Annotated in this window: 41 protein-coding genes (1 of these 41 only partly in view); 12 read left to right on the top strand and 29 right to left on the bottom strand. The window is 45.3% G+C overall.

The window, feature by feature from the left end:
- Positions 1-161 precede the first annotated feature (161 nt).
- The 5 genes from FLA_RS09910 (at position 162) to FLA_RS09890 (ending at position 7,748) form a co-directional block, all read left to right on the top strand.
- Complete coding sequence (locus FLA_RS09910) at positions 162-1,181, top strand: SDR family NAD(P)-dependent oxidoreductase (RefSeq protein ID WP_076380321.1); 1,020 nt, start codon at positions 162-164, stop codon at positions 1,179-1,181.
- 62 nt (positions 1,182-1,243) lie between these two features.
- Positions 1,244-2,050, top strand: coding sequence for an AraC family transcriptional regulator (locus FLA_RS09905; protein WP_076380320.1), 807 nt, complete (start codon positions 1,244-1,246; stop codon positions 2,048-2,050).
- 74 nt (positions 2,051-2,124) lie between these two features.
- Complete coding sequence (locus FLA_RS09900) at positions 2,125-2,793, top strand: FAD-binding oxidoreductase (RefSeq protein ID WP_076380319.1); 669 nt, start codon at positions 2,125-2,127, stop codon at positions 2,791-2,793.
- A 229-nt stretch (positions 2,794-3,022) separates the two neighbouring features.
- Positions 3,023-6,160: a SusC/RagA family TonB-linked outer membrane protein gene (locus tag FLA_RS09895; RefSeq protein ID WP_076380318.1), complete on the top strand. Its 3,138-nt coding sequence runs from the start codon at positions 3,023-3,025 to the stop codon at positions 6,158-6,160.
- A gap of 28 nt (positions 6,161-6,188) precedes the next feature.
- Positions 6,189-7,748: a RagB/SusD family nutrient uptake outer membrane protein gene (locus FLA_RS09890; RefSeq protein WP_076380317.1), complete on the top strand. Its 1,560-nt coding sequence runs from the start codon at positions 6,189-6,191 to the stop codon at positions 7,746-7,748.
- A gap of 136 nt (positions 7,749-7,884) precedes the next feature.
- On the opposite strand, the gene FLA_RS09885 is transcribed toward FLA_RS09890, so the two are convergent.
- Positions 7,885-8,067 (bottom strand): hypothetical protein, encoded by a 183-nt coding sequence (locus FLA_RS09885; protein ID WP_076380316.1) that lies wholly within the window; start codon positions 8,065-8,067, stop codon positions 7,885-7,887.
- Between the two features lie 25 nt (positions 8,068-8,092).
- A complete protein-coding gene (locus FLA_RS09880) occupies positions 8,093-8,506 on the bottom strand; it encodes an RpnC/YadD family protein (protein ID WP_076380315.1) in 414 nt (137 codons plus the stop codon).
- Between the two features lie 216 nt (positions 8,507-8,722).
- Here FLA_RS09880 and FLA_RS09875 point away from each other — a divergent pair, with 216 nt between their 5' ends.
- Positions 8,723-9,295: a dihydrofolate reductase family protein gene (locus FLA_RS09875; RefSeq protein ID WP_076380314.1), complete on the top strand. Its 573-nt coding sequence runs from the start codon at positions 8,723-8,725 to the stop codon at positions 9,293-9,295.
- Between the two features lie 69 nt (positions 9,296-9,364).
- Here FLA_RS09875 and FLA_RS09870 read toward each other — a convergent pair whose 3' ends face one another.
- From FLA_RS09870 to FLA_RS09850, 5 genes are all read right to left on the bottom strand, one after another.
- Positions 9,365-10,540, bottom strand: a complete 1,176-nt coding sequence (locus FLA_RS09870) for an IPT/TIG domain-containing protein (RefSeq protein ID WP_084206330.1) — start codon at positions 10,538-10,540, stop codon at positions 9,365-9,367.
- Positions 10,541-10,543: 3 nt separating this feature from the next.
- Positions 10,544-11,281, bottom strand: a complete 738-nt coding sequence (locus FLA_RS09865; protein WP_076380312.1) for a DUF4397 domain-containing protein — start codon at positions 11,279-11,281, stop codon at positions 10,544-10,546.
- Positions 11,282-11,291: 10 nt separating this feature from the next.
- Entirely contained in the window at positions 11,292-12,986 is a 1,695-nt protein-coding gene (locus tag FLA_RS09860) for an NHL repeat-containing protein (RefSeq protein ID WP_076380311.1), read from the bottom strand.
- Between the two features lie 14 nt (positions 12,987-13,000).
- Positions 13,001-16,270, bottom strand: coding sequence for a TonB-dependent receptor (locus tag FLA_RS09855; protein ID WP_076380310.1), 3,270 nt, complete (start codon positions 16,268-16,270; stop codon positions 13,001-13,003).
- Between the two features lie 74 nt (positions 16,271-16,344).
- Positions 16,345-17,337 carry a FecR family protein gene (locus tag FLA_RS09850; protein ID WP_076380309.1) on the bottom strand — a complete coding sequence of 331 codons (993 nt, stop codon included), beginning with the start codon at positions 17,335-17,337 and terminating at the stop codon, positions 16,345-16,347.
- 130 nt (positions 17,338-17,467) lie between these two features.
- Here FLA_RS09850 and FLA_RS09845 point away from each other — a divergent pair, with 130 nt between their 5' ends.
- A complete protein-coding gene (locus FLA_RS09845) occupies positions 17,468-18,004 on the top strand; it encodes an RNA polymerase sigma factor (protein ID WP_076380308.1) in 537 nt (178 codons plus the stop codon).
- 2 nt (positions 18,005-18,006) lie between these two features.
- On the opposite strand, the gene FLA_RS09840 is transcribed toward FLA_RS09845, so the two are convergent.
- The 4 genes from FLA_RS09840 to FLA_RS09825 form a co-directional block, all read right to left on the bottom strand.
- On the bottom strand, positions 18,007-19,176 hold the full coding sequence (locus FLA_RS09840; protein ID WP_197705882.1) for a fatty acid desaturase family protein: 1,170 nt from the start codon (positions 19,174-19,176) through the stop codon (positions 18,007-18,009).
- 104 nt (positions 19,177-19,280) lie between these two features.
- Positions 19,281-20,453 (bottom strand): ATP-binding protein, encoded by a 1,173-nt coding sequence (locus FLA_RS09835; RefSeq protein WP_076380307.1) that lies wholly within the window; start codon positions 20,451-20,453, stop codon positions 19,281-19,283.
- Between the two features lie 27 nt (positions 20,454-20,480).
- The gene (locus tag FLA_RS09830; RefSeq protein ID WP_144264077.1) at positions 20,481-21,104 is read right to left on the bottom strand and encodes a hypothetical protein; all 624 of its coding nucleotides are present in this window, start codon (positions 21,102-21,104) and stop codon (positions 20,481-20,483) included.
- Positions 21,105-21,187: 83 nt separating this feature from the next.
- Positions 21,188-21,880 (bottom strand): RpnC/YadD family protein, encoded by a 693-nt coding sequence (locus tag FLA_RS09825; RefSeq protein ID WP_144264076.1) that lies wholly within the window; start codon positions 21,878-21,880, stop codon positions 21,188-21,190.
- Between the two features lie 195 nt (positions 21,881-22,075).
- On the opposite strand from FLA_RS09825, the gene FLA_RS09820 reads away from it, so the two are divergent.
- Positions 22,076-23,887, top strand: coding sequence for a hypothetical protein (locus FLA_RS09820; RefSeq protein WP_076380304.1), 1,812 nt, complete (start codon positions 22,076-22,078; stop codon positions 23,885-23,887).
- A gap of 38 nt (positions 23,888-23,925) precedes the next feature.
- A complete protein-coding gene (locus tag FLA_RS09815; RefSeq protein WP_076380303.1) occupies positions 23,926-24,135 on the top strand; it encodes a hypothetical protein in 210 nt (69 codons plus the stop codon).
- Positions 24,136-24,315: 180 nt separating this feature from the next.
- Here the strand turns inward: FLA_RS09815 and FLA_RS09810 are convergent, their stop codons facing one another.
- The 13 genes from FLA_RS09810 to FLA_RS31815 form a co-directional block, all read right to left on the bottom strand.
- Positions 24,316-26,472 carry an IPT/TIG domain-containing protein gene (locus FLA_RS09810; RefSeq protein ID WP_076380302.1) on the bottom strand — a complete coding sequence of 719 codons (2,157 nt, stop codon included), beginning with the start codon at positions 26,470-26,472 and terminating at the stop codon, positions 24,316-24,318.
- 24 nt (positions 26,473-26,496) lie between these two features.
- Positions 26,497-29,769, bottom strand: a complete 3,273-nt coding sequence (locus tag FLA_RS09805; RefSeq protein WP_076380301.1) for a TonB-dependent receptor — start codon at positions 29,767-29,769, stop codon at positions 26,497-26,499.
- A gap of 13 nt (positions 29,770-29,782) precedes the next feature.
- Complete coding sequence (locus FLA_RS09800; protein WP_076380300.1) at positions 29,783-30,763, bottom strand: fasciclin domain-containing protein; 981 nt, start codon at positions 30,761-30,763, stop codon at positions 29,783-29,785.
- A gap of 11 nt (positions 30,764-30,774) precedes the next feature.
- Positions 30,775-31,980: a fasciclin domain-containing protein gene (locus FLA_RS09795; RefSeq protein WP_076380299.1), complete on the bottom strand. Its 1,206-nt coding sequence runs from the start codon at positions 31,978-31,980 to the stop codon at positions 30,775-30,777.
- Between the two features lie 9 nt (positions 31,981-31,989).
- The gene (locus FLA_RS09790) at positions 31,990-33,072 is read right to left on the bottom strand and encodes a fasciclin domain-containing protein (protein ID WP_159445135.1); all 1,083 of its coding nucleotides are present in this window, start codon (positions 33,070-33,072) and stop codon (positions 31,990-31,992) included.
- Positions 33,073-33,088: 16 nt separating this feature from the next.
- The gene (locus FLA_RS31450) at positions 33,089-34,273 is read right to left on the bottom strand and encodes a hypothetical protein (RefSeq protein ID WP_076380297.1); all 1,185 of its coding nucleotides are present in this window, start codon (positions 34,271-34,273) and stop codon (positions 33,089-33,091) included.
- 13 nt (positions 34,274-34,286) lie between these two features.
- Positions 34,287-35,996 (bottom strand): hypothetical protein, encoded by a 1,710-nt coding sequence (locus FLA_RS09785; RefSeq protein ID WP_076380296.1) that lies wholly within the window; start codon positions 35,994-35,996, stop codon positions 34,287-34,289.
- 26 nt (positions 35,997-36,022) lie between these two features.
- Complete coding sequence (locus FLA_RS09780) at positions 36,023-39,526, bottom strand: TonB-dependent receptor domain-containing protein (protein WP_197705881.1); 3,504 nt, start codon at positions 39,524-39,526, stop codon at positions 36,023-36,025.
- A 49-nt stretch (positions 39,527-39,575) separates the two neighbouring features.
- Positions 39,576-40,559, bottom strand: coding sequence for a FecR family protein (locus tag FLA_RS09775; RefSeq protein WP_076380295.1), 984 nt, complete (start codon positions 40,557-40,559; stop codon positions 39,576-39,578).
- Between the two features lie 97 nt (positions 40,560-40,656).
- Entirely contained in the window at positions 40,657-41,247 is a 591-nt protein-coding gene (locus tag FLA_RS09770) for an RNA polymerase sigma factor (RefSeq protein WP_159445134.1), read from the bottom strand.
- 115 nt (positions 41,248-41,362) lie between these two features.
- Positions 41,363-43,774, bottom strand: a complete 2,412-nt coding sequence (locus tag FLA_RS09765; RefSeq protein WP_076380293.1) for an ABC transporter permease — start codon at positions 43,772-43,774, stop codon at positions 41,363-41,365.
- A gap of 362 nt (positions 43,775-44,136) precedes the next feature.
- A complete protein-coding gene (locus tag FLA_RS09760) occupies positions 44,137-45,921 on the bottom strand; it encodes a carboxypeptidase-like regulatory domain-containing protein (protein ID WP_076380292.1) in 1,785 nt (594 codons plus the stop codon).
- 89 nt (positions 45,922-46,010) lie between these two features.
- On the bottom strand, positions 46,011-47,060 hold the full coding sequence (locus tag FLA_RS31815) for a GNAT family N-acetyltransferase (RefSeq protein WP_084206328.1): 1,050 nt from the start codon (positions 47,058-47,060) through the stop codon (positions 46,011-46,013).
- 87 nt (positions 47,061-47,147) lie between these two features.
- Between FLA_RS31815 and FLA_RS09750 the strand changes: the two genes are divergently transcribed.
- A complete protein-coding gene (locus tag FLA_RS09750; RefSeq protein WP_076380291.1) occupies positions 47,148-48,626 on the top strand; it encodes an aminotransferase-like domain-containing protein in 1,479 nt (492 codons plus the stop codon).
- A 567-nt stretch (positions 48,627-49,193) separates the two neighbouring features.
- Positions 49,194-49,895: a ferredoxin gene (locus FLA_RS09740; RefSeq protein ID WP_076380289.1), complete on the top strand. Its 702-nt coding sequence runs from the start codon at positions 49,194-49,196 to the stop codon at positions 49,893-49,895.
- Here FLA_RS09740 and FLA_RS31655 read toward each other — a convergent pair.
- Together FLA_RS31655 and FLA_RS09730 are read right to left on the bottom strand one after the other, a co-directional pair.
- Positions 49,892-50,650, bottom strand: coding sequence for a hypothetical protein (locus FLA_RS31655; protein WP_197705880.1), 759 nt, complete (start codon positions 50,648-50,650; stop codon positions 49,892-49,894). The genes FLA_RS09740 and FLA_RS31655 overlap by 4 nt on opposite strands.
- Before the next feature lie 27 nt (positions 50,651-50,677).
- Positions 50,678-50,992 carry a hypothetical protein gene (locus FLA_RS09730; RefSeq protein WP_076380288.1) on the bottom strand — a complete coding sequence of 105 codons (315 nt, stop codon included), beginning with the start codon at positions 50,990-50,992 and terminating at the stop codon, positions 50,678-50,680.
- A 420-nt stretch (positions 50,993-51,412) separates the two neighbouring features.
- Between FLA_RS09730 and FLA_RS09725 the strand changes: the two genes are divergently transcribed.
- The gene (locus FLA_RS09725) at positions 51,413-52,876 is read left to right on the top strand and encodes a hypothetical protein (protein WP_076380287.1); all 1,464 of its coding nucleotides are present in this window, start codon (positions 51,413-51,415) and stop codon (positions 52,874-52,876) included.
- A 94-nt stretch (positions 52,877-52,970) separates the two neighbouring features.
- Here the strand turns inward: FLA_RS09725 and FLA_RS09720 are convergent, their stop codons facing one another.
- From FLA_RS09720 to FLA_RS09710, 3 genes are all read right to left on the bottom strand, one after another.
- A complete protein-coding gene (locus tag FLA_RS09720; protein WP_076380286.1) occupies positions 52,971-54,323 on the bottom strand; it encodes an ATP-binding protein in 1,353 nt (450 codons plus the stop codon).
- Positions 54,324-54,329: 6 nt separating this feature from the next.
- Positions 54,330-55,037 (bottom strand): eCIS core domain-containing protein, encoded by a 708-nt coding sequence (locus FLA_RS09715; protein WP_076380285.1) that lies wholly within the window; start codon positions 55,035-55,037, stop codon positions 54,330-54,332.
- A 72-nt stretch (positions 55,038-55,109) separates the two neighbouring features.
- Positions 55,110-57,671: the 3' portion of a contractile injection system tape measure protein gene (locus FLA_RS09710; RefSeq protein WP_076380284.1), read on the bottom strand. The gene runs 939 nt beyond the window's last position; the window shows 2,562 of its 3,501 coding nt (coding positions 940-3,501); its start codon lies off the right edge, out of view; its stop codon occupies positions 55,110-55,112.

Here is a 57,671-nt window from a genome sequence, read left to right as displayed (position 1 = left end):
GAACGGTGCTGAAAATTGACAATACAAACATCTTGTAGCAGCCCCTTTGCCAACACTTCTGCTGCCCCCAAGCCGGCCTTTTAAACAAAACAAAATAGGCCTTCTAAACAAAGTACCCTCCAGGCAGGCATTCTAGTTTTGTATTCATAAACAAAATAAAAATGATACAGAACAATTACCAGGGAGCAAGGCAACATCCTATTGAAACAGGTTTCAATGCACAGTCTACAGCAGCCCATGTGATAAAAGGCATTGACCTTAGCCATACTATTGCTATTGTAACCGGCGGCAACACTGGCATTGGCCTGGAAACCACCCAAATACTGGCAAATGCAGGCGCCACCGTTATTGTTCCTGCGAGGGATATAGAAAAAGCAAAGAAAAACCTGCAAGGCATTGCCAATATTGAAATAGAACCCATGGATATTATGATCCCTTCCTCCATAGATGCTTTTGCAGAAAAATTTCTTTCCTCCAAACGACCATTACACTTACTCATCAATAATGCCGGGATTATGTGGGTGCCCTTGCGTAGAGATGAGCGTGGCATTGAATCCCAACTTGCAACCAATTACATCGGCCAATTTCACCTCACTGCCCGGCTTTGGCCAGCGCTTAAACAAGCAAACGGTGCCAGGGTGGTAAATGTTTCCTCCCTTGGCCATCATATGTCCCCCTTCCATTTCGATGATCCCAATTTCGAACATCGTAACTACGAAACGCTACAAGCTTATGGTCAATCAAAAACAGCCAGTAATTTGTTTACCGTGGAACTGGATAATCGCGCAAAAGAATACCAGGTCAGAGCTTACGCTGTGCATCCGGGTTCTATCGCAGGAACCGAACTGGCCAGGGAAGCACCAGTAGAATTATTTCAAAAAATGGGTTTCCTGGATGAAAAGGGTAATATACGCGCCGAAGTGTTAGCCTCTCTAAAAACAATACCACAGGGAGCTGCCACCACCGTGTGGGCTGCCACCAGCTTACATCTCCAAGGCATAGGAGGCGTTTATTGTGAAGATGGCGATATTGCCGAACTGATACCCGCCAACCCGGATACTCCTTCGCTGGCAACACCTCACAAAAACGGAGTACAGAAATATTCATTGGATGAATCTGGTGCAAAGCGTCTCTGGATGCTTACAGAAGAGATGACCGGTATTCCATTTCCTGTAGAATAACACAGCGCTTCCCCGGAAATAAATTTTAGCATTATGTAATTTGCAAACGCAACTGTATTACAATGGAATATCAAGCCAAATATATCACAGACGACATCAAGCTTTCCTGCTACCAGGACCAGTTTTTTAAATCCGATATTCTTTTTGAACATCACATGCTTATCTGGTTTATTTCCGGGGAGACTAAAATTGTGCGGCCTGAAGCAACCTACTTCTTTAAAAAAGGAGATATCTTTTTAATTCCGAGAAACCAGCTGGCTACCATTATCAATTACCCGAAAGATGGGTTGCCACATCAAACCGTTGTCATGCACCTGACAACAGAACGGCTCAGAAAATTTTACGACCAGCTACTTATTAAACCAGTAACAGGATATATCCCTTCCATAAAACATTATAGTAATCATCCTTTGCTGGAAAGTTGCCTAAGCTCGCTGATTCCTTATTTCAACATGAACAATATACCTAAGGATATTGCACATCTGAAAATTACAGAAGCTGTTACCATACTTCGTACTATAGATCCCGAAATAGACCATGTGTTGGCCAACTTTGAAGAACCTGGCAAAATAGACCTGGCAGATTACATGGAGAAAAACTTTATGTTTAATATGCCGTTGGAGAAGTTTAGTTATTTAACAGGCAGAAGTCTGACAACGTTTAAAAGAGATTTCAAAAAGATATTTGAGATAACGCCTCAACGCTGGCTGACTAAAAAACGACTGGATCTGGCACATTACCAGTTTGCGGAAAAAAAGAAAAAACCTATTGATGTTTGCTATGAAGTAGGCTTTGAAAACCTTTCTCATTTTTCTTATGCATTCAAAAAACAATTTGGTTATGCGCCTACCGATTTATTATCGGCTTAAAGAGCTATCCAACCTCGATGCGTTAGCAATAATTAGAGATAGCTTGTTTACCCTGAAATGGTTACATTTAATGTATGAAACAACACACCGTAAGAATACTAACCGTACACAACATCACACACGATGTAAGAGTATATCGCATAGAAAAACCTAGCGGTTATCAGTTTATACCCGGACAAGCCACCGAAGTATCTATTAATAAAGAAGGCTGGACCGAAGAAAAACGACCATTCACATTTACCAGCCTGAACGAATGGCCTTACCTGGAGTTTACGATCAAATCCTATCATGATCATAACGGGGTTACCAAAGAACTGTATCAGTTAAAGCCGGGAGATGAATTAATTATCCGGGATATATGGGGCGCCATTGCCTATAAAGAGCCAGGTTACTTTCTGGCAGGCGGCGCAGGTATTACTCCTTTTGTAGCTATACTGCGACAGTTACACCATCAAAATGTCCTGGCGGATAATAAATTATTTTTCTCCAACAAAACACTGAGTGATATTATATATCATAATGAACTGGACACTATGCTGGAAAATAATGTTATATATACTCTTACACGCGAACAACACCCCAACTACTTACACGGCCCTATTAATCAGGAATTTATTACAAAATATATTACTGATTTCTCTAAACCATTTTACATTTGCGGCCCTGATAAAATGGTAACGGACCTTACTCATATATTAACCAGCCTGGGCGCCAGCCCCGATGCAGTAGTGTTTGAACAATAACATTCTGCTCATTTTTATGTATATTTTTAGCTATTTATTTTTTTTTCTTAACCGAACGCAATCGATTGCAAATTTATACCTATTTTTATTATCTATTCTGCAAAGAGTAGTATTCTATCATTAAAATTAACACCAGTAGCCATTGCTTGAACCTTCCATATGTCCCCACCTGACGGCCGGAAGAGCATCGATTTCAAAAAATTGCTTACATAACGAAAACTAGCACATTATGAAAAAAAACACAGCCCCCAAAGGGTTGCCAGGCTGTTTTATGCGTATAAAACTGCTCCTGTTGCTTGTTGCACATTGTTTATGCCTCGCCACTTACGCTCACCCCCCTGCTGTTATTACCGGCAAAGTCATTACTGAAACAGGCGAACCACTGTCCGGCGTTTCTGTATTGATCAAAGGCAGTAATAAGGGCACCACTACCAACCAAACAGGTAGCTTTTCCATTACAGCAGCCACCGGCGATGTGCTGGAATTTTCTATTGTGGGATATAAAAAAGTTACCGTAACAGTAGGAACAGAAACAAACATCACTATCCGCTTACAAGCCGACGTAACCAATCTTAATGATATAGTGGTGGTAGGTTACGGTTCTCAAAGAAGAAGCACATTAACTGGTGCCGTATCTTCCGTGAGTGGTAAAACATTGGGTGAACTTCCTGTAGCCGGCGTAGATCAGGCTTTACAGGGCCGTGTAACCGGCTTAAACGTTACCAATAACGGATCGCCGGGCGATGCTCCTATTATCGCCATCAGGGGTATCAGTTCTATTGGATACGCTACAGATCCTTTATATGTAATAGATGGGTTCCCTTCCGCCAATATGACTTACTTTGATGCAAAAGATGTAGAGTCCATAGAAGTGTTGAAAGACGCCAGCGCAGCAGCAATCTATGGCTCCAGGGCCACTAACGGGGTGATTATGATCACCACTAAAAAAGGTAAAAGAGATGGTAAGCTACAGGTAAATCTCGACTCTTATGTAGGCATACAAAGCCCCTGGAAGAAGATTGACCTGTTAAATACCCAGCAATACCAGCAATATGCCAAGGCATTATTGGGTGAAGATGGTTACAATAGTATTCCACGTTTGCAACCCGCTAATTTTAATTCGCCTATTTACAGCGGCGCTACACAAACCTATGCGCAAACGAATACAGACTGGCAGGATGAATACTTTGTAAGAAACGCCTTGATCACCCAGCATAATTTATCCTTAAGCGGCGGTACAGATAAGTCGCGCTTTTATACCTCTTCCGGTTATTTTAAACAGGATGGTATTGCACAGGGACTGGGCTTTGAAAGGGGTAACTTCCGTGTCAACTCAGAACATAAGCTGAGTAAGGTGTTCACCTTTGGAGAAAACCTGTACCTCTCTGTAAACAAACAGAAGTATGAAGGCACTGGCGGCAACCGCTCTCCTTTAACCAACGTGGTGCGCATGCAGCCTTATTTGCCCGTTTACGATCCTACGCTGCCAGGCGGCTTCCGTGGCCCTAACAGCAGCTTTGATGCATCCGATCCCACTAACCCGGTAGAAGGTGCACTGGTGGGCTATAATACACGCAAAACACTGAAAATACTGGGTACTGCTTACCTGGATATCAACCTGACGCCCTGGCTAAAGGCACGTTCTACTTACGGTGTAGATTATTCCAATTTATACCAGCAGCAATATATACCGATATTCGACGATGGAGGAACAGGCACCACGCCTACTGCTAAAATCACCAACGAACGTCAGCTATATACTACACAGCTTTTTACCCAGCAGCTGACTTTTGACAAGCTCTTTCACGAACATCATGTGAATGTAACTGCTGTATATGAACAGCAGGGACAAAGTTATATCGACGAAACTGCTTCCGGCAACCAGAATAACAATAATGTAAAAACCCTGAATGGTGCAAGCAATATAGCTGCTAACAGTCGCCTGGAAGAGAACTTCATACTCTCTTATGTAGGTCGTTTAACTTACGACTTCGCCGGCAAATACATGCTCAGTGCCAGTATGCGCCGGGATGGCTTGTCGGTTTTTGCACCGGGTCATAAGTATAAAAACTTCCCTGCGGCATCTATCGGCTGGAAGCTGGACAAAGAATCGTTCCTAAACGGTATACCTGAAATATCAGAATTGAAAATAAGAGCAGGCTATGGCCTTACCGGCATTAACGGTACAGTATTGGGCAACTATCCTTACCAGCTTCCTGTACAAGGCAATCAGACAGATTATCCTTTCAACGGCACCATCAGCGGCCCTAATGGCAGCTTTTATAACAGGCAGGCCAACCCCGACCTGGAATGGGAAGTAACCAAGCAGCTGAACTTTGGTGTAGACTTAGGATTATTCGGCAATAGGGTAACCCTTACTGCAGAATACTTCAGAAGAAAAACAGACAACCTGATTATCAAAGTGCCTTTACCGCCTTCTTTTGGCTATGGAACAGCTACAGACAACCTGCCCCCTATCAACGTTGCCAGCATGCAAAACAATGGATTTGAAGTACAGCTGGGTTACCATAAAACACAAGGTGCTTTTAAATGGGATATCAGCGGACTGGTTAGCGCCTATAGGAATAAGGTGCTAAAACTGAACACGGAAAACGCTTCTTTCACCGGCGGTGCTGATGCCGACTTTGGCAATGGCGATATTACCAACACAGTGGTAGGCCAGCCTATACAATCATTTTATGGCTATGTAACAGATGGTATATTTCAAAATGCAGAAGAGGTAACCAAAGCTGCCGTTCAGGTAGCCGGAGCCACTTCCGCAGGTGATATCCGGTTTAAAGATTTAAAGCCAGATGGTAAAATTACTTCGGAGGACAGAACCTTTATCGGTAGCTATCTGCCTAAATTCTCATATTCACTGAACTATACCGCTTCTTATAAAAACTTTGATGCAGGTGTATTTTTTCAAGGCGTACAGGGCAATAAAATATTCAATGCCGAAAGAGTGATTGTAGAAGGCATGGTGAGGCTGTTTAACTCCGGCACCAATGTACTGAATGCGTGGACGCCTACTAATACGCGTACCGACATACCACGGGCTGTGAATGGTGATCCGAATGGCAATTCACGGGTAAGTACCCGGTGGATAGAAAACGGTTCTTTCCTGCGTGTTAAAAACCTCATGATTGGTTATACACTTCCGGAATCTGCTTTACAATCGCTTACTAAGAATACTATCACCCGTTTCAGAGTATATGTATCTTCTCAAAACCTGTTCACCTTTACCGGTTACAAAGGCTGGGACCCCGAAATAGGTTCCAGAAGAAACACCTTAACCAACGGCATTGATTATGGACAATACCCTTCTGCAAGATCCTTCCAGTTAGGTGTGCAGGTAGGATTTTAATGTTTTGTGAATACTTAAAAAGATATTTATGTTCAACAGATATATATTGAAAAGCCTGGCTGCTTCCTGTTTACTGGTAAGTGCCTGTAGTAAAAACCTTGACAAATCAGATCCGAATACTGTTCCAGTTAATCAATACTATAAAACAGCTGCCGAATTACAATCCGGCACCAATGCTATTTACGCCGCCATGCATGGCAACTCGCTGGTAGCCCGTGAATGGTTTTTTGTGCACGATTTGCGCAGTGATGATGTAGCTACCGGTGGTGGCCAGCTCGAAGCCCCCAGGGGACAAATACTGACAGGAGCAACAGACCCTACCAACTCTGTAATGAATGCTGTATGGAACGGCGCTTATACTATGATTCATCGGGCCAATGCTGTTATTGAAAACAGTCCTAAAGTAACAGACAATACCACCTTACGCGATCGCTGTGTAGGTGAGGCCAAATTCTTACGCGCCTGGGCTTATAACGAGTTGGTGACCATGTGGGGACCGGTACCTATATACACGAATACGGTTGCTAACTCCAATGGTTATAAACCCCGGTCGTCTGAAGATGACGTATATGCATTAATCATCAAAGACCTGCAGGATGCCGCTACCGTGTTGCCCACTAAAACCAATACAGATAAAGGTCGCGCTACCAATGCAGCCGCTAACTTTTTACTGGGCCGCGTGCTGATGCAAAGAGGAGATTACACCGGTGCCAGAACCGCATTGCTGAAAATACCTACCAGCGGTGCAGACGGTTACTCGCTCACCAACCGCTACCTGGACAACTTTGAAGAAGAAACAGAATATAACAGCGAAAGTGTTTTTGAAACCTCTTTTGCCGATAAAGGCAATAACGATTTTAACTGGGGCAACCCTGTGGGCGATGGTCCTTCTGCTCCACAAACCACTATTCGCAACCAGGAATACAATCCCGTAGCATGGCGCAACCTTATCCCTTCCAATAAACTGCTGGCAGAATATGAAAGCACGGTAAATGGAAGCGCTAAAACCGATCCCCGTTTTAAATATAGCATATACCAAAGCGGAGACGCCATTAACAACAACACACAAACGCTTACCGATGCCATGCAAAACGGTAGTTCCTCTGTATTAAACGGCGCTACTAAAAAAATCAGCTGGCGCAAATACACGCTCCTATATAAAGAAAATGTAAGCTATCATCCCGGCGGTGATAACCAGCGCATTTTCCGTTATGCAGAAGTTTTGCTGATGCTGGCAGAATGTGAAAATGAGTTAAACAATATACCCGGCGCTGTTGGCTATCTGAACCAAATACGTAACAGAGCTGATGTAACTATGCCTATATATCCTACTGCACAATTCCCTGTAGGCACCAAAGAACAGGTTACCAAGGCGCTGATGCACGAAAAAACAGTGGAAATGGCTTGCGAGGAAGTACGCAATATTGATATTATCCGCTGGCGTAAAAAAGGATATTTCACCGGTGGTGATCCCTTATCTTATTTCCAGGTGAACCGGGATGAATTGTTACCAATTCCGCAAGCGGAGATAGATAATAATCCGCAGCTGGGTGCCGGGGGCATTAATAAGCAAAATCCGGGGTATTAATAGAACTACTTTTTAAAGATCAAAGCAATAGAACTGGGCAGATATAATAAAAACAAGTCATATTGGCCCAGTTCTTTGCTAATAAAAAAGCCCTTGTCTATTAAACAAGGGCAATAAATATTATACTCTATAAATTTTAAAATTCATTACTTGCACCAGCCGGCAATTCATTTTTGATTTCGATTACAAAATCAACAGGCACATCTACCAACTTGGCTATTGTTTGAATGGAATGGTCTGTATCACAAAGCAAATTTGTAACAATCTTCGCCTTAACCTCGTCTTTTTCCATCTCTAAGATCTGTTCGTAAATTCCCATATGATCAGGATTTTTAGTAATTTCTTTAATCTCTTTTGTATCTGTCCGGATGGTAGTCATCATCATTATCGGTGAAGATGGCCAGCGAAGTAATTTCCTGTTGAAACTTATCATATATCCGGTAAAAGTAAGTGAACATGCGTGCAGGAAAATGATTGTCCACATAGCCTTGCACTTCTACATGTAGCAGTAGCCATTTTTCAGCGCCGTCTTTATACCAGAGCTTTACTAATTTGTCTACAAAACGGGGATGCCTTAGTTCATGGGCTGGTGTTATCTCGTGTAGTTCTTTGTCCAGGAATTCAAATCCTTTGTCTATATCAAATTTATCGTCTGCATCTGCAAAAAAGAAACGCAGAAAGTCAGCAAACAAATCTTCCACTATTCCCTTCCATAATAAGTCTCCTTTTTGTACAGTTGGTTTTGTAGGTGCAAGCAATTGGTTTGGTTTGATTTCATATCAGCTAAAAATAAAGCAGCAGAACTATACCACATTGTTCATTTTATTCAGGGCCAGATGTTACAAGCTCCCCCTTACCGGGTATTGGTCGTAATCGCCCTTTTATTTGTCAGTTTTGCCCGTTTCCGTTAGCAGTATTTATCTGAGATTTACACCACAAACGATAGGTATTAGTAAACAGAAACAACAATTGATATGGGAAATATTGTATTATTCATGCACACATCACTCGATGGCTTTGCAGCAGGTCCAAAGGGTGAAATGGATTGGATTCATGTAGATGAGGAAATATTTGACTTCGGAGCAAAAAGGATCACGAAAACGAATACGGCATTGTATGGAAGAATCACCTTTGAGATGATGGAAAGCTACTGGCCAACAGCGGCAGATAAGCCTGGAGCATCCAAACACGACCGTGAACATGCCGCCTGGTATAAGGAAGTACATAAAGTAGTATTGTCTAATACATTGAACCAGGACACACTGAAGAATACTACTGTGATTGGAAAGCACTATGTGGATGCACTTCGCGATGTAAAGAAGAATACAACAGGCGAAATACTGCTTTTTGGAAGTCCTTCTACAGCACATGCCCTTTTAGCGGAAAACCTCATCGATGCCTGTTGGCTTTTTGTAAACCCGGTATTGTTGGGAGAAGGTATTCCTGTATTCAAAAACATGAAAGAAAAGCAGTCGATGACACTGCTGCAAACACACGTATTTAGCTCGGGAGTAGTTTGTCTTCACCACAAAATGCAGCATGGCTAGGTATTCCTCAAATGAAAAGCCCCTTACTTAAGAAGGTAAGGGGCCGGAATAAACTTCTATTGAAGATGCCTATTCAAAAGGAATATATCCTAAATCTCCATCCGTTTCGATGATAGTGGCATTGCCTACTTTATGCGCTCTTATCACTTTTACCCGTGGCCTTGTATCTCCGTATATCCCCACCAGGTTTACATATTTCTGTCCATCCTCTTCTGTCACCTGCATCTTGTTCTTATTATCATCACTTCCAAAATAAGGATACCATTGCATCAACTCTGTAAAGGCAGTGTTGTACAAATCTCCTTCGTGCATATCTGCCAGCGACAATTGTATATCCGGTAAAATAGCTGCTACCATGGGCGAATTATAGCTATAAGGTGCATTTTTAATTTTAGTGATATAATCCCTCAGTGTAATACCCTTGCTGTAATACGCACCATCCGCAGGTAAAAAAACAGTGTAGGTGCGATTGGGGCTGTTAATGTAGTTTAAAGCACTATCATAAATACGTGCATACAGATCGTAGTTACTGCCAGACAGTGCCGGGTATCCCCTGTAGAGTGTATCCAGGTAAGTGTAAGCGGGATCTTGCTGTAACCAACCTCCTACGCTGGTAACCGGATAGCTGGGTTGCCGTACCAGGAAAGTGTCTTTACTGTACTGTAAAGGCCCCTGGTAGGTGCGCCATGAAAACACGCCGGTGGAAGATGCAGCAGGCAGTGTTACCAGCAGGGTATCTTTGCCATTGCCACCTGTAATTGTTGCGGGAAAGCCTTCCAGGAAAATATGATTGTCGGCATTGGCAATGCTGAAATTTTCCACATACAGTGTAATGCTTTCTCCGGCATAGCCATACCGGGGCCAGAAGCCCAGCAATGCAGGCGTAGGCTTCACATCAAGGGAAGGGCCCTCCGCACTGCTGAATTGTTTACCATAGCTAATAGTAACCGTTACCTGGCCAGACCGTGTTTGCGCCGGCACCAATACTTGCAAACTGTCTGCAACACTCTTCAGCAAAGTGCAGGGTCTGTCATTAATAAACACTTCAGTAAGCCGCTGCTGCTGTATCAGTGAGGCTCCATATATAACCAATGTATCGCCTGCCTGTGCAAAACTTCTGTTCAGCTTGCTTATCACTGGTGTAATAATGGATACCTGCTGTTGCATTGTCTCCTCTTTTTTGCAGGCGGTAAAAGCCAGTGGCATCGCTGCCATAGTGAGTAAACTATATAAATATTGTTTCATGATTTAGAAATTGATGATGGTAGACAGGTTTATCGTTTTGTTTACATTACCATCTGCCGGGGCTTTATAGCCGCGCAGTATCATGGTATAACATTTACCGGCTTCCAGCGGAAAAGACTTGCGTATCAATATCCGCTCTTCTCCGGTGTCTGCATCCGTATATACAATACGGATTCCGGGTTTAACAGCTGGTGGCACACTTGCATATTTCGTTACCTGCCTAAAGCGCGTATTGTCTAACCCTTCCACAGGCAACGAATCTATTTTTACCTGCACAGGCCCTGCATCTGCGCCCAGGTGTATTAAACGTAGTCTGGCATTGGCTTTATCTGTCGTAACATCATCTTTGCTAACCAGGGTTTCATAATAACCCAGGCTGTCTGCCAGGTAAAGGGTATAATGTTGGGCTGCTTCAAAATGGTATACCCCTTCTATAATCTTATCAGCTTTACCGGAAGTATCGGGTGTACCGGTAAAGGCAATGCGATACCGCCCTGTGTCTGTAATGCGATAAGAAGAAGCGTTGAATGCGCCTACCAGACCTCTGCCATTGTTATTGTAATCGAGACTGCCACCGTAAGTGTTATTGACCAGCACCAGGCTGTTGAGTCCATAAAAATCGGCTACGCCATTGTAAAACATCAGGTAAGACACAGCCGGCGCAGGCTGCATTTCCGCTTCTTTGTTACAGGATGCCAGCACTCCAAAAGTCAGCACCGTTATTATATTCTTCAGTTTCATATTGCTCTGTTTATTCCTCTATAGTTATTTTACTCATTTTTACATCACCGGAAGGTATGATAGAGCTGTATCCCGCATACAGGTTGCCAAACTGGTCGAATACAATCGTATCAATAGTACCCATAAAAGCGTTTTCCCCTTTCTGTTTGGTTTGCATCAGCTCCCGGTCGCTTAACGATCCGCCACCAGTATAACCACCAGCTACTTTGGCAATGGTTTCCTGCTTCAGGTTCATTTTGTACAAAATATTCTGACCAAACAGAATATTACCATCAAAGTCCAGATCAAACGTAGTGGCATAGTTTAATGCTACTTCTTTAAAAGTACCTGTGGTGATAGAGGAGTACTGCCCGGTGGGTAACCCTATAATAGTAGCGGCTTCCCTGGTATCCAGGTTTACTTCCACTACATTCATCTGCCAGCCACCTCCTTCACAGAGCAGATAAAACTTGCCGTTGCCAGCCAGCACCATACCCTTTGTTCCGGTTAGCCGCACTTCCTCATTAAAGCCATCGGTATGCTCTTCAATACCGGTGTAAAAGGGTACCGAATAGGTGACACCATCTATATCTTCAAAATCATACACATCCTTTTGGCCTTTACCCAGCAAGGTTTCCAGCCTTCCATGGCTGAATTTGCGCAGCAGGGTACCGGCTTCTGCGTGGTCTATGGCACCATCCATAAAATACAGACTACCTTCTTTATCAAAAGTGAGCGATTGCGGATAGTATATCATAGCAGAATCCACCGGGCCATCTTCCACGCCCCTGTAGTCATCCATACTACGGGAAGGATATTTTACAATACTCCGCCCGCCGCCCAACACTATTTCAATAGCGCCGGTAGCAGGGTTTAACCGTTGTATCAACGCATAGCTGGATTGGAAACCGGTGGCAGGATCAGCGTCTGTATAAAAAATACTGGTAAAATAAATCTTACCATCCGGCCCTGCTTGCAGGTCTTTCTTCTCCACCAGCTTTAACTGCGAACCGGTAGTAGCCATATAGTTATCGCCACCGCCTGCAATAGTGGTGACTACCCCATTATACAGCTTTCGTATACGATAAGTTAAGTCATCCGGTTGCTGATCCATAAAATAAAAGGTCTGACTAACCTCATCATATGTAAGCCCCAGCACCCGGTTCACCACGGCTTCTCCCCGTAGCCCGTCTTTTAAACGCCGGGGCATAGTATATTGATAATTATTATCAATCAGCGTACTGTCCATCACCGTAAATAAAAAAGGCTCTACAAACGACTGACCGGGAATAAGGATATCTGGTCTGTATACTTCAAAAGCCAGCGCTGGTTTAGGTACATCATTCAGGGTAAAGTAAAGAATGCCTGGTCCTATTTTGGCAGCAGCGGGTATTGTAATGTTGAAGGTATCCATCAGTACGGTTATCTGCTGACTGCCCGATTCTGAACGTACCGTTGTATTGGCGCTGCCATGTGTAAGTACGGTTGCTTCCACGCCTCCCACATATATTTTCACAGTGGCATCCGGCTCTCCTATTTTAGCATACAGGGTTACGGTTTCATCTATTTTTGCGCCGGCAATATTGGTTTCGCCTTTTCGTCCCACCCGCAGAATACCGGAGGAGCGGTTTTGCTGTTCCAGCCTGTCTTCATATTTTTTGCTGCACGAAAAAAGCAGGCAGGCAGCAACTGCTATAGAAAGGAATGATAGTATAATTGGTTTCATCAGGATGTTGGTTTTTAAAAGATCATGTTAACAGAGAAAGAGTAGTAAGGCTTCAGGTAGTAGCGCCTGTAAATAATATCTCCCTTGTCAAATAAGGTGGAATTAAATACCGGAGGTTTTCCTGCCAGCGCATCATAGTGATAATTTCTTTTCCAGTCCTGGTATAAGATTACCGGTGCATTCAGCACGTTTTGCACACCGGCGTTGATGCTGAATATTTTATTAATACGCTGTCGCCAGGTAATATCCAGCTGGCTTCTGCCTTTCATCATCACATCCGGATCGCCACGGCCCGCATCGGGATTGGCTCCTACCACATAAATGTAATCGCCCGCCCGGTTGAAAGTAAGCGCCAGTTTGGTACCATAGCCCACATTTTCATAGTTGAGGGAGGCATTGAACAGGTAAGGCGACTGCCCCTGCATAGGCCGCTCACGCGCACCTGCATAGCCTATACGCTCCGGCTGGGCAGGCACTTTTACAGTGCTTTTAAACCAGGAACCATTCAGTATTACGGAGAGATCGCGAAACAATTTACTTCCCAGAAAATCAAAGCTTTTGCGCAGCTCTGCTTCTGCACCGTATATGGTAGCCTGCCCTGTATTGGCGTAGAAATACTGATCAAACCCATCAGAAAAAACAACACGCAACCGCTCAATCGGTTTATCCAGCCGTTTGTAAAACACACCTACGTTCACCATTTCATTACGTCGGGTACTTTTGGGATACCATTCTGCGCGCAGTTCTGCGTTATCAATGTTTACGGTAGTCAGCGCCGGATTGCCCAGGTAGGTTTCCTGTTCCAGGTAGTTGGAGTATTGTACCGGAGCCGCTTCTCTGAACTCAGGTCGATTCAGCGTTCTGCCATAGCCCATGCGGATAATCACATTACTATCTGCCTTAAACGAAAGGTTGACAGAAGGCAGCACAGAAGTAACAGGCTGGTTTACCTGCAATGGATAAGCCGTAAGCCCGGCTTTGTAAGCGCCCAATATGCGAAAGCGGTTATGCTCTACCCGCACACCTCCGAATATATTCAGCCGTTCGTGCAACAAGGTAACATCACCACTCAGGTAACCTGCATGCAGCGTGTTATCGGCAAAGTATTGGTTATTGGGTGAGGTTTTCTCAAAAAATGTATATCCTGTTCCATCTTCACGGAACATAGCTGCCGGAAAGTATACAGGCAGGTATTTTTCCAGCACCCGTATAGGAAGTTTTTCGCCAGGTATCTTACCACCGCTGCCCAGCTCAGGGTCCTCTCCCGGGCCAATGTACAAATTGGGATCGTATAGGTTAGGACCATTGTTGAGTACAAAAGTGCGGTTGTTATAATCGCGCCAGCGATTTTCGTAAAAGTACCCGGCTTTAAAAGCCAGCGAAGGATTAATATGATAGTTCAGGTCGATATTGCCCTGATACGCATTTTCCTTTACATCATTAAACACACGGCTTAGCAGGTAGCGTGATATAAGACCGGTGGACAATGCCCAGGCATCTTCTGCATCTCCCCTTCCGGAGGGTTGAATAGGGCGGGTAAAAGTATAATCGCGGTTGTCTGGCTCTGACTTGTGAATGGAAGAATAACTGAAGTTGCCTGTTACCCCATTCTCTTTGTTAGCGCCAAACTGGTATTTACCGGATAACTGACCGGAGTATATAAAGTTGCTTACATAATACAGGTTTACATGCCTGTTTTCGTAGCGCTCATAATCGTCCAGTATACGGTAGTCCTCTACCGCTATACGCTGCCCGTTCTGGTTAATAAAGTTCCGCAGTTCAAAAGACAAATTTTTATTCACCGTAAGCCCATTGGTTTGCACCACGCTTAACCTCGCGCTGTGAATGCCCTGCTGTATACGACCATCTATATATTTGGTGTAAGAACTGGCTTCTGTACTGCGCTGCTCATGCGTGTTGGTATATGCCACAGAAGTGAGGTTGCTGATATAGTGGCCACCTGTTTTCCAGGCATCATAATAGTTGATATTAAAGCGAAGGTCAGGCCCGGAACGGAATTGCTTATCCAGTACGTAGTTGTTGGCGAATTGCCTGGAATACACCGCATTTTGCTGTGTATTGAGATGATTGAACTCCGTAGCAGAGGGTATGCCTTTAGGCAGGTTCCGTACTCCATTATCAAAACCCAGGAAGTCTGTTTTGCTGCCTGCGTAAGACCATACATCTTTGAAGGTAGAACCAGGACGATATTGTGCAGATAACTGTATATCCACCTGGCGTGTCAGCTGGCTTTTTTTGGTATAGATTTTTACCAACCCACCAGAAAACTCGCCTGGTAAATCGGGGGAAGGTGATTTGTACACCATAATCCGGTCTATGGCGTTGCTGTTGATAACATCATAGGAAAAGGAACGGCTGTCTGCATCTGTAGCAGGTGCCAATGCATCGTTCAGAAAAGTAAGGTTATACCTTTTTCCCAACCCGCGCACAATCACAAAACGGTCTTCCGAAATGTTTACACCGGGTATACGCTTTACTACTTCTGCTGCATCCCTGTCCAGCGTGCGCGCTATCTGTTCATTGGAAATACCAGATATCACTGTTTTGGCATTGTACATTTCCTTGATCAGCTGCTCATCGGAGGTATTGGCTACGGCACGTTTTCTGATGCCGGCGCTTCTTACCACCACTTCATTCCAGGCACGGGCGGGCTGTAGCTTTCCATCAATCTGTGTATTTCTGCCAGCCACTACTTCCACTTCTGCCAGCCGGTTGTTGGCATAGCCTACATAAGACAGTACTAAAGTATACAGGCCGGGCGGCAGATTATTCAGTTCAAACTTTCCCTGTTCATCTGTAGTGGAAGCCCAGGCGGTTCCTTCTACCCTTATAGAAGCGCCCGCCAGCGGATTACTGTTTTCAAAGTCTACTATTTTCCCGGTAATCCTTCCTCCAGTCTGTACCGATTCTATGTTCTCTGCTTTTTTGCTGCTGCGTACGGCCGGCACTACCGCAATGTTGCGATCCAGTATGGTGTATTGCAGACCTGCTTTCTGTTTCAGTTCGCTCAGCGCTTTTCCTAACGGCATTTTGTTCCAGCGAATATGGGTGACTTCTGTTTTTGCCAGCAGATCGTGGTCAAAGGAAAAGATATAAGCAGTTTGCCGTTGCAGGCTGGCCATCAGGTCCGGTAAACTTATCTTCTCTGCCTGTACCGTAACCGGGTCGCTGATCTGTTCCGTTTGGGCGTTCAGTCCGGCCCACGGCAACACTACCAGCCATAGCAATACCAGCCGCTGCCAGCGCTCACATTTTTTTTTCATACTTTGCGTTTAATTAAGCGTTTTTATTGTTTTAAGTGCTTATGGAACAGGGCCCTCGGAAGCCCTGTTTTTCTTTATGGTTTAGAGATGACTATCAGATTGTCTTTGCGCGTATAGGTGAGCTGATACATAAACAACAGGTGTTGCAATACCTGCGGCCATTGCTGGTTTTTATAATAGATAGTAGTTACTTTTTTGCCCTGTAGCAATGCGGGATCGGCCTGAATGGTAATACCGTAATAATCCGCTGCTTTCTCCAGCGCTTCTGCCAGTGGCAACTGGTTAAATACCAGGTGCCCCCGCACCCATCCTGTTACATCTGTATTAGCTGTGGGGCCAGTGCTGATACTATCTGCTTGTTGTGCTCCCGTAGCTGTTTCACCAGGCAACAGCAGTACAGGCGTTGCTGTAGCGTCTTGCTTACTTACCTGTACACGCCCCTGCACCAGGCTAATGCGCACTGCGTTGCGACTACTGTTGTCTACGTTAAACGCCGTACCCAATACCGTTGTACGGATAGTGCCGGTTTGTATCAACAGCGGATTTCCCGCATTTTTTACTACGTCGAAATATGCTTCGCCTGTAAGCTTTACCTGGCGCTGCCGGGCATACGCTGTACTGATATATAAAGTGGTACGTTTGTTCAACCATACTTTGGTAGCATCCGGCAATTGCACCAGCCGGGGAGCGCCGGTTGTATTCACAATACTATCGTAACCCTGATAAGCCAGTTGCGTTTGCTCGCGAACATTTTTCCAACGCAGCAGGTAATAAGCGCCTGCAATAGCTGCCAGCAACACAGCGGCGGCGGCCATCCTTCGCACTATACGTTGTGACCGGCTCATCACCACCACTTCCGGTGCAGCAGCCCGTTGTAACTGTGCCCTTATACGGCTGGCCAGGTCAGCAGGCACTGGCACTGCACCTTCCTCACTGAAAAGCGCTTCCAGCTCAGTTTTATCCTGTTGCTGCAGGTAAGCCTGCAACTGTTCCAGCTCTTTTTTACTGGCTGTGCCATTCCTGTATTTTTGCCAGATTTCCTGCTCCCAAAGACTATTTTCTTTCATTGTTGCTGCGCTGTACCATTGGTTCTACTATATGGTCGTAATTATGTTCCCTTTCCTCCAAAAGAGCATATGAAGGAATTGTTACCAATGTATTTGTACTGCCCTTCTGACTATTTTTGTTTTCCCAACCATGCACTCCACCCCACATATCAGTATTACTTTAACAGATTTTCTGCTACTGTTTGAAGCAACGAAAGATCGTTTGTATGGTTTGTTTGTGAAGCAGACGAGAGACAGACATATAGCAGAAGACCTGCTACAGGATTGTTATTTACGCGCCTGGGAAAAACGGGACACCCTTACTACAGATAACGCGGAGAAATATATTACCGGTATTGCTTATCATATTCTGGCCGACTGGCACAGAGTGCAGGTAAAGAAGAAGCTGGTGTATATGGAAGAGCTGCCAACAGAAACGCCCGATATGGTAACACCGGGCGAGTTATTTTCTCTGAAAGAAACAAAGCATATTATAGCGCAAACACTGGCAGGCCTTTCTTCTGGTAAAAAGGTTTCTTTCCGGCTGATTAAAGAAGAAGAAAAAAGTTACAAAGAAGTATCAGCCTTATTGAACACACCGGTAAGCACCCTGGAAAAGCAGGTAGCAGGTAGCCTTACCGCGCTTAGAAAGGCTTTAAAAACGTATTTATTAAGCTGGCTGGGATAATACTATCCCAGTTCGTTCAAGTCTGGTAACTTGCCCAGCTTTTTAAGATAGGTGATATGCGATTGAAGCGCCTGAGCAAACGTAGTATGCTCCAGGTATGGTACATTAAACTCGGCTGCTGTTTCTTTTACAATAGCAGATAGCCGGGGATAGTGCATATGCGAAATACGGGGAAACAGGTGATGTTCTACCTGAAAGTTAAGCCCACCAATATACCACGAAAGCAATTTGTTATTACGCGAGAAATTCATGGTGGTTTTCATCTGGTGTATAGCCCAGTCGTTTTCTATTATCCCCTGTTCGTTCGGAATAGGATGTTCTGTTCCTTCCAGACTATGGGCCAGCTGAAAAATAACCGTAAGCACCAAACCTGACACAAAGTGCATGATCAGAAAACCGGCTATCACCTCTCCAAACGGAATAGCAAAAAACACAGAAGGAAGTACCAGGAAAACAAACATGTAAACCACTTTTATAGCAATGATCCTGGCCAGCATTACCCTGTTTTCTTTTTTGGAAGAAGAGTTTACGCCATTCTGTTTAAACTTTACAAATTGCACAAAGTCTTTGCCCGTTACCCAATACAGGGATGTAAGGCCGTAAAAGAGAAAGCAATAGATCCACTGAAAACGGTGTACCGGCTTTACCTCGGTATGCGGCGTAAAACGCAGTATCAGTTTATCATCAATATCTTCATCCATGTGAATGATATTGGGATAAGTATGGTGCAGAATATTATGCTGATATTTCCAGTTAACGGCTGACCCTCCCAGCAGGTTAAGTACATGGCCCATCAGGTAATTGACTCCTTTGTTGGTAGAATAAGCACCATGATTGGCATCGTGCATTACACTCATTCCTAAGCCCGCCACGCCCAACCCCATCAGCACCCATAGTACCAGGGATACGATAAAAGGAGGATTAAAAACGAGTATACAAACGAAAGGCAGGATATATACGCTTAACAACACAAAGGTTTTAATAACCATTGCTGTGTTCCCGAATTTAGAAAGAGAATGCTCTGTAAAATAGAGATCTACCCTTTTTTTCAGTGTTACAAAGAATAAGTTTTTATCCTTGTTTACAAACTTCACCTGCCCCTTCAATTTGGGTTTTGCCGGCAAAGGGCTTTTGCCTTTACCCGATTCTATATTATTTGTTGCTTTAAACACACCACAAATTACATTTATCCCAGAGATATACCTCTTTTTTTTAATTTCTTAACACTTACAATAGAAACTATACACAGTAATAGTACTGGCCGATCATCAACGTTTTATGAACTAAGACCTGCGACGGAATAGGTTATGTGCGGTTGATCCGTTATCCAATCCAGATAATTTTCCTGATTTATCACGCTAAACTCCGCGTCGGGATAGGCTTTGGCAAAGGCGGCAGGAATTTTTGCTTTACCCTTTTTCCATTGGCATTCGTATGCCTGTAAGCGGCCATTATGGTATTCCAGTAAATCAATTTCCTGACCATCGTAGGTGCGCCAAAAATAATACTGAGGAAAGTAACCGTTATAGCTATTGTATTTTATTCTTTCATTTATAAAATATTGCTCCCAAAGTTGCCCGATGTCATTGCGCTGATGCAGCAGGTTAAAATTATCAATGAACGCGTTTCGCAGCCCGTTATCAAAGAAATACCATTTTTTGGTTTTTGATATTTCTTTACGCAGGTGATTGCTATAGCCGCTGAGTGGATAAATAATGAAAGCCTTCGCCAGCAGGTCGAGATAACGTTCTACTGTGGCTTTGTTAATTTGCAGAGTATTGCCCAGTTCAACAGTACTTACATCGCTACCTACCTGCCATGCCAGCAATTGCAGCAGTTTATACAACACATCCGCTCCTTTCACGGTTTCTATAGTAAGCAGATCTTTCAGCAGCTCATTGTTTATCATTTTTTTGAGATAATCTTCTTTTTCCTGCAGGCTTCCCATATGCCATAGCTGCGGGGAGCTTCCATAAATCAGTCTCTCCTCCAAATTCCGCCTGGTGGAAAGGTAATCTTCTACGTCTGATAACTCTGCCTGTGCAATAGGATACAGTTGATATACCAGGTTTCGGCCCACCAATGGCTCATTGATTTTATCAACAAGATCAAAACCGATACTACCCGTTGCAAGAATAGTAATGTCTTTAACAAGCGCCGTCATAAACTGCAGAATGTGGCCTATTTCGGGAATAAACTGCGCTTCCTCCATAAGAACAATCTTCTTTTTCCCGATGAGCCGTTTGTAGTTGGCTTCGGTTCTTCTTTGTAATATCTCCGCTGTTTCTATGTCTTTCCCTGGCAGAAAAAGTATTTTCTCCCCTCTCGTTGCTACCAGATTCTCTATCACTGTAGCTTTTCCAGTTCCACGGGTTCCATACAGTATTATTACTTTTTGCACACCCAATTGCTCTTCAATCAACTTTTGTACGCGACGGGGAATTTCCATTTTTTATCGATTTCGGCGTCAAATAGCTCAATTTACATTAATTGCGACAGTCAAATACATTAAAAAATGCAAATTGAGACAATATTTATGATTTTGGCACTTTAGATTTTCTCCAGAAGGTTGGTCCATCACTCCAGGGAGTTGCCTGAGCATTCCAGACAACTCCCTGAAATGGCCAGAAGGTTGTGGCATCCTTTCGGGGAGTTCACTGATTTGCCCAGAGAGTTCCCTGACCATTCCAGGGAACTCTCTGAAATGCCCGGAAGGTTGTGGCATCCTTTCGGGGAGTTCACTGATTTGCCCAGAGAGTTGCCTGAGCATTCCAGGGAGTTCCCTGGAATGGCCAGAAGGTTGGAAAATTTGCCGCAAGAGTTCATGGATTTGCCCGGCAAGTTGGTGCATGTGTGCAGCAAGCTCCGGGATTAGTCCAGAAAACTTGTCCGGCAAATGCCGGAACACTCCGGAAAGTCTGGTGAGTACCGGCATCTTATTCAAGTACTCTCGGGAATGATGCCAGTACTTTTGGAAGTCTTCTGAAAGTTCTTCCGGTAAGTACCAGAACTTCCGCAACAGTTGCACGTACTGGCTGGAAGGATGCCAGAACTCTCTGATACCATGCGCGTGTTCTCGCGACAGATCCAATAAGAACAAGATTACCGGGTACGAAAAAGCCCCTTACTTATCAGATAAGGGGCCGGAATTATCTTTAACTGCATCGATACAGCACTTGTATTTTAAGGTAATTTGTTTTTGATTTCGATTATAAAATCAATAGATTCACCAGTCAATGAAGCGATCGTTTGAATATCAAAATCTGAGTTGACCAGGAGATTGGCAACTATTTGTGCTTTGCCTTCTTCTATTCCTATTAAACGGCCGGATATAGCACCACGCTTTTCAGCTTCCTCTGTGTCAATCTGCAATACTTGCTCTAATATTCCCATATATGCCGGATTTTCGGTGAGTAATTTAATCTCTTCTTCAAATTTATTAAATAGTGGAGAATTTCCCAAATGAACGTATCGTTTGATGAATGCTACTAACCTCACTATTTTGTGCTTCGGCAATTGCCGGTTCAGTAACCGGCGAATCAATCCCAGGAATGATTCTACCAGGTGATCGTGGCCCTCTTCATTCTGTTTCAATGCGGTTAATATGGTTAGGATGACTACTGCAAAAGGATTGTCACTTTGTTCCAGTACATCCACGCGCTGTGTTTTTACCTTATAGGTGTTAAAACTATAGGTAACACTTGCGCCACAACAATGATATTCATATTTATCAGGGTGATACTTTTCGTCCTGATCGGTAAAAATAGCCAGCGAAGTTACATCCCTCTTATACCTATCCCGTATCCTGTAAAAATAGGTGAACATACGCTCGGGTAAGTGTGTATCTCTATATCCCTGCACTTCTACGTGTATCAACAGCCAGATTAGCTACTCGCATTTTACTGCCCATTTAACAATAGCCTCTTTACCCTATCAGGAGAAAAATGGACCGGCTGTAGATAAATCAACTTTAACTATGACATTCATCATAGTTATTCCCCCGGCGGGGTGGGATATTCGCCCGCAAACACATTTCTATACAAGCAGTCCGGCTGCGCAAAAAACATTTGGATGAACATACCTCCGCTACACAGTTTTCATATTCCCGTGCTGGGATTAGGTTATAGTATTGATACACCTGTAAAGGTGGCCCGGTTTGGTATTTCATCAGTAATATCTATTGTGGACGATCAGCTGGTGGAAAAGATGAGGGAGTTTTACCACCAGCAACAACATACCCCCTACCAACCCATCACAGACATGCAGGAAGATTTCAGGGCAAAGCGTATTTGCTGCTACCTGAACCTGGTGCAGGAAATTGTACAGCAACAAATGCAGCAACTGACAGCCCTGCCTTTTGAAGCAAACAACGAGCTGTATCAATATTTTCAGCTGTTGCCCGAAACCGCTGCCATTAAGCGGCGGTTCCTGGAAATGAACAGCATGCCGGAAGGGCCTGCCAAACAATTATTACAGCAGCAGCTACGGCAGTTAGTTACCGCCGGCGCTATTGATGTGAATATTATGGCTAAGGTGGACAGGATGAATACAGATGCAGAGGGCAATGCGCTTCCATCAGAATACTCCGATGCACTGTCGGCTTTGCGTGGTTTTGCGCAAAGCAACCTGCAATCATCTGTAATACTATCGGCAGGTTATAATCCGCGACTCTATAATTATATAGAACAGTTTGCTGGTTTCTTCCCGGATGAAAATGGATATGTAAAAAAGAAAATTATATTAAAAGTCAGCGATTTCCGGTCGGCATTGGTGCAGGGTAAGTTGCTGGCTAAAAAAGGCATATGGGTGTCGGAGTTTCGTATTGAATCGGGATTGAACTGCGGAGGTCATGCCTTTGCAACCGAGGGTTTATTGCTGGGGCCTATACTGGAAGAGTTTAAAACCAAAAGGGCGGCCTTGGCCGAAGAACTGCTGAGCATATGCAATGCGGCACTGCTTGCCAGGCAGCAAACAACCTATGCTACGCTGCCTGCCTTAAAAATAACAGTACAGGGTGGTATTGGAACGGCTAATGAAAATGATTTTTTACTGGAACATTACGCCGTAAATGGCACCGGCTGGGGAAGTCCTTTTTTGCTGGTACCGGAAGCAACGAATGTAGATAACACCACGCTGCAGCAACTGGCTACTGCACAGCAGGATGATTATTATATCAGTGACGCTTCCCCTTTGGGTGTGCCTTTTAACAACTTCCGGAAAAGCAGTGCAGAAGCACAAAGACAGCAGCGCATGGATAAGGGAAGGCCGGGCAGCCCCTGCATGAAAAAATATCTTTCTGCTGATACGGAATTTACCGAAGCACCTATTTGCACAGCATCGCGCCAGTACCAGCATCTGAAAATAAAACAACTGGAGGAAAAAAATCTTTCTCCCGAAGAATATCAAAAAGCTTTACAGAACATCACGTCCAAAGACTGCCTTTGTGAAGGCCTGGGTGCCGCTACCCTGTTAAAAGAAAATATACCAACGGCTTACCCGGCGGTGACCATTTGCCCCGGCCCTAACCTGGCTTACTTTTCAGGTGTGCATACTTTGCAGGAAATGGTAGACCATATCTATGGCCGTTTAAACATTCTGAATTCGTTGTACCGCCCTAATATGTTTGTGAACGAATTGCACTTATATATCGATTACTGGAAAAAGAATATAGAAAACGCCTGCACATTAAGCCCCAAACAGGTAAAATATTTTCAATCGTTTAAAAGCAATTTGCTGGAAGGCATTCAGTATTATAAACTACTCGCTGTTCAATTCAAGAAAGAAAGCAGCCAGTATATTACCGTAATGAAGGATGAACTGGATAAGGCCATGCAGGTACTTACCAGCCAGCCCATTGCTATCGACAGCACCCTTCCGACATAAAAAGAAGGCTGCTGGTTATTTTTGTGTTAACTTACAGCATGTCAAAATACAAAGATGTGGTGGTAAACATCACTAAAAAACACCCGGAAACAGGCGAACCTGCGCAAGCCGGACATACCTATATTGTAGGCGTGTTAGGTAATAAGAAGAAATGGTATGAGCTGGATGCAGAATCGCTAAACAAGATGAAGGATGAAGATTTACAGAAGGAGCTGTTTAAATTATTGCATCCGCAAACGCATCATTAATCGCGGGTTATTGGTGCTGCATTTTTATATCAACGCTTTGCCATAAAGTACCTTTTGATAAAACTCTCCATGATAAGATTGTTTACCATCAGCGCTTTATTGTATGTATTGTACACGTAAAAAGCCCGCTACATGGAAATGTGCGGGCTGATCGTGGATGTTTAGTTTTTAATTCTCCCTTTATCTGAAAAACACTTTACGTATGCTTTTATTATTACGTTCTGATACATATAAGTTACCGTCTTTATCCAGGCACATCGCTGTCGGGTCGCTGAACTTAGCCTTATCTAAAGCTCCATCCTGATAACCTGCTACCGGTGTTGTGCCCCCTTGCGTACCGGTTACGGTGGTAACTATACCGTTTTCTATCTTTCTGATCGTGTTCCTGTCAGAACAGTACATCAGGCCATCGTAATTGCCCGTAACCCCTACTATGGTTCCAAAGCGTGCAGTGGTCAGAGAACCATCATCGCCACCATATCCCTGTGAACTGCCTGCATATATTGCCTTAGAACCGTTCACTACTGTGAAAATGGCATTATAGCTGTAATCTGCTGCATAGTATACGGTACCATTCATGGCCCATATATAGTTAGCCGATTCATACGCGTCGCCTGCCATACGGGTAGCGATACCATTGGCAGATATAGTGTACACGCCCTGGTAATCCCTGCCTGCATACACCAGTCCGTTTTTATCTACTGCTAATCCAGTAGGGCTAAAGCTAAGCGTGGCGTAAGTAGTTACCACGCCAGCAGGAGTGATCTTACGGATTTTATTGTTAAACCGGTCTGATACATACAGGTTGTCATTGACATCTATTGCCAGTGAGGTAACAAAATTGAAGCGTGCATCGGTTCCGGTACCGTCTACATAACCCGCTGCTGTGCCGCCGGCAAAAACAGTGACCACACCTGATGGACTTACTTTCTTAATCCAGTTATTGTCTGTTGCAAACACATTGCCCTGCTTATCAGCTGCCAGCCCTTGCACCCAGCTGAACTCACTGCTGGAAGGTCCGCCAGCCAGCGTTATTACGCCTGATTTTTTAAACACAGGTCCGGTAGCATTCATACCGTTTACGGTAATGGTAACCACGCCGGTGCTTACGCCTTCCGGCACTGTTACTTCCAGTATGGTAACAGTAGCCGCAGATACCACCACCGGTATGCCGTTAAAGCTCACCTGGTTTTCAGCAGCCACGGTGCTAAAGCCCGTGCCTTGTATAGTAACCTTTACCCCTGGCAAACCATTATCGGGCAGCAGTGCCGCTACACCTAAGGTTTGTTCTGTAAACTGTGGCCCTGTTGTGGGCTGGTCGTTCACGGTTACATTCAGGTTACCGGTTCCTGCACCTGCCGGCACTTTCACGGTGATCTTTTTCTCTGCAGCAGTTTCTATCACTGCTTGTTTACCATTGAACATCACCACTATTTCATCCGCCCGGTTACTGAAGTTTTCACCGGTAATGGTAACAACAGTACCTGCCGGTCCACTCAAAGGCGCTACTGTAGCAAATACCGGAGCAGGCACCACCGTAAACACATCACCGATGGTACGCTGTCCGTTAATGCTTACAGAAACCGGCCCTGTAGTTACCTTGTCAGGTACTTCTGCTACCAGCTGTGTAGCGCTGGCGCTGATTACCGTAGCTGCAATACCGTTAAAAGCTACCTGGTTATCAGCAGCAACGGCTGCAAAGCCCTCGCCATTGATGGTTACTTTAGTGCCTTTACCACCTTTGGCGGGTTTAATACCTGTAATCAGCTGAAAAATAAAATCAGGCCCTTCTACCTCTTTACCATCTACTACTACTTTCACCTTCCCGGTTCCGGCACCTTCCGGCACTATAGCTACCAGTAAGGTATCGTTCACATTAGATACCAGTGCTTCTTTACCGTTCACATATACTTTTGCCGGTTCGGCAAGGCTGCTAAAACCTGCACCACTGATATTGATATTAGTACCTGCAGCACCATTGGCCGGGCTAACGCCATGCAAACTCAATGGCTGATAAGTATAGTTGCCTGCCTCTGCTTTGCTACCACCTGCATGCACGGTTACCATACCGCTGGTACCCTCTGTAGGCGCCAGCACAGTAATGATAGTATCCTGCACATCCATGATATGTGCGCTGACTCCGTTAAATATGACTTCGTTTTCTGCTGCTGTGGCTCCAAAGCCGGTACCGGTAACATGCACAATAGTGCCGGCGTTACCGCTGTTAGGCCAAAAGCTTTTTACCTGCAAAGGCAGTTTGCTGTTATCCTGCTTTTCTTTTTTACAGGCGGCTACCAGCAGTAACAAGGCAGCCATGATATAAAGCGTATGTTTCATATTGAATGATTCATTTAAGCCTGGTTAAAAAGAATATCTCACTCCCATCTGCACCTGTGCGCGGGAATTGAAATAATCAATGGAATAAGGTTTTCCGGGGTTATCAAAACGGTATACCGGGTAACTGCCGGGGTTTTGACGTGCCGGGAAGGAAGGTGTTAAACCCACACTGGCAGTGGAGTTAAACGTGTTGGGCGAAAAGTACACCCTGCCCCAGCTGCTGCTAAGCAAATTGGCCACATTAATAACATCTATGCTAAAAGTGAGGAAACCACCTTTTACGCCTTTGTTGAAATAATACTCCTGTGCCAGGTGCAGATCGGTTTGCACATTCCAGGGCGTGCGGCCGGCGTTACGTTCTGTAAAATCGCCTCTGCGGCTACGCAGGTATTTGTTACCATCCACATATTCATTGAATGCCTGCGCCTGTGTTGCCGCGGTAATGGTTTCACCGGCAGTATTGGTATAGTCCTGGAAAAAGCGGATAGCATCTGCTGCCTGCGGAACGTACACAAGGCTTACCTGCTGTGGCAACCCTTGTATGCTGTTGTTCACAATGCCATAGGTGAAGGGGCTACCTGATTGTAAGCTGATAAACAGCGTGGCCGAGGTTTTCCAGGTTTCGTTCCAGCGCTTGTTGTAGCTGGTGTTGATAACAATACGGTGGCGGATATCAAAATTACTCCACGCTAAACCGGGATTATTCGGGTTCAATGCCTGGTTTAACTGCCAGTTACTTTCCATAGAGTTACGAATACCGTTGCTCAGGTCTTTAGAAGCACCGTAGGTATACGCTACAGAAGTGTTCAGGCCTGAATTCCAGGTACGGCCGGCAGTAGCGGTAATGCTGTAACGATAGCCCTTACCGGTGTTGCTTAACAGGTAGGCGTTAGAAAAACGGCTATCCACCGTACCATTATATACAGGCTGTTTGCGATCTGCATCATAGCCATAATAATAAGGATCGTCCTTGATGTTCACCTGTTGAAAGGCTACATCTTTCAGGGTTTTGGTTACAATCGCTTCCAGGCCCAAACGGTAGCCGGATGCAGCCGTATAATCTACTGCTACGTTGGTACGCCATACTTTAGGCATTACAAAATGATTGTCTACCACATCTACCTGCACCTGTGCCGCTTTGCTGTTATTGGTTACCGCACCGTTCTGCTCAATAAAACCGGCTATACCATTGCCGGAAGGACGTAATGGATCAGTGCCCTGTACAAAAGCTTTTGCATCGGCTTTCTGATCAAAAGAACCATAATTGATACCACTGTTATAGTAGGCATAGGCCAGCCAGGCAAAAGGAATACGGCCGGTAAATAAACCGGTACCGCCGCGCAATATCAGGCTTTGATCGCCCTTCCAGTCATATCTGAAGCCCAGCCGGGGGGACAGCTGGATCTTGTTCAGATATTGATGGGTAATGCGGTTTAACGGTGTATAGCTATACGTGTTTCCGAAATAGGTATCGGTGTAAGCGGTACGTGTTTGCTCGCTTAACTCCGGCATGGTAGGCAGCCAGGTGTAATCGGCACGTAAGCCGGGTGTAATGCGTAATTTATCCGTCAGCTGAATTTCATCCTGTGCATAGGCGCTCATCAGGTTTACATCAAACTGTGCTTCGGGGTGCGACAATATATAATCCCGGTTGTTATTGGTGAAGTTGTAACTACCTCTTACGCGGTAAGGGGTGTTATTGATATAGTCTTCAATGCTCAGGTAATCTACACGGCCATTCCAGCTGTTTACAAAGCCATAGTTGATATGATACAACTCATTGTGGGTACCGAATAAGAAAGTGTGCTTCCCTGCTCTCAGGGTAAGGTTATCGGTAATTTCAATGGTACGCTGTTTCATATCAAAAATGCTGGCTTCCCGGTCGGTACCCAGGTAAATAGTAGTACCCGGTGTGCGGCCCATAATCTGTACTTGCGGCAATGCAGGGTTAGATAGCGGGTTGCGTTTATCGTGTACCATGCTGTAACCGGCAATCAGGCTGTTGGATAAGCGGTTGTTAAAACGTGCTTTCCATTCAGCCACGGTAGAGCTTTGGTTGTTCACCTGCTCGTAAGCCATGCTGCTGAAACGGAAGTCCTGCTGATCGCGATCCATGTTCACCGATTTACTCAGTATGGTGTTGTTACGTACCACCAGCTGGTTTTTACCGTTGATGTTCCAGTCGATACGGTTAAAGAACTTATACGATTGGGCGCTTGCATTGTAATTGCCGGCAGTACCAGGGTCAAAGCTATCGCCATAGCGTTGTATGGTGCTGTTTCGGATAGCTTCGGCATCGTTGCTGCTGAGGATATGCGCAGTTTCCTCTACGCCCACCACCAGCTGCGAAGGATCGCGGCGGCGGGTGATTTCTTCGTTGGTAAAGAAGAACAATTTGTTTTTAATGATAGGGAAACCTACGCGGGCACCCGCCTGGTAATCGTAAAAGCTGCTGTTCATTTTACCCAGCGAGCCTGCTTTATCAGATCCGGTGATGGTGGCATTACGGCCAAAACCATATACCGATCCGGTCACCTTATTGGTACCGCTGCGGGTAACCGCGTTAATGCTGCCGCCGGTGAAGTTGCCTATTTTCACATCAAAGGGCGCCAGGTATACCTGCATATCTTCAATGGCATCCAGTGAAATAGCATTGGTGCGGGTGCTGCTGCCAGCCATACCGGAACTACCGGTAATGCCACCTGCAGAAGGACTGAAACCAATGGCATCGTTATTAATGGCGCCATCAATGGTTACGTTGTTATAACGGAAGCTGGTACCGGCAAAAGAGTTGTCTTTGGTAGCCTGTGGCACCATGCGGGTCATATCCTGCATACTGCGGCTAACAGTAGGCATGCCGGATACCTGGGCGCTGCTGATGTTTTGCCCGGCACCATACACATTGGCCCTGGGACCACGTTTGCCGGCTTTTACAGTAATAGCCGACAGCTCTGCTCCTGCCTGTGCCAATGTAATGTTCAATTGCAGCGGCTCGCCCAGGCGTATGTTCAGCTGTTCTCTTTTTTCAGGGTTTCTGCCTATCATGGTAACGGTAACCGTGTAAGGGCCACCGATACGTAAACCGGGTACATAAAACTTACCATCTGCACCGGTAGCCGTGGCATACCGGGTGCCGGAGGGTTCGTGCACGGCTTCTACCGTAACCCCGCTTAATGCTTTGTTTTGCTCGTCGGTAATGCTACCGCCAAGCGTGCCGTTGGTTTCCTGTGCCTGCAACCCTGCGGTAGCTGCTACAGTAAGCAACAGTACATATATAAAATATTGTATCCTTTTCATTAGAAATAGTCGTTTACTGGTTCTCCTTTAATACCTGGTTAATCGTATGCAACACGCCATTACCTGCCAGCACGTTGGGCTTGCTGATGGTAGCCACGGTGCTGTTACCTATGCCTTTTACCGTAATGCCTGTGTAGTTGATGCCCGACTTTAACAGGTTAACTGTGATGTTGTTTCCTGAAAGCATGGCCTGCTCCGACTTATCAGAGGGGCCGGTAGCCAGTATATAATCATACACGAATTTTCTGCCGCTAAACAGGTGGTATTGGAGCAATTGTTGAAGGGTGGCCGCATCTGCCTGCTGTATGTCCTGTATGGTGGCATAGCCTGCCGCCACAAAGGCGCTGTTCACCGGGGCAAAAACGGTGTAAGCTGTTTCCTGCTCCAGCAACGTTTTCATACCTGCTTTTTGCAAAGCAGCATTCAGGTAAGTGAACTGCGGATCGGACGAGATAGCATCGGACAGGGTTTTGTGTACCAGTGGCTGCAATACGGTATTGATTACCTGTATCAGGCCATTGCTGGCCTTCATGTTGTAACTCAATACCCTGCTGCCGTTAATGGTTACTACCGTATCCTGGTTCTTTACCCAGCGGGTAACATACAGCTTGCTTCCGGTAACGGAAGTAAGCTCCTGGTTAAAACGAAACGGCAATTGATCCAGCTGCCAGGTACCGGAAACTACCTGGTAACCTATCATGTTATTCAACACCGATGCACTTTCTGTGAGCACTGCATTTTCAGTACTGTAACCTGCTGCTATAAATGCATTGTTATCGGGCAGCAGCACCGTGTAAGGCCCCGGCTGCGTAAGCGTTACGCGATAAGGCGTTCTGCCAAGCCCTGCATTGAAGTAAGAAAAGTTAAACAGGTTATCTTCTATAATGAAGTTGAGACGGCTGGTGATGTCTGCCGGCAAACTGTTATCCTCCTTCTCTTTCGTGCATCCCGCCAGCAGCATCAGTAAAAAACCACTAAATAATATTCTTTTCATTGAGTTTGATTTTAGCGCATGAATAAACCATCCACTACGTGAATTGCACCGTTCAGCACCCGGATATTGGGCTGTGCCAGCGGTATGGGGGTATGATTGGCTTTATAGCGTTTTACCCGTAGCTGCCCGTTCACCACACTGAAATCTACATGAATGATACCGGGAGGGCTGCTGTACATCGTTCCTGGCTTTATCTCCACACCACTTAAACCGGCTGCGTTTTGAATAAGGTCGTTGGTAAAATAGGTAGTGCTTACCGGGTAGTAATACTGACCGGCAAACAAGTATGCTTCCAACCCGTGTGCAAAAAGAATGCTGTCCATAGCAGTGGTGGGATTCTGGTAATACCAGTTCTCATCATAATCAGGATCTTTCACGGGCAGACTGTTGTTGATATAGTTTTGAATATCCTCCGCAGTAGTAAACCCCGCCGCTTCAAAAGCTTTATTGGAAGGTGCAAACAGGGTAAACTCAAAACCGGGGCTACCCATCAGCAGCATCTGGTTGTTCATGCCCGACCAGCCCATGCTATATTCGTAGTCGCTCATCTCTATTGCCGCTTTAAACAGGCTCAGCTCCGGGTGGCTTTCTATATACTCCCACATGGTTTGCATGGGCTTTTGCAGCACCACCGCTGTAGTATATACATATCCGTCAGCAGCATCCTGCCCCGTACCCCATTTGGCTACGTTAGCACCGTTTATTACCAGGCTATCGTGAAAGTAGCCGGCATATAAGATGTAGATATACGGCTGAGAAGTGTTGTATCCCATCACAGCGTCATTGGTTAGCAATGTTTTCAGCTGCGCACTTCCCTTAATATGGGATATATTATCCGGTGTATATTTTCCAGGTACTACCTGGTAGCTGAGTAAGCTATCCAGCGTTTCTTTGCTGGCGCTGTTAATTACCTCCATTGTATAGCCAGCTGCCTGAAAGGCCTGGTCGGATGGCATAAACACCGTAAGAAAAGCACCGGCCTTATCCGCACCGGCAATAGCGTTCATATCAGAACGATTCCAGGCAGCTTTCCACAGCGTATAACCTGGCTTCTCCATCATCTCTTTCCACGAGCGGATGGCCGTGTCTTTATAAGGCACCGGCTCTCCTACCGGCTCCGGCATTATATCTTTTTTAGTACAGGCTCCCAGCTGTAACAACACCAGCAATGCCGGCATCCATACAGCAAAAGCAGCTGCTTTTATAGTATAGCGCATACAGTTTATTTATTTTTTCAGTAATTCAGGATAAAAAAGCAAGTCGTCAATGACATGCACAATACCATTACCGGTGAGATGATCGGCTCCTTTGGCAGAACCACCTTTATACCTCGCCGCTCCCGGACCTTTATCATTGGGCTGATAAAATCCATTGACATCTAGATAACTTACCGATACAGTGGCGTTTTCTGTGTTATTGTTGCCATTATACTGGTATTCGGGAGTAACTACATAGTTGCCAAAGTAAATACCATTGGGGCCGTATTGTTCGCTTGTTATCTGCCACGAATCGGTGGAAAAAATATGGCGCGCTTTCAGCAGCAAAGGATATACACCAAAAGCCAGATCCTGGTAGCTGGCCGGGTTCATACGCGCAATGCTATCCTGGGTAAGGCCATAGCGGCGAAACGCAGCATTGTCCGGCACAAAAACCGTAACCTTACTGTTGTTTTGAAGCCCATCCCATAAGTTAAAACGTTGCATAGCTGCTGCAAACAGCGACAAACTGGTGTCACGTGTAATATATTCCTGTACCGTGCCTGCATGGTATTGCAGCGGTTTGCTCACCAGGTGTATTACCCCGTTAGCCAGTGCTATATTGCGTTTGGCACCGTTGTATACCATGGCACCGTTTATAAATAGCTGCCTGTTATCGGCACTGGAGCCATACAGGTTACTGGCAGACGCATACAGGGGTTCGCCGGTAGCAGAGGTATAGCTGTATCCTATCTGGGAAGGAAATGAAGCAACAAAATACCTGTTACGCAGCAGATGATAGCGTAGCTGATGACGCAGGCTATCGGTATTCATGCTGTTGATTTGCGCCACACTACCTATACCAATGGCGGCAAAGGCATTGTTGTCCGGCGCAAAAAAGGTATACGCACCGGCCTGCGCCAGCGTGTCGTACAAGCCTGTTTTTTGTAAAGCGGCATTCAGCAGCGACAGGTCGTAGTTATTTTGTATAAAAGCAGCCATCGTGCGGGGCAACGTGGTTTTGTCGATGGGTGGCGTGATATCATCTTTTTTACAGGCGGTAGCCAGCAATACCGCTGCCACAACTCCTGTCATGTATTTCATTTTACGCATACAAAACATTTTTGATTTAGTATACAGGAGGATCGAACCTGCGTTGAATAGTAGTGATGTACACCTTTCTGTTGATATACTCGATGGTATTAACCGTAGCAAATGAACGGGGGTTATATATTCCAGACCGTTCACTGATAATGAGCCCACTGCGCACATCGGCGCTGGTCTTTACCATCACATTGGCCGCAGCATCCACATTATTTCCCAGTGTACCTACCGATACGCCCAGGTAATACCCCACCGGCAAGCTGAGCAGTAAGCCTGAGTTATTAGGTGTAAACCCTGGCTTTAATAACTGAAACAATTGCGCCACATTGCCGGTATATATCCTGTCAGCAGCAGTATCAGCAAACAAGGGAAAACTGCGGTATGGGTTCACCACCGGCTCCTGCGAGCGGGTAATGGTGCCCACAGGCACATATTCACTGCCTTTGATGGCGGTGCTGGTGCTGGCATTTACATATTTATACAGAGAATAAAAGACATTCATGGTGTCCTGTATCTTATCGCGAACCAGCACATTGCCCGGTAATACATTGGGCGAATATTGATAAAAGCCATTGCTGGAAAGGTTATAGAAATTCACGTACACCAGCGAATCGGAAAGCGATTGCTTTACAAAAGTTTCGTTACGCAGGTACACGATATTCTTCTTTGTCTGATAATCCTGTTCCAGCACCTGCATGGTATACACTTCACGCTCCTGCAAATCAATAGTAGTATCTACCATTACCTCGCCACGCTGGTTTTTATCCAGGCTAAAGAACGGCGTGGTATTCTGCGGACGGGATATAAACAGCACGCGGTGTTTACCGGAAGGCACCTGGGCCCAGCTGCTGAGGTCGTACCCGTTGAGTATGGGAGCCGCTACTACTTTAGCAGTGCCGGGATATTCTTTTTGATACAACGTAGTGTTAGCTGCATCGGGATAAGGCCGGGCCCACTGATCGCGCGTTTCCAGGAAATCGCCGGTGACAGCGGCGCTTTCTGCAATACCGTTGGCATCCAGCTGCGGATCTATCAGCATGGTTAAAAAAGGCTGCGGTGCATCTTTATTGTCGAGCGAAGCACTGTATCGCAAACTGTTAAATACCCTCAGGTAAGCGGGGCTGCTTACTTCCGCAAAATCTGTTTTACGGCATCCGGCGCCCGCCAGTACTGTTGCCAGTAGTAAAAAAATAAATGACCGGTTATACATACAATACTTCTGTTTACTTGTTGTGTTTGATAATGATCATGGACGGTTTTTCGCCGGCAGCGGTATTGCCCACCAGCGCCACGGTATAAATACCCGGCTCGGCATTGGGCTTCTTCGCCGTTTTATATAATGCAGGATTGGCAATAAAACGATTGGCAGCTACCGGGGTTACCTCTGTCATCCAGTTACCGGGAAAAACGCCGGGCTTTGAAGTATAGGCCAGTATACTCACAGGTTCATTAGCTCTTAAACGCACATACTCGTTCACTTCTGCCGCTTTTCCAAGCTGAATATGCGCATACGCCTGGCTGGTGGTGGAGGTAGTAAAATGCTGCCCATTGGCTTTGGTAAAAGTCACCTCCTCTTCATCGGCACAGAAGTTCATAAAACGTATCCACCAGGGGTTCAGATCCTGTGCTGTGGCATAGCTGCCATCGTTACCCGAAGCACCGGTATAATACTTGCCGCTGAGGTTATTGGCCGAAAAACTGATAGCCGGTTTACCATCGCGGGTGGCATATAACCAGGCAGTAATATTATCGCCTGGCATCAGTTGCCTGTCTGTTTCTGCTAATGTAGCGCCTTGCTTGTCCAGTGCCTTTACGTGGTGTGTGCCGGCAATGTACCGGCTGTATGTTGTTTGTGTAGCAAATGCCAGCGTTTCGCCCAATGGCTTGCCGTCTACCTGCCAGCTGATTTCTTTTCCTGCCAGCACGTTTACCGCCTGCATGCGGCTATAGGTAATATTGGTAGATTCTTTATTATCAGCAATTACCTGGAAGCTATTGGTAAGTGTAGCCACCGTTTCACCAGGTCCACCGGTAGGTATACCATATCCTGACATAGCGCCTACCGCAATGGTATAAATACCACCGGGCTGATACGTTTTTAAAGGAGCATACGTTAACCAGGTATCTGAAAAACCACCCACGCCTGCATCACCATCCGCCGTTGCCGACATCATGGTACCGGTTTCCGGGTTCAGCACATTATTCACCATTTCCAGTGAACCTTTGGCCGGCACTTCCTTTCCATCGGCATCCAGCACTTTAAACTGATAGCTGCCAAAAGGTATTTCTATATAGTCTGAATAGCTTCCGGGCGCTATATTTTCCAGCCCGGCAATAGCCGTACCATCTGCCCAGGTAAGCGACATATTACCTGTGTGAAACCTGTCGGGTGTAGTGCCCAGGTTGAGCAAACGTATTTTAAAATGCTCCGGGTTGGAAGAAGGTGACACCTCGCGTGGAATAGCAAACAACGAATCCTGGTAACCGCCCTTGTTAGGGGCAAACCAGGCAAAGTAATAATCCATCGGATGATTATAATCGTCCACGGCAGTAAAAGGCCTGGAAGGCGGCGCTATCACTTTAGAGGAAGAGCTGCTGAACAGAATGTCGCGTATCATGCCCTGGGCATCTACCAGTTGCAGGGGAACGGTAAACGTGGCGCCCATCCTTCCGGTTTCGGGAAAGTATACCGTACTGCGGGTTTGATCGGGGCCATAACCACCTTCTTTATCAGCGGCCATAAAGCTGGTAAGCTTTTGACCTGCTATCTGCAATTCATTGGCCCCAGCTAGGTTTATCAGCCTGCTGCTGGACCCCGTAAGTGGCTGTTGTTGCAAACGGTTATCGGAAATGTTGTCCAGTTTCTTTTTGCATGACACAGTGCCTGTGAGCGCTACCAGCAAAAAAGGATAAATATATTTACTATGCTTCATTGTGTTAGAGTTATCGGGTAACAGAATTACAGGGTATAAGTAAGACCCAGCATCATCTCCGTTCCACGGTTATAGCTTCTGCGGATATATTGTTTGCCATAAAACTTACCACCGGTTCCCGGGTTAGCATATACTTCCTGGTAAGGCTTATCCAGTATATTTTTAGCAAAGCCTTTCAGCTGTATGCGCTTAAACAACTGCTGGGTAAACACCAGGTCCAGTACCGGCTGTGGCCGTGAATACAAATCGGGCGTACCATCCAGGTTTACCTGTATCAATCTTTCGCCTACCATGTTAAACGTGGCGGTGATATCTGTTCCTCTTTTTTTGTTGCTGTAGTTGATGTATACGTTTACAGAATAAGGAGCCTGTTCAAACAAAGGACTGTTAGCCGGTGAGCGCCTGTCAATAGCCCTGGAAGAAGCCAGGCGTTCGGCCGTTTTTTTAATATCACTTTGTGCCAGTAACAGGTTAGAACCCAGGAAGAAGTTGCGTAACGCAGGCGATAACAAGCCCAGGTTCTTTACTACTTCCAGCTCTATACCATATACCTTACCCTTATTAGGATCGTTCTGGAATTCAATAGCCGGAAACTCCGGGAAACGGGCGTTTAAACCAGTAGAGTTTTGCTTGAACACTTTGGTCAGCTGGTTTTCAATTTCCTTGTAAAAGGTAGATACGGCCAGTACTTCGCCAGGTGCCGGAAACCATTCCCACCGGAAATCGTAGTTAGTGGTTTTCTGATTTTTTAAATTGGGGTTACCTACTACCAGGGCAAACTGGAACGGATCAAAATCGAATACGTTGGTCAGTTCGCGCAACTCAGGACGCGCCAGTGAGTTGTTATAGCCTAACCTGAAATTCATATTGCTGTTGAGCGTATAGGTAAGGTTGGCAGAATAAAAGGGCTCGTAATCTACTTTATACACCGAATTAGGTTCGGTATACACCAGGTTTACTTTGTTACCGCTGGCATCAGTAGTGGTTACAGAAGCGTCCAGAAATACGTTAGAGGTATCCACTGCCGCTTTAATATCGGTCATTTCAAAACGTACACCACCTGTTAAACGCAGCTTCTCTGTCAGGTGCATATCCATCATGCCATAAAAAGCACGCGTTTCAAAATAGCCCTTGTAGTTGTTAGGCGATTTCTGTGTATTGTATAAATAACCACCTACACGCGGTGCTCCTTCTTCATTATAAGAAGAGGGCAAATGAATACCAATTCTATCATACCCTACCAGCCTGTCGAGGTTGCCATTTACGGCATAGATAGGCAATGCCCCGGTGTTGGAATAGTTAGAGCCTGGCAGGTATAGTACGTTTTCGGAATAGTTGCGTTTGCGATGCAGGTAGTTAACACCGGTTTTAAATTCCTGGCGCAGTTTGCCTGTTTTAAAAGGGATGGTTACATCTGCTTTATAGTTGTAGTTATCCTCGTTCAGTTTTCTGAAACGGCGGCCGTTAGGATCGGCCTGTATAATACCGTAAGGGCCATAACCATTTACGTAACCAGATACCAGTGAATACAGGTGTTCAGTACCAACAATCTTATCCGGCAGACCCGGCACCGGCACTGAATAACTACCACCTCCCCTGGGCATATAATCGGCCAGGTTAGCGAAACGGAAATCAGGATCGTTCTGACTGCTGGATGAGCTTGCCAGGTTATAACTCAGGCGTGGCGTAAAGTTGCCTTTAAACAATTTATGCTCGCCCTGCAGGTTAAAGGTATTGAGGGTTCGGTAGGTTTGCCTTAATGAATACGTGGTGCTGGATATGCCACCAGGTAAGGCTATATATTCATAGGCTCCTGCCAGGTGGGTTGCTTTTGTTTCAGCACCACGGCTACCCAGGTATTGTATACTGATTTCGTGCTGCGAATTAAAACGGTAAGCAACGCCACCCAGGAAACCATAGTTAAGGGTTTGGGTGCCTGTATTTTCTTTATAGCCCAGGTATTTACCTAAGTTGATATTATTAGGTGTTACATAGCTGGGTATAACCAGTGGGTTATAGATAGCGGAGTTACCGGTTAAGGCGCCCTGGTACAGGCTCCATTGGGTAAGCTCGCCCTGGTAAATATCGGTAGTGCGGCTGTAGTAGTTAATACCGGCAATAATGCCCAGCTGGTGCTTTTGAAACACTTTCAGGCTATTGCCATAGGTTACTGAATACACCTGGTTTGTTGGCGCGGTTTTGTAGCGGGTAGTTAACACCGGGTCCAGCTGGTGCATAATGCCATTCACACGGTTGGCTTCGGCCAGTAACTCCGGGTTGTTGCGGCTGGCGGCAATCTTAGCCTGTATATCGCCTAAACCATGCGGGTATTGGGTACTCAGGTTACGGAAATCGGCGCTCAGGTCTTTGTTCTTTACCTTACCCCCCAGAAAGCCCATATCGCTGTTGTAAAAGCTGTTAACCTTACCACCGGTTTGTGTGTTCATACCTACCTGTGCGGTAATGCTTAAGGTTTGCCTTTCGGGAATAGATTTGGTTTTCAGTTCCACTATACCGGCAGCAGCATCCGCAGGTTTATCCGGGGTTACGGTTTTAAAAATGGTGATGTTATCCAGCAGGCTGGCAGGTACCAGGTCTAAAGGAATGGTACTTCTGTCCGGATCGGAAGAAGCCAGACGCACACCGTTTAACTGTCCTATCACACTGCGATCGCCCAAACCACGGATGGCTACATATTTATCGTCGGTGATGGTTACGCCCGATACTCTTTGCAGCGCCTGTGTGGTGGTAATGCTGGCGGTACGCTCTATCTGCTGGGCAGAGATACCATCTGACACTATCGCAGCATTCTTTCTTTCGTTCAGTAATGCTACTTCTGTATTTATTTTTCTACGCGCTCCTACTACAACGCCGGTAAGCGCTTTATCGTCAGCTGTCATAAAAACAACTGCTACATTTTTACCGGCTGATATAAAACGGCTTTCATAGCCTACAATGGAAAACACCAGCACCGAGCTGCTGTCTTTTACCAATACAGTGTACGTGCCATCCGCAGCAGTTACCGTGCTCATTCTGCTGCCCTGTACCATTACATCCACACCAGGCAACGGCTGTTTGGTAGCGGCATCTTTAATTTGACCGGTTACGGTTATTTTGCCGGTGATATGCCTGTTCAGCGTATCTCCTTTTTCAGGCTGTGGTTTCTCTATGAAAAAAGAGATAGTAGTATTTACCGGCTGAAATCCGATATGGTATTTTTTCTTTAGTTCGCTTAAAGCTGTTTCCAATGTTACCTTGTTCCATTGAATAGCAGCAATCTCTATCTTTTGTAAAGCTGCTTTTGAATAAGTAAAGGAATAATTGCTTTGCTTATCCAGCTCTTCCAATACAGCTGCGGCATTGGTGGCACTTGCCTGTATTGTAACCTGCTCTTTCATACTATACGACTGGGCATGTGCCACCTGCCGTATACCTGTTGTTAGTAATAGGATGCATATACCGGCTATCATCAGCGGCATGGCTCTCCCTGTCCGGGTGTGCACCCGGCTTTTTACAGTAATACCATTCATGTTGTTACATTTTTAAAGGGCTATTGCTGCTGCAATACCTTACTTGTGTTTAGTCAGTTCCGAGTATAGTGAGTTGCTTGTCTTTTAATGTATACTTTACCTGGTTGGTAAGGGCTATACCTTGTAATATCTGCTCCGGCGTTTCGCGGCGGAAAAGTGCGGTAACCGTAGTGCCATCCACCGGTAACGGATGTTGCCATTTTATCGTCCAGTCAAAGTGACGCGCCAGTCTTCGCAAGGCTTCTTCTACAGGTACTTCATTGAATACAATGGCGCCATCCATCCAGGCGTCTACTGCGGTACTTCCCGTAGAGGTTACCAGGCTGTTGCCTGAAAGCCTGTTGTAGGTGACCATGCTGCCTGGTGTTAATACCACTGGTTTGTTGTTACTGCTGTCTTTTTCAAAACGTACTTTACCGGATAACAGGGCTACTTTAATAGATTGCTCCTGCTCATATCCTTCTACGTTGAAAACGGTACCCAGTACGGTAGTAACCGTGTTACCCACCTGCACGCGAAAAGGTTTACCTGCCTGTGGTGCAATATCAAAACGGGCTTCGCCATTGAGCTTTACCACGCGACTGTTTTTATTGAAATCGGTATTCCATTCCAGTGTAGAAAACTCGTTCATCCAAACCGTAGAACCGTCGGGCAGCACCAGCTTTTTCAACTCTCTGCGATGGGTGTGCATAGCAGTGGCCATGTTGGTACGATGCGCATGCACGTTATACCAACGGTAACCCGCCCAGGAAAGCACTATACCCGCTACCATAGCCGCAGCGGCTGCCGTCCAACGATACAAACGGCGTATTACTGCGCGTTGGTTAGATATAGAAGCCGGCAGATCGGGCAAGCCCGCTCTCAGCTGCTGTTCTGCCGCAGCCATAAAAGCAGGTTGTTGTAGACGAATATCTTCCACCATAGCAAGGCTATTGTACCACTCGTCTACCAGTTGGTTTTCTTCCGGAGTGCTTGTGCCGGCGAGATATTTATCCAGCAGTTGATTAATTCTTTTTTCCTGTTCAGTAGTCATCACAATAACCACGTTTGTGGATATTCGCTTGTACCTGCCAGGTGTATTACCAAATTGTTAACAAGAAAAAACAGGAGGTGCACTCTATAGTACAGTATTAAATCCAACTATCTGCGCCCAGGCAAAGGGTGATGCACAGCCAAAGATGCTTTTCCAGCAGTTTCCGCACGCGATCGGACGCTTCGGATAGCTGGTTGCGGATAGATTGGGGACGTAAGTTTAAAGCAGATGATATTTCGGAGATAGAAAGTTGTTGCTGATGGCGGAGTACATAAATTTCTTTCATACGGACGGGCAAAGTATCAATAGCCAGTTGCCATTCTTCCAGCGCAGCAGTATATTCTGTGGCGGCTTGTTCGGAATGATCGCCGCTCATTTCCTGCAAACGTTCCAGTAATGCTGCTTTTTGTTTGGCGCGGCTGCTGGTAGCGCGGTACCAGCTGATAACACGGTTTTTAATGCTGGTGGTAAGGTAGGCAGCTACGTTGCCGCTGATTTCCAGCGTTTCATGGCTTTCCCAGATGTGAATAAACAATTCCTGTACAATATCCAGCGCATCCTGTGTATCGCCTGTTTTACGGTAGGCAATGGCAAACAACATTTCCCAGTAACGCTGAAACAACGCTTCGTAAGCGTGTTTATCGCCTTTATTGATATGTTCAACGATCACCTGATCTGTTTCTTCCACAAACTGCATACTTACCCGCTAATGCCGGGCAAATTACCCCATTACCAGGTAGCAGCACCTGTTAGCATGGCACGTTAACAATAAGGTAATATTCATACTATTACACACCTCACCATTATTCATGTCGCAATGATTGTATAGGATTAGCAATAGCCGCCTTCACCGATTGCCATGCTATGGTGGTAAAGGCCACACCCAGTGTAAGCAAGCCGGCTTCTATAAACACCAGCGGCCCTATAGTGATGCGATAAGCAAAATCATGCAACCATTGATTCATGGCCCACACACATATAGGAACAGCAATAATAATAGCAATGAACACCAGGCTGATAAAATCTTTGGATAACAACAACACTATGCCGGCTACAGATGAGCCTAATACTTTTCTTACACCAATTTCCTTTACACGTTGCTGCGCCATATAGGTAGAAAGCCCTAGAAGTCCCAAACAGGCAATGCAAATGGCCAGACAGGAAAAGAAAGTAAACAGTTGCCCGAAATGCTCATCTGCCTGGTATTGTTCGCGAAACGACTCGTCCAGGAAGTGAAAAAGGAAAGGACGCTGGGGCGCCATCTGATCCCACACCTTTTTAACACCCGCCAGTGAAGCCTGCATAGCATCCCCTTTTATAGAGACGGAAATACGATTAAGATCTGACGGATAGCCATATCGTAAGGTAAGCGGCTCTACCGCCTGGTGAAGCGAGCGAAAATGAAAGTTTTTAACCACACCAATCACCACTCCCTTCCTACCCCATTGCTGAAACTGTTTTCCAACAGCATCGGCCGGGTGGGTGTATCCAAACAACTGTGCAGTAGCTTCATTTATAATCATGGCTTCTGCACTATCGGTCACATGCTCACGTGAATAAGCCCTGCCTGCCACCAGGGGGATATGATAGGTAGGAATAAAATCAAAGTCTATTTCATAAATAAGCGGAAGCCTTTGCACCAGTTGACCATCAGGCGCTTGTATCTCAGTGCCGGCATTGGGCAAAAATTCACCAGGTACGGCACGCGATGCCGTCACAGCTGTAACACCTGGCTGTGCAGCTATAGCCCTTTTAATGGATTCAATATTTTGCTGCACTTTGGCATCCCCTGCAAAATCCAATATCACCATCTGCTCTTTCTGAAATCCCAGATCGCGATGGCCCAGGTATTGCAGCTGTGCATATACCACTAATGTTCCGGCAATCAGTGCTACGGATAATGCAAACTGAAACACCACTAATACTTTGCGTAGCGAAACCCCACCTGCAATAGGCCAATACCTGCCTTTCAGCACCGCAATGGCCTTTACCTTCACCAATGCCAGCGCCGGGTATATCCCTGCCAGCATACCCACTACAACGGAAAAAAGGAACATACCTGCAAAAAACAATGGTGTAAAAAAGTGTGTATACGAGATATCCTTACCGGATAATTTTTCCATCAACACAATGCCCGGCCGTGCTAATATCAGCGCTATTACAGCTGCGGCCAGTGTAAACAAAACAGATTCTAATAAAAATTGCCACACCAGGCTGGATACACGCACACCCAACACTTTTCTCACACCCACTTCTTTTGCCCTTTCCAGGGAGCGCGCTGTAGACAGGTTTATAAAATTAATACAGGCAATCAGCATGATAAAAACAGCAATACAGGCAAAGAGATAAATATTCAGCAAACTGCCTGTAGCGCCAGGCTGCCTGCTGGCTACAGAATGCAAATAGGCATCTGTCATCTTCTCAAATGTGAGCCCATACCATCTATCAGGCCCGGTATACCTTCTGATAAAAGCAGGAAGCTTTGTTTCTATGGATGCTATTTGTGCATTTTCTTTCAGCAATAAGTAGGTGTAAAAGTCTACATATCCCCAGTTACTAAAAATCTCCGGTCGGTATTTCCGCATGGTGGTCATGGAAATAAGTCCGTTGAAGGTAAACTGCGAATTAGGGGGAACATCTTTTATCACACCGGTAACCAGTAAGTTTTCCTGATTATCTGCAAGCAATGTTTTACCAACAGGATCGGTATTACCAAAAAACTTTTTGGCTACAGACTGCGTAAGCACAATGCTTCCCGGTGCTACCAACGCCGTATGCCTGTTGCCATACAACCACTCCCAGCTGAACACGTCAAATGCGGTGGAGTCCATAAACACCATGTTATCCTGCTGAATGCGTTGCTCGCCGTATTGCAGCAACCAGCTGGACGGGCTTGTAAAGCGTACCACTTTTTCAATACCCGGAAAATTGGCCTGCAGCGCCGGGCCTGCGGGTGCGCAGCCCCACACCTGGTAATCCTTTGGGGTTAACACTGCCTGTGCAGACCGCTGATCGGCACCGGGATAGGCATGTACCAGCCGGTATATGCGGTCGTGTTTGGTATGATATTGATCGTAAGAAAGTTCGTTATGGAGGTATAAGGTGATCAGCAGGCAACACACCATTCCAATAGCCAGCCCGGTAACATTCAGTAAACTAAAAAACTTCCGTTTCCGGATGTTGCGCCAGGCAATTTGAAAATAGTGACGAAGCATAATCAACCAATTTAGCCTATCAAAAGCACAAGCAATATGCCACTCCTTTTTCCGCTGAAACTCAGCGAATAACGGTTGCCCGGTGTTCAGATACGGACATTACCTGTACGGTATTGGTACAATAAAACGGGCTATCTCCCCCCGAAGACAGCCCGTTAAGCCATAATTTATAACTAAAAATCAATACATCAGCCTGTGTTCTTAACAGCAAGGCAGCTATATTCTGTAAACAATATTACTGATGCATTCTTTTAAAAAAGGATTTCCCCATTTAGAATGTTATTAGAATTCATACTGATAAAAAAGAAGCGATCCCGTTATAATAAGGATCGCTTCTTTTTTATAGTTACTTCCACGGTAGTTTATCGCTTTAACCTAAACCGGCAGGATATAGGATATACCTTACTGTTATTGTTAGAATCAGATACATTCCCTGTAAAAGAACCTACAATGTAACCTGTGCCCGTGCTTCCATATTCTGTTACAATTACATCTGCATTGCCTTTCTGCACGAAATAGGTGTCGCTGTTATCATAAGGATAAAAACCACTCCATGCTTTTACACCAGGATAGGCACCCCCTCTAAAGGCCAGGTAGAAATAACGGTATTCGTTTTCAGCGCTGGTAGCGCGTAATTCGGTAACCGTATCATAAACGCCGTTACCATATCCATATATACTGGCGGTTACCTTCATGTTAAAGGGAGGAGCTGTTATGCCGTAGTTCTGTCCGTTTACAGTATAATATACATACTGGTCGTACACAGTGCCACATACCGTAATCACCCCTGCATTTACGGATGTACCCGAAACAGCCACCTTAGCAGCTTCGCCACTTTGAGCAGACGCAGGATCATAAGCGGTAACTGTAGCAGTAACAGGCGTGTTGTTGCAACGGTTTACCAGCAAGGAAAAGCTTCCATTGGTAATATTGGTACGGTAAAATACATTTTCCAGTTCTACGGTTACATAGCCATCAGCTACAGCGCCACCGGAACAATTAACAACAGAACCTGAGATAGTTACCGCAGTAGTAGTGGCATCCACCACTATAGTACCCAGTGGGGTTGCACCTGCAAAGGGGCCCACACTTTTTCTATATACCTGGCTGCCACATTTATCATAGATGATCATAGTTAAAATAGCCATGGCAGGAATTTTACCTCCGGTAAATCCATCATCATTGATATTTCCGGCGCCATAATTAACAGTACTGTCAGAAGTAGTAAACACCACTTTACCCCCTTTCAGGGCAATACCGTTTTTATCTGTTATGGTAGCAGAAAAGTCAATCACTGCAAATGGTGCATCACAGTTCCAGTAAGAAAAGTGCTTTACAGTACCTACATAGGTATCTCCCTTCCGCGTAGCTTCTCCTTCTTCCTTCCACAAGCCACTTGTTTCGTCCAGGTACCATAACGGAATATTGTTAGGCGCTTTGCTACGAATATCAGCAGGAATAGCAAACGTAATGGTAGCCGGTTTTCCGTCGGCCAGTTGCAGTTTCTCACCGTTATCGCCGGTTAATTCCACTGCCATCATGCTAAAAGACTGCAAACCTGTTTCGATGTTGTTGGTAGTAGTACCCCTTAATGTTCCGGGTATAATGTTATCAAATCCTTCTGCAGTAGGATCGAAAAAGAAAGCGCTTACCGATACGTTACCGGTATAAGCCGCATTGCTGGCAGCATTTACCACGCTACCCGCCTGAAACTGGATATTACCGCCCGATGCCGGCACGGTAACGGTACCGCCTGAAGAAGCGGCAAAAGTACCTGCTACTGTTTTTTTAATTAACTGGATAGACACATTATTGTCTTTACCAGACCTTACTACAATTGTTTTAGCCCCGAGATAAAAGCTATCTTTTACCACTTTCACAAACCCAGCGTTTTTATCTACGCTGGCGTTGTTAATGATAAATAAGCCATCCACTCCTGTGGTGTCTGATACCGATCCGGCAGTAACCACAGCGCCACTCACAGGCAACTTGTTTTCATCTATAACACGACCTGAAATAGTAGCGGTTACAGGTTCCGGAGTATAAGGTAATGGAGGTTCAACTGTTGGGGACGACGACTTTTTGCATCCCATGCAGGCGAGTACAGCGAAAAGACAGGCTGCACCCAAAATGCGGGTTGTTTTCATAATTTGTTTAATAAGAGTATGCAATATTACTCCTATTTCGGCCTTTCCCATACATTTTGCCTAAAAACCAGCGTTATTTACCCACCGTTTCACATTCTCCAGCTTTCCTTTTCTATCACATACACAAAGTTTAACAGGGAAGTTTCTCCAAAATAAGCGACTGCCTGCTCCCCTATTTTTTTGGCTCCTGTACGGCCAACCGCTATTTGTGAGCGGATATTATGGGCACCTACATGGAGGAATACCTGATTTACAAACGGGAATATATATTCCAGCATCAGGGCTTTTACCTGCTGATTAATGCCTTTGCCCCAGCTGATGGTACCATAAAATGTGTAGCCAATGAATATGCTTTTCTCCTGTGGGTTATAATCGTAAAAGCGGGTGCATCCTATTGCTTTTCCTGTGGTTTTATCCACTATTTTAAACGCTCCCTTACTTTGTATGGCGCCATCAAAAAAAGTACGGAACACCTCCAGCTGCCAGCGGTTTTTGTTAGGATGCTGTTCCCACACTTTCGGATCGGAAGCCACTGCATACAAACTATCAAAGTCACTTTCCCGTAATGGATACAGTATCACATTTTCATTCTCTAACAAAGGTTGTATTTCCAAACTTCCATCCAACCTTTTCCGCATCATAAAGTCCGTTTGTACATCGTTGCCCAGTTGAAACAGATGTTTATCAAAAGCAACAAAACCATTCTTCTGATAAAAGCGGATGGCCCTGCTATTCTTTTCCCAAACACCCAGCCACACATACTGCACCTGTTTTTCGATGGCTACCGCTATCGCTTTATCATACAGCAATTGCCCCACCCTCTTACCGTGAAATTCCTGCTGCACATAAATACGTTCTATTTCAAGCGCTCCCTGCTCCTTTAGCTCTGTTTGAGTATCACCGGTATTCAGTTTCAGATACCCGATAACAGCATTATCCAGCATCGCAAAATAAAACTCCGAGTTTTCCTTTTGTAGTTCAGCCGCTAGTTTATCATAGGCAAAACCTTCTTCCAGGTATGTAGCCATGTTCTCTGCACTATTGAAAGGTGCAAAAGTTTCGGCAAAGGTTTGCCGGCCTATTTGCTGCAATGCTTCTATATCGTGGAGTGTTACCCTTTTTATAATGATGTTGCTCATGTTTGTACTTTATGCCGTTCACCAATGTATAACCCGGTACAAAACTAACTACAGAATGGACTATGTTTGTAGTCCAATGCGTAAAAAATGGGTAGTCCAATTACAGAACAGATAATAGCAGCCATTACACTGGATTCTTCCCACGAACGGGCGGTGTACCTGCAGCTGGCTGATGCTATTTTAGTTTTGGTGCGGGAAGGAAAATTACGCTCAGGGCAAAAGCTACCCGGTACCAGGGATGTAGCGGCGCTGTTACACATTAACCGCATAACGGTTTCCAAAGCATATGAAGAGTTGCAGATGCAAGGATGGCTGGAAAGCACCGTAGGCCGCGGCACCTTTGTTAGCGCACATATAGCCGATCACCAGCCCAAAGCATTGGGTAAAAAACAAGTGGCCGGCCCGGTGAAAAAAGCCGGTTTTACTATCCCTTCCATCAGTTATCCCGATATAGTAAAACCCAGTTCTACCTTACCCCTTCATTTGGATGATGGTTATCCCGATCCCAGACTGGCACCGTTGCCGGAGTTTTACCGGGCCTACCGCAACCAGCTCACCCGAAGCGGGCTATATTATAAATTCGGCGGCTATGGCCACCCGGCAGGATCTGACCACTACAGGCAGGCTATATCTGAGCATATGAATAATACCCGGGCCTTAAAAACAACAGCGGCCAACATCCTTTCCATCAGAGGCACTTTGATGGGACTTAACCTGGTGTGTGCTGCCCTCATTAACCCCGGTGATGTAATTGTATCCGGTATCCCCGGCTGGAAACGGGCCGATCATAATTTTCTGCACGCCAGGGCTAATCATATTGGTATACCGGTAGATGAACACGGACTGGTGGTAGAAGAACTCCGGAAAATATGTAAGAAAAAGCAAGTACGGATGGTATATGTAACGCCCCACCATCATTACCCTACCACCGTATCACTCCGTATTGATCGCAGACTGGAACTGATAAGATTAGCCAATGAATATGACTTCTTCCTCTTTGAAGATGATTACGATTTCGATTTTCATTATAAACACCGGCCACTGCTACCACTTGCCAGCGCCGACACCAACGGCATGGTTATTTACTGCGGCTCGTTCAGTAAAAGCTTCTCCCCTGCTTTTCGCATGGGCTACCTGGTAGCTGCGGAGAATGTAATAGAACATCTGTCGAGGGTTCGTATCCTCCTGGACAGGCAAGGTGATCATATTGTTGATAATGTAATGGCCGACCTCATAACAGACGGCACCATACAACGCTATCTGCGAAAAACATTACCTGTTTATGAAGAAAGACGGGACCTGTTTTGCCACTTGCTAAACAGTGAGCTGCGCGATGCCGTGCAATTTACCATCCCGGAAGGTGGCATGACCGTATGGACCGAATTTGACACCTCCATTCACCTGGAAACACTGGCTGCTAAAGCGTATAAAAAAGGCTTATACCTGTCTGATGGCAAAGCACATCAATATCCGCATTATAAAACCAACGGTATTCGCTTAGGCTTTGCTTCTTCCTCAAAAGAAGAGTTGGTAAAAAGTGTGGAGATTTTAAAAAGGTTGATATAGTATTGAAATGATATAAAAGTTCAGCATGTAATAAAGATAATTGTCTCAGGATTTTAAAGGTGGGTGATTGTTCTCTATCAAAGTAATTATCCCTCCATTAGTGTAATAAAAATTCTCCTATCTTTTAGAAAATGTATCAAGATTATAAATCCCACGATTGCTATATGACCTAAAACAACCAGGCTTGTAATAATCCCTTTCCACCACCTTCTATAGGTAAACTGATATATAGCAAAACCAGCTAATCTCAATACCGTAATTAAGTACAGGCATGCAAAAACACTCATGTAAAGAGGATTAGTACATAACAAACTTACTTGTAGCAGCACCAATACGATTAACCAGTAATAAAGCGGTTTCCACCATTGATCAAACAGAAAAACAAGAATCATCGCCATATAATACAAAGCTTAGGTTCAGGAATACCCTACAAAATAAGCATCCCATACCCAAATAAAGAAAATGATAAAGGGAAGCACCTATAGCTATCTATATAGCCAGGGTCCCCTAACATAAAAACCACCTATTTTTGTACAATTCCACAGTAATTCATCCCAACAAATACCCATGATGTCCTATAAAGAAGACTGCGAAAAATATCCTGAAGGAGAAATAGGCGATTTTTATTCCCAAAATAATAGTTGCATTACATGTGGCGCACCAGAAGCAGAAGCCCCCGATCTGATTGAACATTCCATGAAAGAATACGGGCATTGTTACTTCAAAAAACAGCCAAGCACCCCTGATGAATTAGGAAGAGCCATCAAAGCGATGGAAGTAGCTTGTGTCGCCAGTATCAGATATGGAGGACAAGATGAAGCTATTTTAAAACGTCTGTATGAAAGAAACTTATCAGACTTATGCGATCATAAACCAGCCGGGGATTATAAAACAATTATTAAAAACGAGGTACGATTTCATTATACAGGTCGGCTTAAGGATCTAAGTAGACATATTGCGTATACACTGTTAAGTAAACACCCTTGGTTAAAATCTAAAATTGTCAATTTCGATACAAATACAATAGACTTCATCACATTTACACATAGATGGAGACCGTTTTTATCAGGCACTATTTATACCTGTCATCTTAATGATAACGGAACATTTACCATTATCATAACACTTGAAGAAGATGCCCACCTGAACCACATTATATACGCCGCTATGCATTTGAATGAAATTTTACAGCAATTACCTGGGGTAAGCCATCTTATTTGGTTTGATACTGCGGGGAATGAATACCCAGAATCAACTGAAATTTATTAATGATTGTAGGAAAGACATTTGTCAACTACTTCTTCTACTGTTGGATTATAGTCCCAATCGTCGATAGTTGCACCTTCGGCTATAAAAAACAAACTGCTTCCGTTAGGATAAGGAACATGTAAATCAAATATCTCCATCCAGGTTCTTGTGTCTTCTTCGTTATTACCTGGAGACATTATTTTGTTACCTACCTCTATCAACTGCTCCCTTGTCATACGGGGTCTTTCCGGAGTTTCGGCCAAGGCCAGTTGAAAATTCACATCAGTAAATCTATCTATAACACCTCCATATCTGCTATCCTCTTTTTCTCTTATAACCAGTCCATGAGCTAAACGCAGATGCGTTTCGTATCGCATCTCTCCCAACCTCACTGCTATATTATCAATAACGTCATCCGACAATTTACCATCTATATATAATCTGCAAATGATTACTAACGCTGTTCCTTGTGGCCAGTCATATACTCCAAATGCCATTGATTTCAAAAAATCAAGTCCGTCAGCTCCCAAATGATATACCAACTCCAAAATCACATGCTGACATATAGATAACCAGCCACTTAAACCTAAATCCTGTCTACTAATGTCAGGGTGTACTGTTGGAGGATGGTGAAGTTTACTACGCAGCATTTTCAAATCGCTCACAACAATACGGCTGGCTTCCAATTTCGCCATCGCTTGAAATGTGTCACCTTCTAACAAAGCTTCCTTTCCAAGTTGAGCAATCAGATTATCCAGTTCTTCCTCTTTCATCATATTATTTATCCCAATTAAACCGAGTTGTTATACCGCCGTAAATTCAGCAAATAAATTATTCACCTCACCAAGGCTATTTAAAGGTACATAATCACATACTTCTGCATATTCTGCCCATAATTGATGCACTACCGGGTTATCATGGGCCGCTACTATAGCTTCTGCCGATTTCCATTCAAATACTTCTATGATAACACCGTCTTCTGATTCACAAATCACTGGTGGCCGTTCTGTTACCAGCCCCTCAGCCAATAACCTCGGCACATGTGTTTTTGTAAGCGCTTTTAAGGCTTCTGCCTTACCTGCTTTAGGTTTGTAGGCTACTATCACAATTCTTCCCATAAGTAATTGAGTTTAGTTTTGAATTACATCTATAATAGGTTGCCACTATACTGCTGGATAAAAACAAATTTACTGCAAAAAACCTGTTTTCATGTAATTGACATGCATCATCCATACTTATGGTATGCTTTATATATACAGCATCTATGCCTTTGGTACGACTTTCACTTGTACTTAACCCGTCCTGCTCCTCCTTTGATGTTTCTCTATCAACTATTGACATAGCGATATATCACTATTCTGTTAACGAATTTTATTACACATTTTTACATCGAGATATGGCAACAACAATATCCCTTCATATTGTACATACCCACTATATCTTCCGCTTACTGCCTTACAAAGCAGTATTTGTTTAACCATTAAAAGGGGGTGCCGAAAACCATACAGAGTAGGCTAAACACATTTAATTGATTTGCCATGACAACAACATCAACATGGGCCGATGCGCCCATACAGCTTACCGAAAGTTTAAACGACGCCATTTGGTCTGGTGCAGGAAAAATGCCTATTCCGAATGGATTTTTGCTAACCAAGAATGACGCGCAATACCTGTATGCAGCACTGGACATGACAGGCGACACCGTAAACAACAGTGGTGTGGATGATTATTTCTGGTTCACCTTTGACCGTAACCGTGATGGTAACATTACCCCTAATGTAGACGTTAACTATGGACAGTACCCCGCAACACCTAACAAAATAGGCCGGCAGTTTTACTTAGCACCAGGTACCTGGACAGGACTCAGCACCGATCAAACAGAATTCAAGGTTGATTTTGAAGCGTCTCCCAACAGCGCTACACCACACCGTGTATGGAAGTTCAAATTTAAATTGACCGATCTGAACGTATCCCTTATCCCATTCATACTACCACCTTATACCAGGTTTGGTATCCGGGTGCATTCCACTACCCCGCTACAGGACAACAGTACACCTGCTAACTTCTGGACCAGCTTTGCCAGCCTGCACACATTGTATTTTTCCAGAAGACCTTCGGTGCCCGTTTCTTTAATGGGCCCCGTTATAGGCTGTGTAGGTTTGATACCCACTACCAAAATCAATGCAGCTTCCGGTAAAGCCACCACCGATGTGGGTTACATGGTGCAAGTACAGAACGCGGCATTTGGCGGTTTACTCAACATCATTGGTAACGGTCCTAACCTGGATAACCTTATTGCAGTAAACAAAGCTGCCTTTATCAAGGTAAAACATAGAACAGGTACAGCGGGTACGTTTACCGACCTTATCACTTCGTGGAATAATTACAGGTGGAACAGCGTTGCCAATGATTACACACTGGTGAATTACAGCCCGGATACCAGCAATTTTTATCCATTGCCAACTGCGGGTGTGGATTACTCTATTCATGACCTGTTATTCCAGTTTAATTCCTACGAGTTATCACAAGGTTTACACCAGTTCCAGGTAGAGTTTTACACCGCTACTAAAGCATCTATCACGCTTCCCACTATTCAAACGCTCACCTTATATATTGACAACACCGTGCCTATTGTAAAAATCAATTCCATCAAGCATGGCGGTGTTGCAGTAAACACCTGTGAAATAGTGAAGATGACCAGCGGCACTGACGGCCTGGTGATAAACTTTGATGCCAATGATCCCGAAAACAATGTACACAGCTATGCTGTTACTGCCACATGGGGCGAAGGACAGTCGGCCACTATTATATCGGACACTTACACTCCTGCCAAAGGCGACTGGGGCGGTGTCACCAATCAAAATGCACCTGCTTCGGGTGTATGGGTTCCATTGGTTACCTGTGCACATTCCTTTAACGTAACCGCCTGGGCAAGAACTACGAATGGCTATGGTTACATTGGATATAATTCCGTTAGCAGATATCTGACTATTTTGAAATAAACACCACTCCTATTACAAGCCTTCTCCCGGATATAAAGCCGGGGGAAGGCTTTTTTATTACTCTTTGATTGAATTGTAATTCCTTTGGAAGAAGCTAAAACACATTCTTGCCTTCCTTCTGCATTTCTTTGCGTATACCGCGCAGAATATCATGAGAAGCAATAACAGTGGTGCCCTTTTCCAGTGCCCGCAGGGAACAATAGCGAAGCACATTCATAATGGCAGCACCTGTAAGCTCATGTTCGTAGGCTATTTTTTCCAGGTTCACTTCCGGCGCCAGTTCGCAGGGTGGCGTAAACGCGTTGTGCCAAAGGCGCAGGCGTTGTTCAAAATCGGGTTTCTGGAAGTTGATGGATAATTGAAAGCGGCGGGCAAATGCTTCGTCGAGGTTGGATTTAAAGTTGGTAGCCAGTATTACCAGGCCCGGAAAATCTTCTATCCGCTGTAACAGGTACGACACTTCCTGGTTGGCATGGCGGTCGTGCGCGTCGGAGGTGCTGGTTCTTTTACCAAACAGGGCGTCTGCTTCGTCAAAAAACAATATCCATTCCGAGTTTTCAGCTTTGTCGAATACATTGGCCAGGTTCTTTTCTGTTTCCCCGATGTATTTGGATACCACCATAGACAAATCAATGCGATACAGATCGCGGTGTACCGATTTGCCCAGCAATGTGGCTGCCAGTGTTTTACCCGTGCCGGGAGGGCCGGAAAACAACACGCGAAAACCGGGTTTTACCTTGCCTTTAAAACCCCAGTCGTTCAGCAATGCCTGCCCGTGCTGTAGCCATACACGCACTTCGTCCAGCTCGTCCAGGATGTCTTCTGATACAACCAGGTCGCTCCATTCTAAGGAAGTGGTTAATCTTTTAGCGGGGAAGCCGGCACCGAAATCGGGGCGGTAACTTTCGCCTGTGGTTAATAAAGTGAGGTATTCTGCCGAAATAGCTAATGCACCGCTTAAACGGGGCTCGCCGGGTGCGGCTGACTGTAACTTTAATAGGTTATGCCGGTAGAAATAATGGTTTTCATCAAACAGCGCCATCAGCTCTATTCGCTGGCGCAGCTGGTAGCCTGCCAGTAAAAACACGGCAGTTTCGCCCGTGGGCAGGTAACCGTTATGTACTGTTCCTTTCTGGCCACCCAGCTCTGTATACAAACGGTCGGTGGCAGGATTCTTTAAAAACAGCATATCCAGCATTTCGGGGCGCAGATGCGGTATCAGCGCCAATGCCAGTATAAACCGTTCTTCAAAAGACATGTGAAATTTGCGGATGGTGTCCGCGTACAAAGAAGTATCGTTGGTAATATCCGGTGGCAGTATCGTTTCTATGGGTTGCTCCTGGGCATCCTGTCCAAAACTAATGGCACCGCGCGCCACTGCAACTTCCGAAAACCACCGCAATTCATTATCTGCAGTAGCGCTATTGGCTATAAGAGAAGAAGGCATGAATAATTATAAGTTATTGGCTTTGGCTCCCATCACATCTGCTTCTGTTTCTAAAGCAGCACTGTCGTTGATGGGCACACCATTCGATTCCATAGTAGGTTGCACGCGGCCCGCCATTTGCTGCACTACGTGCCACGCCTCGTGGGGTACGTGCTTTTCCTGACCAGGACCTACATGTATATCTGTTCCCTGTGCATAGGCCAGCGCGTTTAACTGGGCAGGCTGACTGGAATTATAATGCACCTTTACGCTATCCATAGAATAACCCGATAAGTTTTCTATGCCACTTTTCAGGTTATCTGATAAACCGGTTTTGTTTTCGGGTTGCATTTGCAGGGGTTCTTCCTCCGCGCCACCCACTAATTGAGTGGTGAACTTGCCCTGCACAGGCAATTCTTCTTCTAAACCGCCTTGTAATTGCGTAGCAAACTTACCTTGTACCGGTAATTCTTCTTCCGGTGCGGCCAATTGTGTTGTAAACTTACCCTGCACAGGTAACTCTTCTTCGGGTCCGGCCGCGAGTTGTGCCGCAAACTTACCTTGCGCCGGTAACTCCTCTTCCAGCGGACCAGCCATTTGCAGTGGGTTATTATGCCCTGCTGTGGCCAGTTGTGCAGCCTTATCTTTCAATAACTGTAAAGGATTAGACGATGATTTGCCGGCAGATGCGGCATTTCTGTCAGTAAGTTTGTTTTGTAATACAGCATGTTTCATAACGGCTATCTGTAAGGTTTTAGCGTCCCGATTATTTATTAAATATAGTACATTTTAGTATTGGGGTCCCTGTTAAATCCATTCTACATACAACACCTCTTTCATCCAGGGTAAACGAATGCTGCCATAGCTCCAGGGAAGGGTTTGCAGCAGCAGATCGTAACCCCGCTGTTCCACCTTCAACATCCAATGATCCTCGCCGCGGGTAAGCACCCCATCCCTTAGCAAAAAACTATTTCTGAATCCTTCTACCGAAGAACTTTTCATTTTACTCCATTGCTGAAACACGGCCTGAAACAAGCTCTCCGCCATAGCTATTTCTTCCGGTAATGGTTCTATGGAAAGTGGTACCGGCGTAGCCAGTTCAACCCCGCATAAAATTTTATTCAGGCATAAGGTATGCTCTTCATGTGCATACACGCCATCTACCAGGTGTTGCGTTAAATGAAGGGCGCGGAACAGGGCATCTTCATCTATAAATTTACTTTTCTCTGTCAGGTTCAGTTTACTGAAAAAGAAAGAAAAGAAAGGATGCAGCAGCACCAGCCCCGCGTTGTGTACGTATATTTTCTCCATTTTTTCCCGCGGCAATTCTATGCCCACTGTAGATGCGGTGTCTGGTGCTGGTATCACTCCTGCAATGGGCAACCGTTGCTTGGGTGGCGCTGCCTGTAAACGGGTAATCACCTCCCGCTCTACCACTGCCACCAGTTCGCGGGCAATGCCCCGCTCCTGCACTTTTAATACCGGCAGGGCTTTGCCTATGCGTTCATACACTTTATACACCGGTGGCGGGATACGTTTATCGGCAAAGGCGAAGAATTGTTTAATAAACTCTGGAGCATCTTTCACCATTACATGTCCGGCAAAAGCCAGTAACAAAAATTCGTTTAATAATTGAGAAGGCCAGTCGCGCCCTACCCCGGCAGCATCGGTAAACAGCAATTGCAGCACCAGCACGGCCGGTTGCATGTTCTCTAACCAGGTATAGTTTTCGCGTTCCATCCATTGCTGAATGGTAGCCATGCGGTAATGCCTGCTGATATAGGTGATTACTCCTACCGGCAATTGCTGCCAGCGCACCAATTTGTGCCAGGCAGGTGTTTGGGTGATATCCCTGTCAGTATGCTGCCGCAAATAAGCCAGCACATCCTGTTGTAACCAGATGGCTGTAAAAGCAGCAACGCTTTCTCCATTTACAAACTCGTTGCTTCCAAACCAGCTATGTAGCTGTATGCGTGCTTCTGCTGCATGGGTTGTCTTTTGCAACAACCGGCTTAAAGCGGCGCTGTTTTTACCCAGCACCCACCGGAACAGGTATTGTATCAGCACCCGGGCCGATACGCCCTGCAAATCCAGCGCCGCAGGTAAGCTGTTATAAGTAAAGAAATGATCCAACGTTTGTAAAGCCTGTTGCAGCAGCTGCTGTTCGTCCAGCGGTACCACGGTGGGCGTTTGATAAAAGCGGTTGAGTATGCGCGCCACTTTCATCAGGGTAACGCCTTTGTAGGTATCCCGCTTATATCCTTCCGAAGCGCTAAAGGGCTGATCGCCCAGGTAGGCCATCATATCTGCCTGTATAAAGCCGGATAGCCATTGCAATATCAGCGCATCTTTACCGCCACGCCGGGCGTTGAATAACTGGTATATGCTTTTGCGGGCCGTATAGCTGTTCACCGGTGCCATTAGCAACGATTTCAGCCGGGCACGGTCTTTTTCAAACAGGTATAATACCATATCGGTTAACAAACCCACACCCGTGGCTTCATCCGGCACCTGCAAAGCATCGGGCATACTGTTCCAGGTAAGATAATAGGCCATATTTTCTGCCACAGCGGTTAATAAAGCAGTGGCATTATCGACGGTTTCCTCCTTGCCATATAAGGCGGGAAACAAAGGCAGGTAACGATATTCCTGTCCTGCTATCGACAACAGTAACCGCTTTACTTCCGGCAGCTTTAACAAGGTTTGTTGCGCAGCATCCTGCTTTACTACAAAGCCCCCTACCAGTTGCCCCTGCTCGTTGATAGCACCAATCCAGGCAATGATCTGTTGCAGGCTTTCTGTATCACCCCGGCTGAACAGCCGGTTTAATTCCGGCAACAACGCATACCAGGTATGCCCCGGCAACCGGAACAGATGTTTAAGTCCCTGTATATAAAAGCTGCCCACATGAAAGGTTTGATAATAGGTTTCGGCATAATGATGCCACAGCAACCGCAGTAAGGTTTTCTCTGCACTTTGTGCGGTAATGGCCATAGCTGTAGGATGACTACCAGCGGTGGCCAGCTGTTGTATTAAAACACTGGCCTGCACCGCTTCTTCACCCGAAGGCAATAAGGCGAATATCCGCTGTACTAACGCTGCGGGAAACTGTAGCAGAAAGCGATGCATTCGTTTGTCGCTGCTGCCAGCCCATTGTAATAAGGCCAATGCTTCGCGTGGGTGCTGGTTCAGCAGTTGCTCCATCAACGATACAATGCTACCGGGCGTATACTGACCCCAGCGCGGCACACCGCCTGTTTCTATAAAATAAGCCAATAAGTTTTTTAGTTGCAAGTGCCCCGATGTGTAGCCTGCGCGTTCTACTGCCCAGTCAATAACAGGCTGTTGCAGTAAATCGTAAACCGCATC

The sequence above is a fragment of the Filimonas lacunae genome (assembly GCF_002355595.1).
GTDB lineage: Bacteria > Bacteroidota > Bacteroidia > Chitinophagales > Chitinophagaceae > Filimonas > Filimonas lacunae.
Note: the sequence above shows the minus strand (reverse complement) of the source record. Positions and strands in the feature narration are given on the sequence as shown.

What these genes read in the sequence shown, in the direction of transcription:
- FLA_RS09910 (WP_076380321.1), top strand. Translation starts at nt 162, where the DNA reads ATGATACAGAACAATTACCAGGGAGCAAGGCAACATCCTATTGAAACA.
- FLA_RS09905 (WP_076380320.1), top strand. Translation starts at nt 1,244, where the DNA reads ATGGAATATCAAGCCAAATATATCACAGACGACATCAAGCTTTCCTGC.
- FLA_RS09900 (WP_076380319.1), top strand. Translation starts at nt 2,125, where the DNA reads ATGAAACAACACACCGTAAGAATACTAACCGTACACAACATCACACAC.
- FLA_RS09895 (WP_076380318.1), top strand. Translation starts at nt 3,023, where the DNA reads ATGAAAAAAAACACAGCCCCCAAAGGGTTGCCAGGCTGTTTTATGCGT.
- FLA_RS09890 (WP_076380317.1), top strand. Translation starts at nt 6,189, where the DNA reads ATGTTCAACAGATATATATTGAAAAGCCTGGCTGCTTCCTGTTTACTG.
- FLA_RS09885 (WP_076380316.1), bottom strand. Translation starts at nt 8,067, where the DNA reads ATGGGAATTTACGAACAGATCTTAGAGATGGAAAAAGACGAGGTTAAG.
- FLA_RS09875 (WP_076380314.1), top strand. Translation starts at nt 8,723, where the DNA reads ATGGGAAATATTGTATTATTCATGCACACATCACTCGATGGCTTTGCA.
- FLA_RS09870 (WP_084206330.1), bottom strand. Translation starts at nt 10,540, where the DNA reads ATGAAACAATATTTATATAGTTTACTCACTATGGCAGCGATGCCACTG.
- FLA_RS09865 (WP_076380312.1), bottom strand. Translation starts at nt 11,281, where the DNA reads ATGAAACTGAAGAATATAATAACGGTGCTGACTTTTGGAGTGCTGGCA.
- FLA_RS09860 (WP_076380311.1), bottom strand. Translation starts at nt 12,986, where the DNA reads ATGAAACCAATTATACTATCATTCCTTTCTATAGCAGTTGCTGCCTGC.
- FLA_RS09855 (WP_076380310.1), bottom strand. Translation starts at nt 16,270, where the DNA reads ATGAAAAAAAAATGTGAGCGCTGGCAGCGGCTGGTATTGCTATGGCTG.
- FLA_RS09850 (WP_076380309.1), bottom strand. Translation starts at nt 17,337, where the DNA reads ATGAAAGAAAATAGTCTTTGGGAGCAGGAAATCTGGCAAAAATACAGG.
- FLA_RS09845 (WP_076380308.1), top strand. Translation starts at nt 17,468, where the DNA reads ATGCACTCCACCCCACATATCAGTATTACTTTAACAGATTTTCTGCTA.
- FLA_RS09835 (WP_076380307.1), bottom strand. Translation starts at nt 20,453, where the DNA reads ATGGAAATTCCCCGTCGCGTACAAAAGTTGATTGAAGAGCAATTGGGT.
- FLA_RS09820 (WP_076380304.1), top strand. Translation starts at nt 22,076, where the DNA reads ATGAACATACCTCCGCTACACAGTTTTCATATTCCCGTGCTGGGATTA.
- FLA_RS09815 (WP_076380303.1), top strand. Translation starts at nt 23,926, where the DNA reads ATGTCAAAATACAAAGATGTGGTGGTAAACATCACTAAAAAACACCCG.
- FLA_RS09810 (WP_076380302.1), bottom strand. Translation starts at nt 26,472, where the DNA reads ATGAAACATACGCTTTATATCATGGCTGCCTTGTTACTGCTGGTAGCC.
- FLA_RS09805 (WP_076380301.1), bottom strand. Translation starts at nt 29,769, where the DNA reads ATGAAAAGGATACAATATTTTATATATGTACTGTTGCTTACTGTAGCA.
- FLA_RS09800 (WP_076380300.1), bottom strand. Translation starts at nt 30,763, where the DNA reads ATGAAAAGAATATTATTTAGTGGTTTTTTACTGATGCTGCTGGCGGGA.
- FLA_RS09795 (WP_076380299.1), bottom strand. Translation starts at nt 31,980, where the DNA reads ATGCGCTATACTATAAAAGCAGCTGCTTTTGCTGTATGGATGCCGGCA.
- FLA_RS09790 (WP_159445135.1), bottom strand. Translation starts at nt 33,072, where the DNA reads ATGCGTAAAATGAAATACATGACAGGAGTTGTGGCAGCGGTATTGCTG.
- FLA_RS31450 (WP_076380297.1), bottom strand. Translation starts at nt 34,273, where the DNA reads ATGTATAACCGGTCATTTATTTTTTTACTACTGGCAACAGTACTGGCG.
- FLA_RS09785 (WP_076380296.1), bottom strand. Translation starts at nt 35,996, where the DNA reads ATGAAGCATAGTAAATATATTTATCCTTTTTTGCTGGTAGCGCTCACA.
- FLA_RS09780 (WP_197705881.1), bottom strand. Translation starts at nt 39,526, where the DNA reads ATGAATGGTATTACTGTAAAAAGCCGGGTGCACACCCGGACAGGGAGA.
- FLA_RS09775 (WP_076380295.1), bottom strand. Translation starts at nt 40,559, where the DNA reads ATGACTACTGAACAGGAAAAAAGAATTAATCAACTGCTGGATAAATAT.
- FLA_RS09765 (WP_076380293.1), bottom strand. Translation starts at nt 43,774, where the DNA reads ATGCTTCGTCACTATTTTCAAATTGCCTGGCGCAACATCCGGAAACGG.
- FLA_RS09760 (WP_076380292.1), bottom strand. Translation starts at nt 45,921, where the DNA reads ATGAAAACAACCCGCATTTTGGGTGCAGCCTGTCTTTTCGCTGTACTC.
- FLA_RS31815 (WP_084206328.1), bottom strand. Translation starts at nt 47,060, where the DNA reads ATGAGCAACATCATTATAAAAAGGGTAACACTCCACGATATAGAAGCA.
- FLA_RS09750 (WP_076380291.1), top strand. Translation starts at nt 47,148, where the DNA reads ATGGGTAGTCCAATTACAGAACAGATAATAGCAGCCATTACACTGGAT.
- FLA_RS09740 (WP_076380289.1), top strand. Translation starts at nt 49,194, where the DNA reads ATGATGTCCTATAAAGAAGACTGCGAAAAATATCCTGAAGGAGAAATA.
- FLA_RS31655 (WP_197705880.1), bottom strand. Translation starts at nt 50,650, where the DNA reads ATGATGAAAGAGGAAGAACTGGATAATCTGATTGCTCAACTTGGAAAG.
- FLA_RS09730 (WP_076380288.1), bottom strand. Translation starts at nt 50,992, where the DNA reads ATGGGAAGAATTGTGATAGTAGCCTACAAACCTAAAGCAGGTAAGGCA.
- FLA_RS09725 (WP_076380287.1), top strand. Translation starts at nt 51,413, where the DNA reads ATGACAACAACATCAACATGGGCCGATGCGCCCATACAGCTTACCGAA.
- FLA_RS09720 (WP_076380286.1), bottom strand. Translation starts at nt 54,323, where the DNA reads ATGCCTTCTTCTCTTATAGCCAATAGCGCTACTGCAGATAATGAATTG.
- FLA_RS09715 (WP_076380285.1), bottom strand. Translation starts at nt 55,037, where the DNA reads ATGAAACATGCTGTATTACAAAACAAACTTACTGACAGAAATGCCGCA.